This is a genomic window from Streptomyces sp. NPDC001980, assembly GCF_040296885.1.
In the GTDB taxonomy this organism is placed as follows: domain Bacteria; phylum Actinomycetota; class Actinomycetes; order Streptomycetales; family Streptomycetaceae; genus Streptomyces.
On record NZ_JBEOYD010000057.1, the window covers coordinates 1 to 52454 of the forward strand.

The 52454-nt window shown below is 73.3% G+C and carries 37 protein-coding genes and 2 pseudogenes; 20 read left to right on the forward strand and 19 right to left on the reverse strand.

The genetic code is table 11. From position 1 onward, the window contains the following. Window positions 1–129: pseudogene (locus ABT137_RS45775) on the forward strand (esterase); the annotation flags it as partial. A gap of 28 nt (window positions 130–157) precedes the next feature. Here ABT137_RS45775 and ABT137_RS45780 read toward each other — a convergent pair. Continuing rightward, entirely contained in the window at window positions 158–508 is a 351-nt protein-coding gene (locus ABT137_RS45780) for a 5-carboxymethyl-2-hydroxymuconate Delta-isomerase (RefSeq protein WP_351718772.1), read from the reverse strand. 387 nt (window positions 509–895) lie between these two features. Between ABT137_RS45780 and ABT137_RS45785 the strand changes: the two genes are divergently transcribed. After that, window positions 896–1762 carry a class I SAM-dependent methyltransferase gene (locus tag ABT137_RS45785; RefSeq protein WP_351718775.1) on the forward strand — a complete coding sequence of 289 codons (867 nt, stop codon included), beginning with the start codon at window positions 896–898 and terminating at the stop codon, window positions 1760–1762. Window positions 1763–1777: 15 nt separating this feature from the next. Here the strand turns inward: ABT137_RS45785 and ABT137_RS45790 are convergent, their stop codons facing one another. Further along, a complete protein-coding gene (locus ABT137_RS45790) occupies window positions 1778–3151 on the reverse strand; it encodes a Fic family protein (protein ID WP_351718778.1) in 1374 nt (457 codons plus the stop codon). 236 nt (window positions 3152–3387) lie between these two features. Here ABT137_RS45790 and ABT137_RS45795 point away from each other — a divergent pair, with 236 nt between their 5' ends. From ABT137_RS45795 to ABT137_RS45810, 4 genes and pseudogenes are all read left to right on the forward strand, one after another. Continuing rightward, window positions 3388–3843 (forward strand): PaaI family thioesterase, encoded by a 456-nt coding sequence (locus tag ABT137_RS45795; protein ID WP_351718781.1) that lies wholly within the window; start codon window positions 3388–3390, stop codon window positions 3841–3843. A gap of 103 nt (window positions 3844–3946) precedes the next feature. Then, window positions 3947–4165, forward strand: a pseudogene (locus ABT137_RS45800) (MFS transporter); the annotation flags it as partial. Window positions 4166–4552: 387 nt separating this feature from the next. Further along, complete coding sequence (locus tag ABT137_RS45805; RefSeq protein ID WP_351718784.1) at window positions 4553–6127, forward strand: tannase/feruloyl esterase family alpha/beta hydrolase; 1575 nt, start codon at window positions 4553–4555, stop codon at window positions 6125–6127. Between the two features lie 227 nt (window positions 6128–6354). Further along, window positions 6355–7152: an SCO2400 family protein gene (locus ABT137_RS45810; protein ID WP_351718786.1), complete on the forward strand. Its 798-nt coding sequence runs from the start codon at window positions 6355–6357 to the stop codon at window positions 7150–7152. 40 nt (window positions 7153–7192) lie between these two features. On the opposite strand, the gene ABT137_RS45815 is transcribed toward ABT137_RS45810, so the two are convergent. Continuing rightward, window positions 7193–7900 (reverse strand): SDR family oxidoreductase, encoded by a 708-nt coding sequence (locus tag ABT137_RS45815; protein ID WP_351718789.1) that lies wholly within the window; start codon window positions 7898–7900, stop codon window positions 7193–7195. A 102-nt stretch (window positions 7901–8002) separates the two neighbouring features. Between ABT137_RS45815 and ABT137_RS45820 the strand changes: the two genes are divergently transcribed. Continuing rightward, window positions 8003–8848, forward strand: a complete 846-nt coding sequence (locus ABT137_RS45820) for a helix-turn-helix domain-containing protein (RefSeq protein ID WP_351718791.1) — start codon at window positions 8003–8005, stop codon at window positions 8846–8848. A 26-nt stretch (window positions 8849–8874) separates the two neighbouring features. Here the strand turns inward: ABT137_RS45820 and ABT137_RS45825 are convergent, their stop codons facing one another. Then, a complete protein-coding gene (locus ABT137_RS45825; RefSeq protein ID WP_351718794.1) occupies window positions 8875–9270 on the reverse strand; it encodes a hypothetical protein in 396 nt (131 codons plus the stop codon). Between the two features lie 311 nt (window positions 9271–9581). Here ABT137_RS45825 and ABT137_RS45830 point away from each other — a divergent pair, with 311 nt between their 5' ends. After that, the gene (locus ABT137_RS45830) at window positions 9582–9785 is read left to right on the forward strand and encodes a cold-shock protein (RefSeq protein ID WP_181809315.1); all 204 of its coding nucleotides are present in this window, start codon (window positions 9582–9584) and stop codon (window positions 9783–9785) included. A gap of 24 nt (window positions 9786–9809) precedes the next feature. Here ABT137_RS45830 and ABT137_RS45835 read toward each other — a convergent pair whose 3' ends face one another. Further along, a complete protein-coding gene (locus tag ABT137_RS45835; RefSeq protein WP_351718797.1) occupies window positions 9810–10118 on the reverse strand; it encodes a hypothetical protein in 309 nt (102 codons plus the stop codon). A gap of 149 nt (window positions 10119–10267) precedes the next feature. On the opposite strand from ABT137_RS45835, the gene ABT137_RS45840 reads away from it, so the two are divergent. Both ABT137_RS45840 and ABT137_RS45845 read left to right on the forward strand, forming a co-directional pair. Beyond that, window positions 10268–11419, forward strand: coding sequence for a sensor histidine kinase (locus ABT137_RS45840; RefSeq protein ID WP_351718799.1), 1152 nt, complete (start codon window positions 10268–10270; stop codon window positions 11417–11419). After that, window positions 11407–12060, forward strand: a complete 654-nt coding sequence (locus ABT137_RS45845; protein WP_351718802.1) for a response regulator — start codon at window positions 11407–11409, stop codon at window positions 12058–12060. Before ABT137_RS45840 ends, ABT137_RS45845 begins: the two co-directional genes overlap by 13 nt. A 63-nt stretch (window positions 12061–12123) precedes the next feature. On the opposite strand, the gene ABT137_RS45850 is transcribed toward ABT137_RS45845, so the two are convergent. The 3 genes from ABT137_RS45850 to ABT137_RS45860 all read right to left on the reverse strand — a co-directional run bounded on the left by ABT137_RS45850 (window position 12124) and on the right by ABT137_RS45860 (window position 15319). Continuing rightward, complete coding sequence (locus ABT137_RS45850) at window positions 12124–12528, reverse strand: hypothetical protein (protein ID WP_351718805.1); 405 nt, start codon at window positions 12526–12528, stop codon at window positions 12124–12126. Window positions 12529–12719: 191 nt separating this feature from the next. Continuing rightward, window positions 12720–14249, reverse strand: coding sequence for a GMC family oxidoreductase (locus tag ABT137_RS45855; protein WP_351718808.1), 1530 nt, complete (start codon window positions 14247–14249; stop codon window positions 12720–12722). A 134-nt stretch (window positions 14250–14383) separates the two neighbouring features. Next, on the reverse strand, window positions 14384–15319 hold the full coding sequence (locus ABT137_RS45860; protein WP_351718809.1) for a catalase family peroxidase: 936 nt from the start codon (window positions 15317–15319) through the stop codon (window positions 14384–14386). A gap of 255 nt (window positions 15320–15574) precedes the next feature. Between ABT137_RS45860 and ABT137_RS45865 the strand changes: the two genes are divergently transcribed. Further along, a complete protein-coding gene (locus ABT137_RS45865) occupies window positions 15575–18763 on the forward strand; it encodes an AfsR/SARP family transcriptional regulator (protein ID WP_351718812.1) in 3189 nt (1062 codons plus the stop codon). A 32-nt stretch (window positions 18764–18795) separates the two neighbouring features. On the opposite strand, the gene ABT137_RS45870 is transcribed toward ABT137_RS45865, so the two are convergent. Next, window positions 18796–19371, reverse strand: a complete 576-nt coding sequence (locus tag ABT137_RS45870; RefSeq protein WP_351718815.1) for a sigma-70 family RNA polymerase sigma factor — start codon at window positions 19369–19371, stop codon at window positions 18796–18798. A gap of 585 nt (window positions 19372–19956) precedes the next feature. Here ABT137_RS45870 and ABT137_RS45875 point away from each other — a divergent pair. The 6 genes from ABT137_RS45875 to ABT137_RS45900 are packed head-to-tail and all read left to right on the forward strand — an operon-like array spanning window position 19957 to window position 36589. Beyond that, a complete protein-coding gene (locus ABT137_RS45875; RefSeq protein WP_351718818.1) occupies window positions 19957–23961 on the forward strand; it encodes a non-ribosomal peptide synthetase in 4005 nt (1334 codons plus the stop codon). Then, on the forward strand, window positions 23958–33245 hold the full coding sequence (locus ABT137_RS45880) for a non-ribosomal peptide synthetase (RefSeq protein WP_351718820.1): 9288 nt from the start codon (window positions 23958–23960) through the stop codon (window positions 33243–33245). Before ABT137_RS45875 ends, ABT137_RS45880 begins: the two co-directional genes overlap by 4 nt. Before the next feature lie 11 nt (window positions 33246–33256). Beyond that, entirely contained in the window at window positions 33257–34342 is a 1086-nt protein-coding gene (locus tag ABT137_RS45885) for a GSCFA domain-containing protein (RefSeq protein WP_351718822.1), read from the forward strand. Further along, window positions 34281–34982: a hypothetical protein gene (locus ABT137_RS45890; RefSeq protein ID WP_351718825.1), complete on the forward strand. Its 702-nt coding sequence runs from the start codon at window positions 34281–34283 to the stop codon at window positions 34980–34982. Before ABT137_RS45885 ends, ABT137_RS45890 begins: the two co-directional genes overlap by 62 nt. Before the next feature lie 56 nt (window positions 34983–35038). Further along, complete coding sequence (locus ABT137_RS45895) at window positions 35039–35917, forward strand: TauD/TfdA dioxygenase family protein (protein WP_351718828.1); 879 nt, start codon at window positions 35039–35041, stop codon at window positions 35915–35917. Between the two features lie 21 nt (window positions 35918–35938). Next, window positions 35939–36589: a hypothetical protein gene (locus ABT137_RS45900; protein WP_351718831.1), complete on the forward strand. Its 651-nt coding sequence runs from the start codon at window positions 35939–35941 to the stop codon at window positions 36587–36589. 9 nt (window positions 36590–36598) lie between these two features. Here ABT137_RS45900 and ABT137_RS45905 read toward each other — a convergent pair whose 3' ends face one another. From ABT137_RS45905 to ABT137_RS45950, 10 genes are all read right to left on the reverse strand, one after another. Continuing rightward, window positions 36599–38725, reverse strand: a complete 2127-nt coding sequence (locus ABT137_RS45905) for a golvesin C-terminal-like domain-containing protein (RefSeq protein WP_351718833.1) — start codon at window positions 38723–38725, stop codon at window positions 36599–36601. 66 nt (window positions 38726–38791) lie between these two features. Then, window positions 38792–39847, reverse strand: a complete 1056-nt coding sequence (locus ABT137_RS45910; RefSeq protein WP_351718836.1) for a dihydrodipicolinate synthase family protein — start codon at window positions 39845–39847, stop codon at window positions 38792–38794. Beyond that, complete coding sequence (locus tag ABT137_RS45915) at window positions 39847–41460, reverse strand: FAD-dependent oxidoreductase (RefSeq protein WP_351718839.1); 1614 nt, start codon at window positions 41458–41460, stop codon at window positions 39847–39849. The genes ABT137_RS45910 and ABT137_RS45915 overlap by 1 nt, the downstream gene beginning before the upstream one ends. Further along, the gene (locus ABT137_RS45920; RefSeq protein ID WP_351718842.1) at window positions 41457–43613 is read right to left on the reverse strand and encodes an amylo-alpha-1,6-glucosidase; all 2157 of its coding nucleotides are present in this window, start codon (window positions 43611–43613) and stop codon (window positions 41457–41459) included. Before ABT137_RS45920 ends, ABT137_RS45915 begins: the two co-directional genes overlap by 4 nt. After that, on the reverse strand, window positions 43610–44434 hold the full coding sequence (locus ABT137_RS45925) for an ATP-binding cassette domain-containing protein (protein WP_351718844.1): 825 nt from the start codon (window positions 44432–44434) through the stop codon (window positions 43610–43612). The genes ABT137_RS45920 and ABT137_RS45925 overlap by 4 nt, the downstream gene beginning before the upstream one ends. After that, a complete protein-coding gene (locus ABT137_RS45930) occupies window positions 44431–45417 on the reverse strand; it encodes an ABC transporter ATP-binding protein (protein WP_351718846.1) in 987 nt (328 codons plus the stop codon). The genes ABT137_RS45925 and ABT137_RS45930 overlap by 4 nt, the downstream gene beginning before the upstream one ends. Window positions 45418–45458: 41 nt before the next feature. Beyond that, window positions 45459–47000, reverse strand: coding sequence for an ABC transporter substrate-binding protein (locus ABT137_RS45935; RefSeq protein ID WP_351718849.1), 1542 nt, complete (start codon window positions 46998–47000; stop codon window positions 45459–45461). A 124-nt stretch (window positions 47001–47124) separates the two neighbouring features. Next, complete coding sequence (locus ABT137_RS45940) at window positions 47125–48003, reverse strand: ABC transporter permease (protein WP_351718851.1); 879 nt, start codon at window positions 48001–48003, stop codon at window positions 47125–47127. Then, window positions 48003–48929, reverse strand: coding sequence for an ABC transporter permease (locus tag ABT137_RS45945; RefSeq protein WP_351718854.1), 927 nt, complete (start codon window positions 48927–48929; stop codon window positions 48003–48005). Before ABT137_RS45945 ends, ABT137_RS45940 begins: the two co-directional genes overlap by 1 nt. Then, window positions 48926–50071 (reverse strand): LacI family DNA-binding transcriptional regulator, encoded by a 1146-nt coding sequence (locus ABT137_RS45950; protein ID WP_351718857.1) that lies wholly within the window; start codon window positions 50069–50071, stop codon window positions 48926–48928. The genes ABT137_RS45945 and ABT137_RS45950 overlap by 4 nt, the downstream gene beginning before the upstream one ends. Window positions 50072–50269: 198 nt before the next feature. Here ABT137_RS45950 and ABT137_RS45955 point away from each other — a divergent pair, with 198 nt between their 5' ends. The 3 genes from ABT137_RS45955 to ABT137_RS45965 form a co-directional block, all read left to right on the forward strand. Beyond that, complete coding sequence (locus ABT137_RS45955) at window positions 50270–51133, forward strand: phytanoyl-CoA dioxygenase family protein (RefSeq protein ID WP_351718859.1); 864 nt, start codon at window positions 50270–50272, stop codon at window positions 51131–51133. Between the two features lie 7 nt (window positions 51134–51140). Beyond that, window positions 51141–52028 (forward strand): helix-turn-helix transcriptional regulator, encoded by an 888-nt coding sequence (locus ABT137_RS45960; protein WP_351718862.1) that lies wholly within the window; start codon window positions 51141–51143, stop codon window positions 52026–52028. 247 nt (window positions 52029–52275) lie between these two features. Next, window positions 52276–52454 (forward strand): helix-turn-helix domain-containing protein (locus tag ABT137_RS45965; protein WP_351718865.1); only part of this gene is annotated, 179 nt, incomplete at its 3' end.

The window sequence follows — 52454 nt, forward strand, 5'->3', positions numbered from 1 at the left end:
ACCGCCGTCCGCTTCCAGGGCATCATCCACGACTTCGTCATGCTCAACGCCCTGCGCGAGACCCACGCCGCCGAAGCCGCCATCACCCTCGCCGTACGCACCCTCCACACGGCCCTCCACACCGACTGACGGCCGGTGGCGGCCCGTCGAGTGCGGCTCAGAAGGTCCGGAGACGGTACGGGCCGCCCAGGTCACGCACCTCCACGGAGCAGACCACGGCATGGGGCGCACCCAGGTGCTTTTCCAGCAGGGCGAGCACGTCCTCGGACAGCCGGGCCTTGACCGCGTCGGGCCGCCCGGGGAGCAGCCCCACCTCCACGTGCACGAAGTCCGCCGCATCGCCGTGCCGGTCCGCCGGCCGGGCCTCGGCCGCCTGCCGGAACAGCGTCTTGCACGTGCCCGCCGAACCGCTGCCCTCCACCACCGTCGGCTGGAGCTCTGCCGCGAAGACCCGCAGGTCGAAGGAGTCGGCGATCCGCGGGGAGTAGTCGACGGTGATGTGCGGCATGGCAACCCTGATCCTCTTGGCCGGCCGGCTTCCTCGACCGTGTTCCGCTGTGACGGTCACCCCCGGCACGACGCGTGTACTCGTGTGCGGCGAAGTTAGTTGTATCAGCCGTCGATCTGCCGGAGGTCCGGCGGAGGGGCCCGACCGGTCGGGACGTCCGGCGGGCTGGTGGACCACGTGCTCGCCCCTTGCCCCGATCGGCCGCTCGCGCGGCGCGCCTCGGCCGTGCGGGCGGGTGTCGGCGGAGGATCGGTGGGGCGGGCGGCCCCGGGACGGGCCGCCCGGTACCCCCCACACCTGCGAAGGCCCGGCCATGAAACTCTTCGACGAACCGCTGTTCCGGCTGTCCGGGTTCCACGGCGGTCCCGGCGGCACCCCGGCGGCGGCGTGACCGCCGCCGCGGGCGGCGGCCGCTACGGCGAGGCCGCCTTCCGTTCCGAACAGGCCGGCGAGGGCCGGCGCATCGACGTCGGCGCCCTTGCCTACGACGACATCACCATGGCGCGGCTGCGGGCGCTCGGCGCCGGGCCGGGGTGGCGTTGCCTCGACGTGGGGGCCGGCACCGGCACGATCGCCCGCCGGCTGCTGGACGAGGCCGGGGTGGAGAGCGTGCTCGCCGTGGACCGCGACGTCCGGTTCCTCGCCGAGCGGCCCGGGCTCGACGTGCTGGAGGCCGACATCACGGCCGACATCACCACCGCCGACATCACCACCGCCGACCTCACCGCCGCCGGCAGCGCCGCCCCGGACGTCGTCCCCGGCCGGTTCCGGCTCGTCCACGCGCGCTTCGTGCTGATGCACCTGCCCGAGCACGAGCGCCTGATCACGACGCTGGCCGAACTCGTCGCGCCCGGCGGTGTGCTGGTGCTCGGCGACGCGGTCGACCTGACGAGCGACCGGACGCCCGACACGCCGTACACCACGGTGATGCGGGCCATGTGGCAGGGGCTGCGGGCCACCATCGGCACGGACGTCTCCTGGGTGCCGTCGTATCCGCAGTTGCTGCGCGGTGCGGGGCTCGGGTCCGTGGCCGCCGAGATCCATGTGCCGCCGTTGCTTGCGGGCAGTCCCGTCAGCCGCTTCTGGGCGGACACCTGGAAGCGGAGCCGAGCGGCGATGCTCGCCACCGGCCTGGTCGACGACGCGGCCGTGGACGCGGCGATCCGGTACCTGGCCTCCGAGGAGTGTGCCGCGCTGTCGGCCGGCATGCTCACCGCCTGGGGCTGGAAGGCCGAGGACGGGTCCTCCTCCTGATCGGCGGGGCCCCGGTCAGGAGGCCGGGGCGGTGGCCTGGCTCCGGGTCTCCGCGAGGTGGAGGTCGATGTAGCCGGTGAGCGCCACCGCGTCCCGGGGGTTGTCGGCCTGGAAGGTGACGCGGCGGAGCAGGCTGACGTCGTCGAGCGTGACGCCTTCGCGGGCGAGGACGAAGACCAGGACGAGGAAGGCGGAGCGGGCGTTCCCGTCGTCGAAGGGGTGGAAGAAGCAGACGTCGAGGTAGGCGCGGGCGGCTCGGGCGGTCAGCGGGAGCGGCGCGCCACGGTCCTCGGCGCTTTCGGCCAGGCAGGCGTCGAGGCGGGCCCGGGTGTCCGGGGCGATGCCGTAGCGCTCCCGGCCGCGTTTGGCGAAGGCGGGCAGGGTGCGAAACGCAAGCGGCCGTGCGGTGCCCAGGACGTGCTGCTGCCAGCCCTGGAGCAGTGCGAAGTCGAGCGGCGCGCCGTACGCCGCGTCGGCCCGGAGCCGTTCGAGCGCGGCGAGCAGTCCCTCGGCGCGGGCGGGGTCCAGGGCATGGTCGAAGACGCGGATGTCCTCGGCCGCGCCGTCGCGCGTCGGTGTCACCGGTCCGTCCCCGCCGCGGTGGGAGGCCTCCTGCCAGGGCACGGTCTCGCGTACGGCGAGCCACCGTGCCAGGTGGTCGACGGCCGGCCCGGCGGGTGTCCGCGGTCCGCCGGACGGCGGCAGCGACCGCGCGAGGCGCTCCGCGATGTCGTCGACCAGCACGGTGTCGGGGCCGGTCCAGCTGTGGAACCGCCCGCCGACCGCCTCGTCGACGAGGTCGCGGGCGTCGTCCGGTGCGAATCCCCAGCGGCCGAGGAACCAGCCGAGCACCTGCTCGCAGTGCCCGTGCCAGCCGCTGCCGCAGCCGGTACGGTCGACGACCTGGAGGATCAGGTTCCGGGCGGCGCGCTCCCACAGGATCCGCTGGTCCTCGATACCGGCCGGATCCAGCGGATACGCCTCGAACCGCCCGGCGAGGCTCTCCAGCCACGCCCGCCACTCGCACAGCGCCGCGACGACCCGGTCGAGCGTCTCCTCAGGGGTGGTGACCGAATCCCGCGGGCAGCACCAGCTCCCGACGGGCCCGCCGCCGAAGTCCCCTTCGTCGTGCGCCCAGCGCCAGCCCACGGCCCAGCGTCCGTAACGCTCCATCAGGGCGTACGACATGGATTTCGCCCAGAGATTGCCGTCGCCATTGCTCCAGGTACTCATCGCCCGATCGGCCGGCGATACGTCAGGGGGGCTCGGGACACATCGGGCCGGACCGAGCGAGCGCACCACCCGCGCCGCCGCCGCGTGGTCGAACGGATGACGGGCGGGGTCCGCCTCGTCCCAGGACAGGTCGAACGGCCACAGCACGGACTTCACGGCGCAAGCCTCCTCGGCCGTCCCGCGGCCGGGCAACTGAATTGACCTCCGGCGGCCGCGCCGGGGGCCTTCCTTCCGCGGCTCGGTACGGATTTCCCGGTCCGCGGCACCTACGGAGAAATTCCTTGCCGGTCGGCGGCGGTCCCGGGGTGGATCCGGAAACACCTTCCGGCGGATCCGGCCTAGCCTTCCTGACGCGGCGAAACATGCGCAGCCCCCGGAAGGAGAGCACGTACGTGAACGACCGGACGCAGCAGGACGAGGCAAGCCCCGTGGTCCGCAAGCGTGTTCAGGACAGCTTCGACGGGCAGGGGCTGATGGCCCATCTCGGCGCGCGGATCACGAAGATCGCACCGGGCCGTGTGCACATCGTGCTGCCGGCCCGTCCCGAGGTGACCCAGCAGCACGGTTACATCCACGCCGGCGCCACCAGTGCGGTCGCGGACAGCGCCGGCGGCTACGCGGCGCTCACCCTGTTCCCCGAGGACTGCGAGGTCCTCACCGTCGAGTACAAGATCAACCTGCTCGCGCCCGCCGTCGGCGAACACATCGAGGCGATCGGCACGGTGCTGAAGTCCGGCCGGACCCTGACCGTGTGCCGGCTGGAGGTGTACGGCGTCCGGGACGACGGCGAACGCACCCTGGTGGCCAACGGCCAGCAGACGCTGATCCGCCTGGGCGGCACCGGCTGAGTTCCGCCCGCACGGCTTCGGCCGAGCCGCACCCGCGGCGTCTGGCGTGGCCCGACGATCAATTGTGTTGCGGCCGGGCAGGTGAGCCCGGTGAGCTGGTCGGATGGAAGGTGTGGCCGGGCAGGCGCGACGACCGGGGACCGGACGGGACCGTGCCGTCGGGGAGCGGTCGGCCTCGTGGCGCGGACCGGCCGTGCTCGTGGCCCTGATGCTGGCCGCGTTCACGTTCAACACGGCCGAGAACCTGCCGGTCGGGCTGCTGGAGCTCGTCTCCGGGAGTCTTCGGGTGTCGCTGTCGGCGGTCGCTACTGGCACCGCCGGCTGCTGAATCCGCAGGACGGGCTACTGAATCCGCAGTACGCGTCCAGGTCGCCGGCTCCTGCCCCGGTAGGACACCGGGGATCGCAGGCGCGCGACGTACCGCGGCGTCAGCGGCGGCCGCACCGGTCGCTGCGGCGGGCTGGTGCGGTCACGGCGTCCCGGGCCCGGCTCGGCGGCCGGTCGTGTGCGCGCTCTGCCCGACGAACGGGCTGGCCACCGGCGATACGGACGCGACGGTGCGCGATCGATACGCCGGACGTCTCGACGGCACCCCGGGACAACCCTGGCGGAACCTCCGATGCCGCTCGCTCCCGCGTCTGCCAGGTTGCCGGGGCACCCACCCGTCGGGCCGGGTCCGCCGGCCCGAACAGAGCCTCCGAGGAGCCAGATGAAGCGCCTGCTCGCCCTGCTCTGCCCCGTCCTCGCCGTCTTCGCCCTGACGTCCCCGGCACAGCCGGCGAGCGCGGTCTCCGCACGGTCGTCGCCGGAGCAGGCCTGTACCGGCCTGTCGGCGCCCCGGGTGAGCGGAGCGCACGTCGAGTCGATGACCGCAGCCGTCCGTCCCGCCCGGGGCGACTCCGTGCCCGCCGTCTGCGACGTGACCGTGGTGCTCTCGCACCCGGGCGTGGGCGACCGGGTGACGAACCGTGAGCTGCTCCCGCTGACCTCGTGGAACGGTCGCTTCGAGGCCCTGGGCGGCGGTGGGTACGCCGCCGGGGCGAGCGAGGACGGCCTCACCCAGGCGACCATGAGCGGCTACGCGGCGGCCACCACCGACGCCGGAGTCTCTTCCAACGCCGCGGATCCGTCGGCGTGGGCGCTGGACGCGCAGGGCCGGGTCGACTCGGGGCTGCTGGAGAACTTCGCCGGCCGCTCCCTGCACGACCTGGCCGTGGCCGGCAAGCAGCTGACGGCCGCCTTCTACGGCGGCGGCGACTTCTCCTCGTACTGGAACGGCTGCTCGACCGGCGGGCGGCAGGGGCTGATGATGGCCCAGCGGTATCCCGACGACTTCAACGGCATCGTGGCCGCGGCACCCGCCGTCAACTGGGACCGCTTCGTCCCCGCCGAGCTCTGGCCGCAGGTGGTGATGGAGCAGTCTGGCGACCTGCTGAGTTCCTGCGAGCTGAACGCCTTCACCCAGGCGGCGGTCACGTCCTGCGACGGCGACGACGGAGTGGTGGACGGTGTCGTCGACGACCCCGACCGGTGCGGCTTCGACCCCCGGACGCTGATCGGCGACCAGGTGACCTGCCAGGGCCGGACGATCCGGATCAGCGCCGAGGACGCCGCGGTCGTCGCCCGCATCTGGGAGGGGCCGACCACCGGCGCCGGCACGTCCCTCTGGTACGGCCTGAACCGGAGCGCCCCGCTGGCCCTCCTGGCCGGCACCACCGCGGCCGCCGACGGGACGCTCACCGGGGCGCCGTTCTCCATCAGCGCCGACTGGATCAAGTACTTCCTCAAGCAGGACCCGGACTTCGACACGTCGACGCTCACCTACGCCGGGTTCGAGCGTCTCTTCCGCCAGTCCCAGCGCGAGTACAACAAGGTCATCGGCACCGACGACCCCGACCTGAGCGCCTTCGAGGCGGCCGGCGGCAAGATGGTCACCTGGCACGGGCTCTCCGATCCGCTGATCATGCCCGAGGGCACGGTCGACTACCGCGAGCGGGTCGAGCAGACGATGGGCGGCGCCCGGCAGGTCGACTCGTTCTACCGGGTCTTCCTCGCGCCCGGCGTCGGGCACTGCGCCGGCGGCAACGGCCCGGTGCCCACCGATCCGCTGTCCGCCGTCGTGAACTGGGTGGAACACGGCAAGGCCCCCGAGACCCTGCCCGCGGCCAGCACCGCCGCCGACGGCACGGTCGTCACCCGCGACCTCTGCCGCTACCCGCTGCACGCCCGCTACACGGGCCACGGCCCGACCACGGCGGCCGCGAGCTACACCTGCCGCCGCTGACGGCCACTCCCCCGCTCCGCCCGGGAACCCGTCTCCCGGGCGGAGCCCAGGACCCGTTCGAACGGGGCTGTGCGCGGACCCGGACGGCATCTGCGCAGAAGCGACACACAGGCTGCACACTGCCTGGCCAAAGGCTCGCTACCGTTCTGGCCGTTCGATCCCACGTGCGATCGAGTTCAGGCCACGGCGCACAACGCCGCCGGCGCAGTCGAGTCAGGAAGACGCGGATGGACTACTGCTCCTCGTGCCGTCGGCACCTCAACGGCGCCTTGGCGTGCCCCGGTTGCGGCGCCTACGCCCCGGACATCGCCCCGCGCGCCGTCCCGGCTCCGGCGACGTCCGGCGCGGCGGCCTGGCAGGCCCCGGCCGACACCGCGTGGTCCGACCCGGACGCGTACGCCGAAGAGGCCGCCGAGGACCCGTACGCCGGCCCCGACGCCCCACCGTCCGCACCGCAGGGCCGGGCGGCCCGGCGGCGTCAGCGGGCCCGCTGGAAGAAGAACCAGCGGCGGGCCGTGGTAGCCACCGCGGTCGCCCTGGTCGGCGGCGGACTGACCGTCGCCTCCCTGGACCGGCAGGGCGGCGACCGGGCCCAGGCGGCCACGGCGCCGGACAACCGGCCCATGGGCCTCGCCGACGAGCAGGCCACGGACGCCGACCCGGCGGCGTCGGCACCGACCGGCCGGCACCGGGCCCCGGACCCCACGCCCTCCGCCCGCTCGGCGACGGCGAACGCCCCGCGGGAGCAGAGCACCGGCGTGCCCCATGCCACGCCGACGCCCGGTCAGGACACCGCCACCTCCGCGACCCGCGCGGCGACCTCCGCCGCCCGGCCGCACTCCGCCGCCACGGTGGCCGGCACCACGACCGGCGCGGCGGCGGAGCCGACGGCCACGCCCACGCCCACCGCCACCGCCACGACGCCCGCCGCCACCGGCACCTCGGCATCGTCGGCGAGTCCCGCACCGACCGCGTCCGCGACCTCGCCCTCGCACCTCTGCCTGCTGGTCATCTGCCTCGGCTGAACCGGCCGGGGCGCCGCGCCCCGGCCGGTTCGGCCGTGCGTCACCAGGGCAGTCGGCCGTTGACGTCGAAGTAGCCGCCGGTCGGTCCGTCCGGGCCGATCTGCGCCATCCTGACGATGATCTCGGCGCCCTGCTCCACGGTCTGCGTGCCGGTGTTGCCGTTCAGGTCCGTCTTGGTGAAGCCGGGCTCGACGGAGTTGATCCGCAGGACCGGGAACGCCTTCGCGAACTGCACGGTGAGCATGTTGACCGCGGTCTTGGACGTCGGGTAGGCGATACCCGGGTAGAAGTGCGCGGGGTGCTCGGGGTCGGAGAGGGCCGTCAGCGAGGCCAGGCCGCTGCTGACGTTGACCACGACCGGTGCCGCCGAGCGCTCCAGCAGGGGCAGGAAGGCGTGCAGGACGCGGACGACACCGAAGACGTTCGTCTCGAAGGTGTTCCGCATCTGGTCGGCGGTCACGGTCCGGGCCGTGGGGACGCTGTTGTCCGCGTTCCGGGACTCGATCCCGGCGTTGTTGACCAGGACGTCGAGGCCGCCGTCGGCCTCGATCCGCTGGGCCGCGGCCTCGACCGAGGCGTCGTCGGTGACGTCGAGGAGGACGAACCTGGCGCCCAGTTCCCCGGCGGCCCGGCGTCCGCGCTCGGCGTCCCGGGCTCCGATGTACACGGTGTGACCTGCGGCGATGAGCTGGCGGGCGGTTTCGTACCCGATGCCCTTGTTGGCTCCGGTGATCAGTGTTGTCGTCATGCCCCCAAGACTGCGCCCGGGCCGCGCGAGCAGCCAGAAGACCCTTCTTCCTGGGACTGCGGGTACCAGGCACAGCCGGGGCCGACCGTGTTGACTGGGGGTATGACGGCGACGGAACTCGGACAGGCACTGCGGCGCTGGCGCGACCGCGTCCCCCCGGATGCCGCCGGGCTGCCGGCCGGCGGCCAGCGGCGCGCGGCGGGGCTTCGGCGCGAGGAGCTGGCGCTGCTGGCCGGGATCTCGGTCGACTACGTCACGCGCCTCGAACAGGGCCGGGCGAGCAATCCGTCCGTGCAGGTGGTCGAGGCGCTGGCCCGGGCGCTGCGGCTGTCCGCGGACGAGCGGACGTACCTGTTCGGGCTGGCGGGGCTGGTGCCGCCGGGTCCCGACATGGTGCCCGCCTACCTCACGCCCAGTGTCCAGCGGCTCCTCGACCGGCTGGCCGGCACGCCCGTCGCGGTGTCCGACGCGGCCATGACCCTGCTGGTGACCAACCCGATGTACGCGGCGCTGATGGGTGATCCGTCCGGGCTGCGGGGCTTCGAGCGCAACGGCGTGTGGCGCAACTTCCTCGGCCGGCCGACGCGCGTGCGGCACACCCCCGGGGAGCGGCAGGCCTTCGAGGTCGGCATGGTCGCCGAGCTGCGCTCGACGGCCGCCCGCTATCCGGCCGACCGCCAACTGCAGCGGATGATCTCCGAGTTGCGGGCGGAGAGCAGGCGGTTCGCCGAACTGTGGGACGCGGGGGGCGTGGGCCGGCTGGAGGCGTCGCGGAAGACGGTCGAGCATCCGCAGGTGGGCGCCCTCACGCTGGACTGCGACCACCTCCGGGTCGAGGAGCACGACCTGCGCATCCTCGTGTACTCGGCCGAGCCGGGCACCGAGGCCGCCGAGAAACTGGAGCTGATCTCGGTGCTCGGCACCCAGAGCCTGGCCGGAAAGCACTGACGCTCCGGCGGGGCCCGGAGACCGCGTCACGGCGTGCACGCCTCCTTCAGCCTGTCCGCCGCGGCGTCGATCCCGCTGGAGTCGGGGGCGGTGTCTCCGTTCAGGACGGCCCTGTTGTAGTCCCGGAGCGCCGTGTCGAGGTCGTCGACCGCTTTGCCGACCTTGCCGTCGTCCGTCCTGCCACTGATCTTGTCCAGGTTGTTCTCGATGGTGGTGATGGACTCCCCGGTCCGTGCCGGGTCCTTGATCGCGTCGGCGCCCGCCCGGTTGACGGCCGTGATGCTGTCCGCGATGGAGTCGGCGCTCGTGAGGCAGTCCAGCGAGTCGTCGGGGTCGCACGCGGTGGCGAGGGCGGCGGTCAGGGCGACGGCGGCTGCGGCGGTGGCGAGGGCGGTGGTGCGTCGGCGTCGGTCGACGGCCATGAGGTCGGTCCCTTCTGGCGGCGGGAGCTCGGCGCTCCGGCGGTCGGTACCGCCCACGATTCCGTCGGCCGCCGCCGGCGACGAGGGAGCGGGCCCCCGGACCCGGGGTGTAGGCCGCTCCACCCTGTCCGACTCGGAAGGGCCGTACACCCGTCGGGCCGCCCGCACGACCGGGGCGGCGGGGCCCGCGCAGGGACTGCCCCGTCCGGGTGGTTGTTTTGGTCCGACGACGTTTCCGCTCCCGCTGTGGGGGCAGGATGGTCGCGGTCCGCGACGATTCGGGTCGTGGCAACGAGACGAGGGACACAGGAATGGCTCAGGGCAGCGTCAAGTGGTTCAACGCGGAGAAGGGGTTCGGGTTCATCGAGCAGGACGGCGGCGGCCCTGACGTGTTCGTGCACTACTCGGAGGTCCAGGGCAGCGGCTACCGAAGCCTGGACGAGGGCCAGCGCGTCGAGTTCGAGATCGGGCAGGGGACCAAGGGCCCGCAGGCGCAGCAGGTCCGGGCGGTCTAGCCCGGCCCGGTCGGTGCATGGCCGTCACCTCTCGGAGGCGGCCATGCGGATCAGCGGCTCGAACTGCCGCCGCACGTAGACGTCGAACGGCTCCGACAGCGCGCCGTCGATGACGTGCCGTACCCGGTGTTCCGCCGCGAATTCCTTGATCGTCGCGCGGGACTCGGGTCCCACGCCCCCGCCGATGATCAGCACTCCGAACTCCTCGGTCGCCAGGAGTTTCAGAGCCTCCTCGTCGGTGCTCACCCCTTCCGCGTCGAAGCCGTCCGTGCGCAGCGTGGCCAGGACCGCCGTCACCCTGGCGGGCGTCCTTCCGAGCACCGGTGTCCTCATGGTCGTTTCCTCTCCAACGAGCCGGCATCGACACGGCCCAACCTGGAAACTCAACCGGACTTGAGGTCAACCCCCGGCTTCCGGCCCGTACCCGTGCGAGCCCGCAACGGAAACTTGCGTAACTCAAGCAAAGCCTTTAGCTTCCTTTCATGTGGAAATCGGTGCGGCGCGCCGGGCGGGCCACGGTCCACCTCTCCCTGGCCGCCGCGATGGCGTTCGGAACGTGGATCTTCATCACCGTCCTCCTGATCACCGCGGTCGGCGCGGTCGTGGTCGTCGGTGTCTGGCTGCTGCCCGAGACGGTGCTGCTGATCCGGCGGATCGCGGGGGCCAAGCGGAGCCTGACCGCCGCCTGGACCGGGGTGCGGATCCCCGAGGCGTACCAGCCCCTGACCGGGACGATGCGCCAGCGGATCGTCAAGTCCGTGCGGGATCCGGGCACGCGCACCGACGCGCGTTGGCTGGTCGCGTACTGGTTCTACGGCGCGCTGCTCGCGCTCGCCGTGCCCCTGTGGCCGGTGGGTCTGGTCGTCGACGGTCTGTGGTGCGGGCTGCTGCGCCGCGAGGCGGTCGTCCTGCCGCTGATCGTGCGGCTCGCGGACCTGGAGGCCGACTGGTCGACCGCGCTGCTCAAACCGTCCCCGCAGGCCCAGCTGGCGGCCCGGGTCGAGGAACTGGCCGCGACCCGCGCCGACGCCATCGCCGCGCACGAGGCCGAACTGCGCCGGATCGAGCGCGACCTGCACGACGGCGCGCAGGCGCAGCTGGTGGCCCTGTCCGTACGCATCGGGCTCGCCCGGCGTGCCTACGGCGGGGATCGCGACACCGGCCTCCGGCTCCTCGACGAGGCCCAGGAACAGGCCGAGAAGGCGCTGACGGAGCTGCGGCAGGTCGTGCGCGGCATCCATCCGCCGATCCTGAGCGACCGCGGCCTGGCCGGCGCGGTCCGGGCGCTGGCGGCAAGCAGCGGACTGGAGGTGACCGTCGACGAGGGGGGCCTGGACCAGGGGGTGCGGGCGCCCGCGGCGGTGGAGGCGGCCGCCTACTTCGCGGTGGCCGAATCGCTGACCAACGTCGCCAAGTACAGCGGAGTGTCCCGTGCCGAGGTCCGCCTCGTCCGGGTCCGGCGCGGCCTGCGGGTGCGGGTGCGCGACGAGGGATGCGGTGGGGCCGACGAGGCAGGCGGCTCGGGGCTGCTGGGCATGCGGCGGCGGGTCGCCGCGCTCGACGGAACCATGGAAGTGTCCAGCCCGGTCGGGGGGCCGACCGTGATCGATGTGGAGTTGCCGTGCGTGTGGTGATCGCCGAGGACAACGCCCTCCTGCGGGAGGGACTGGTCCTGCTGCTGACCTCGGCCGGGCACGAGGTCGTGGCCGTCGCCGGGAGCGGGCCCGAGATCATGCCCGCCCTCCTGGAGCACCGCCCGGACGTGGCCGTGCTCGACGTGCGGATGCCCCCGGGCTTCCGCGACGAGGGGCTGCGGGCCGCGCTGGAGGCCCGGGAGCGGATGCCCGGGCTGCCGGTGCTGGTGCTCTCGCAGTACGTGGAGGAGACGTACGCCGGTGAGCTGCTGGGCGGCGGGACCAGCGGGGTCGGGTATCTGCTCAAGGACCGGGTCGGCCGGGTCGACGAGTTCCTCGACGCGCTGGACCGGGTCGCCGCCGGCGGTACCGCGCTGGACCCCGAGGTCGTCACCGAGCTCCTCACCCGCCGCAAGGACTCGCCGATCGACTCCCTCACACCCCGCGAGCGCGAGGTGCTGGGGCTGATGGCCCAGGGCCACGACAACGCGACCATCGCCGGCACCCTCGTCGTCACCGAGCGCGCGGTCCACAAGCACATCGGCAACGTCTTCCTCAAGCTCGGCCTGCCGCCGAGCGACAGCGGCCACCGCCGGGTGCTGGCCGTCCTCGCCTACCTGGCCCACGCGCCACGGGCGTGATCGGGACGCATGGCCGGTCGCGCCGCGGGCGTGAGCGGGGCGGGTGGCCGGTCGCGACACGGCTCAGGACCAGGGCTGGTCGGCCGCCCGGGCCCGGGCCGGCTTCGGCCTGCGGTGGCTCGCGACCAGGCCGCCGGCCGCGCCCAGGGACACCAGGCCCATGAACGCGGCGCCCATGATGCCCTTCGCTCCGTCCAGGGCGACGTACATGGCGACGGCCGTGGCCCCGTTGAACAGGAAGAGGAACCAGAGCGTCCCCCGCCGCGCCAGGAACGCCTTGATCTTCGGCTTCCTCGCGATGCGCGAGCCCGTCAGGAGCGAGACGCCGATGCCGGCGTAGGTGGCGATGTCCTGCCGGGTGCCGTCGAGGACGGCGCCGGAGGCGGAACTCGCGGCCAGTCCGCCGGCGAAGCACGACCACAGCAGCAGATCGGAGACGAACGCCTTCACACGGGCGAGCGGATGCATGGAACTGTCCTTCGGTAGCCGGATGCGAGGGGATGGTCCGACCGGCGGTCCGTTGCGACCTCTGCCGATCTCCCGCATCCACGATTCCGGCGTCCGCGCTCCGGCACGAGGAAGCCCGCTCCCGGGTCCGTGGTGTAGCGGGCTACACCACGAGCCCGCGCCGGGGACCCGGCGGCACCGGCGGGTGCGGACTACGACCCGGGTGAGTCGGTGCCGGTCATCAGGTGGGCCGCGCGTTCGGCGATGGCGAGGACCGTCGCGTTGGTGGGCGCCGACACGATCGACGGCATGACCGAGGCGTCCGCGATCCGCAGTCCCGCGACGGAGCGCACCCGCAACTGCGGGTCCACCACGGCGAGTTCGTCCGTGCCGATCCGGCAGGTCCCCACGGGATGGAAGTACGTGCTCGCGGTGGCCCGCAGGTACGCGCGGCAGGAAGCGTCGTCCCGGACGTCCGCGCCGGGGCTGGACTCGGTCGACCGCCAGGGTGCGAGTGCCTGCGTCGCACCGAGTTCGCGGGCGAGGCGCAGGCCGACGACGAGCCGGTCGAGGTCCCGTTCGTCGGTGAGGTAGGCCGGATCCAGCAGCGGAGGCACGGCCGGGTCGGCGCTCCGCAGCCGCAGGGCGCCCCGGCTGCTCGGGTCCATGAGGGAGAACAGGATGGACCAGCCGCCGGGGTCCGCCCCGGTCCACCTGGGCCGCAGCGCCGCCCCGGCGAAGAGCAGCAGCAGGTCGGGGGCCACGCCGTCGGCGCTCCGTGTGAGCACCTGCGCCTCGGTGGACGGGCCGCTCGGCAGCGGCTGCCGGGAGCCGTGCACGACGTAGCTGGTCACGTGGTCGTGGAGATTGCCGCCGACGCCCGGCAGATCGGCCAGGACCTCGACGCCGGTGTCCCGGAGGTGCCCCGCGGGGCCGATCCCGGAGACCATGAGCAGGTGCGGGGAGCCGATCGTGCCGGCGGCGAGGACGGTCTCCCGCTCGGCCAGGACGGTCCGCACCTCACCGGCGACGGTGTACTCCACCCCTCGGCAGCGTCCGCCCGCCACCAGGAGCCGGCGGGCGTGGGCCCCGGTGACCACGGTGAGGTCGGGCCTGGCGAGGACGGGGCTCAGATAGGCGTCGGCGGCACTCTGCCGCCGGCCCCCGGCGACGTTCGTCTCCCGCCACGACACGCCTTCGCTCGCCGCTCCGTTTCCGTCGTCCAGCGGCTCGTGCCCGGCCTCGACGGCGGCTCGGAAGGCCGCCTCGGCGAAGGCGCTCGGGGCGGGCCCGGCCTCGATGCGCATGGGGCCGCCGGTGCCGCGCACCGACGGGTCACGGCCCTCGGCCGTCTCGCTGCGCCGGAAGAACGGCAGCAGGGTCGAGTAACTCCAGTCCGTCGCCCCCTGCTTCTCCCAGGCGTCATAGCCGCCGGGGTGGCCACGGTGGTGCACCATGCCGTTGATGGCACTCGACCCGCCCAGCACCCTGCCGCGCGGCCACGCGTGCACGGCGTCCCCGGTGCCGGGCTGCGGGGTCGTGGCGTACGCCCAGTCCACGGGGGAACCCCACAGGGCGAAGGCCGCCAGGGGGTCGGGGTACGACATCTCCGCCGGGCCGCTCGCGCCGCCTGCCTCCAGGAGCACCACACGGGTGCCCGGCTCCTCCGACAGCCGCGCGGCCAGCACGCAGCCCGCGGTGCCGCCTCCGACGACGACGTAGTCATAGGTCAGTTCTGTCATTCTCGTTGCTCCTGAGATCGGTGCGATCGTGGCCGGTGCCGCACTGGCTACGCACGGCACCGTGGCGGGGTTCACCGGAATCGTCGGCAGCTCCGGCCGGCCGGAGCGACGGCTTCGCCCCCTGGTTCGGGGAGCTATCGGCCGTGGCTGCGCCGGTGGTGCGATTCGGCGTAGGCGTGGCTGCGGAAGGCGAGGACGGGGTCGTCCGAGAGCTGGATGCCGTCGGTGAGACGGGTGGGGTCGAAGGGCTGCGTGTTCCGGTGGTCCGGGTCGTCGCAGGGTGCGGTGATCTCCAGGCGTCCGGCGGTGATCTCCGTGCGGTGGTCGGGCCAGGTGGTAGTGGGGTCGTGGGTGGGGTCGCCAGGATCCGCGAGCTGGACCCGGAGGCTGAACGAGACCGGTGCACGCTCCAGCCGCCCGCGGATCTCGTCGGTCAGGTAGTGGGCGGTGCGGGTGGCCGCCTGGTCGGCGGTCAGGGCGAGGCGGCCGGCCTCCGGTTCCCAGCGGTACCGCACGGCCCGCCCGGTCCCGGCCGCATCGACCCAGACGAAGGCGTGGACGGCCCAGTAGGCGGCGGAGGCATAGCTGACCGGTACGGGAGGCTGCTGTGCGACGGCTTCGGCGAGGTGCGGGTGGGCCTGGACGAAAGCGTGCACCCGGGACGGGTCGGGGTGACCGCTGACGGGGTCGGGGCGCAGGGCCTCGGTCAGGTCGAGGAACTCCCGGGGAGTGGCGGCGACGAACCGGGGGACGGTGAGGGCGACGAGATCGGTGTCGGTGCCGTCGTGCAGGTGGAAGCGAGTGGCCATGCCGCGGGTGACCGGGGCGGTGTCGGGGGTGCGGGGGTTTCCCTCGGAGTTCGAGAACCGCACGGTGGCGGCTACCGGCCGCGCCTGCAGGTGTGCCGCCGTGGTCAGGGCCGCGGCGGCCCCGGTGGGAGTGAACACGGCCCGGAAGCCGACCCCCCGGGCACTGGAGCGGCGGTGTCCCGGCTGCCTCCCCCCGCTCATGCGCTCCATGCTGTCGACCACCTGAACGGCCAGGGCCCGGCCGGCTGAACTGTTGGGCATGGCAATCCTCCAAGGACGAGACGGGTACGGGGTCCGGCGGGCTGTCCGCCGGCACCGCAACGCTGCGTCTACGAGCCGTTCCAGGCCCCGGTTCACTCTTCTCCGGGGAAAGTCAGGCAGCCTGAGCGCCGTCGCCCGCGCGGCCCGCCGCCCGGCCGGTCACCGCTCGAACGCCGCCACGATCAGAATTGACCCGGTAATTCAGGATCGTTCCAACTCGCTGGACGCCACCGCTCATTCATGTTAGAAAAGCACATGCATTTTCGATTGCTTGGACACCTCGAAGTGATCGCGTCCGACGGGTCCCCGATTGTTTTCTCGGGCCCCGTGGGGCGCGCGGTCATCGCGAGGCTGATCCTGGCTGACGGGCGTCCGGTGCAGAGCGAGGCTCTCGTCGGCGAACTGTGGGGCGAACGGGCGGCGAGGAATCCCGCCAACGCCTTGCAGGTGCAGATGACAAAACTGCGTGCCGCCTTCACCGCCAGAGGTGCGGGAGGACGACTGGTGACGCAGGCGGGCGGCTATCGGTTGATCCTGTCGGAACACGACCGGGTCGATGTCGCGGAATTCGAGAATTACGTCCGGCTCGGCCGCGAGAATCTCAGAAAAGGGAATCACGCGGAGGCGGAGGAAATGCTGCGGGAGGCCCTGGCGCTGTGGCGGGGGCCCGCCCTCGAAGACATGACCGGACTTTTCTTCGACGCGGAGCGTGCTCGGCTGGAGGAACTCCGGGTCACCGCCGACGAGGATGCCATGACCGCGGGAATGAGCCTGGGAAAGGCCGAGGAACTCGTCGCGGAACTGGTACGTCTGGTCGCCGCCCATCCCCTGCGGGAAAAGCCGCGCGCCCAGTTGATGCTGGCGCTGTACCGCTGCGGACGACAGGCCGAGGCACTCGACGTCTTCCACGACGGACGGAACCTGCTGGACTCCCGGCTCGGACTCGCCCCGTCTCCCGAACTGGACGCGCTGCACGTGGCGATCCTTTCGCGCGATCCGTCCCTCACCGGGCCCGGCGGTCCTTCCGGCAACGGGCCTGTTCCGGGGCCCGGTTCGCGGCAGCCGGCGTCGGCGGACCCGCGCCCGGAGGGAAACCTGGCACTGCCCCCGGGCGCGTTCGTGGGACGCGCCGACCTGCTGCGCAGCCTCCGGGAGGAAATCGGCCGTCAGCGCCTCGTCACCGCCGTCGGGCCGGGCGGTGTGGGCAAGACCCGGCTCATGCTGCAGGCCCTGTCCCAGCCGGCGGACGGCGGCGCGGGCGTCTGGTGGATCGACCTCGTGACCGTCACCGACGACGGCGTCCCGGCGGCTCTCGCCGCCGCACTCGGCCTGTCCGAAAGCTCGGTCACCGCGGACCAGCAACCGCTGAGCCCCCTCGAACGGATCGTCTCCTTCCTCAAGGAGCGCACGGCGATCGTGGCATTCGACAATTGCGAGCACGTGCTCGACGGCACCGCGGTTCTCGTGCGGAGACTGCTCGGCCTCTGTCCGTCGGTCACGATCGTGGCCACCAGCAGGGAACCGCTGGGCACAGCAGGCGAGACGCTCTTCCCGGTGGATCCGATGGACGCGGAGGAAGCCGCCCGGCTCTTCGCCCTCCGCGCCTCGATGATCAACCCGTCGTTCGACCGGAACGCGGCGAAGAGCTCCGAGGTCATCGATTTGTGCCGTCGCCTGGACGGACTTCCGCTCGCCGTCGAACTGGCGGCAGCGCACGTGAGAATGCTCTCCGTCCCGGAAATCGATCGGCGGCTGAACGATCGGTTCGCCCTGCTGGTCAAGGGTGAACGCACCGGGCCTCGACGGCACCGGACCCTGCGTGCGGTTCTCGACTGGAGCTACGCCCTGCTGGGCCCCGCCGAACAATGGATGCTCGGCGAACTCGCCCTGCGCGTGGCCGGATGCTCCGTCGAGGACGCGGAGAAGGCCGAACTGCCCGGACCGGCACCGCAGACACGATCGGAACCGCAATCGGCATCGGGATCAGCACCGCAACCGGAATCGGATGACGCCGCCGGCCCTCTTCTCGTCCTGAGCCAACTGGTCGACAAGTCGCTGATCTTCACCGTACGCACCGCCGACGGGACCCGGTTCCAGATGCTGGAGACGGTACGCGAGTACGCCTTGGCGAAGCTTGCGGCGGAAGGAGGTCTGCCTCAGGCACAGGACCGCTTCATCGCGTGGTCACTGGGGTTCGTCAGGGAAGGCCACAAGGGGATGCCGTCGCCGGAACAGGCCGCCTGGTCCCGGCGGGTCGCCGCGGAATCCGCCAATCTCCGGGTCGCCTCCGACCTCATGACGCGCAGGGGACGGGTCACCGACGCGCTGCTCCTCGAATCGACCCTCGGGTACTTCTGGTACATCCTCGGCCGTGAGGAAGAGGGGATCGACCGGCTGACCCGCACCCTGGACGCCTACGACGGCGCCGCGCGGGCCTCTGCCGACCGCAGCCGGCCGCGCCCGGAGGAGGAGTGGGCCCTCTGCTACGTCTTCGTCTGGCTGGCCTGGCTGAACCACGTCTCCGGACGGCATGACAGGGCACTGACGTACGAGAAGCGCTACACGGAGACTTGGCGGAGCGCCGGGAATCCGGACCTGGCCGTCGTGGGCCCGGTCTGGGAGGCCCTGCACGCGCGGCTCGCCGCCGAGGACGGGTGGGAGGACCGGTTCGCCACGGCGGACGCAGGGATCGCCGGTACGGAGTTCGGCTGGGACCGCGTCGCCCTGCACTATGCCTGGTCGGCCTACTGCCTGCATGCGGGAGACGCGGACGCCGCGCGGGAGCACGCGCTGACCGGCATCGAGGTGTCCAAGGCCATCGACGACCCCGTCACCCTGTCGGTCTGCCTCACGGCCTGCGGTGACGCCGAGGAGAGCGTCGGGAGAAGGGCGGCGGCCCGGGAGCTGTGGAACGAGGCGAGTGACGTCTTCCGGTCCATGGGCGCTCGTTCCCGCTGGGCCTACCGGGCGCTGCGGCTCGCGTTCCTCGATGTGGGAGACGGACTCATCGACTCGGCCGACCGGAGGCTGTCCGAGGTGGAGAAGGTCGCTTCCGAACTCGCCTCGTACGACCTCAGGGCCGCCGTCGCCAATCTGCGAGGCGTGGTCCTGACCGGCCAGGGACGCCACGAGGAGGCCGAGGCCGTCCTCCGTGAGGTCTGGTCGTCGCCGGCCGCGCCCCGTAACCGCAAGGCGGTGGCGGGGCTCGCCCTCGTCCGCTGCCTGCCCGCGCCGCAGCCGGGCAGCGCCGCGGAGGCGGAGTCGCGCGGCATTCTCCTGGAGGTCGGCCGGCTGACCGATCTGCTCGTGGAGCCTCTCACCCGGAACGCGGTCCGCTGCCTGCTGGCCGAGATCACGGAGCGACGGGACACCGTCGCGTCACGGGGCCGCACCCTCCACGAACGCCTGCCGGGCCCGCCGTCCGTGCTGGCCGCCTTCTGCTGAGGACGGCCGTGCGCGGGGACCGCGGGCCCCGCTCAGCAAGGGGTGTAGCCGCGCTCCGCCAGTGCGGTGCGCAGCGCCCTGAGGGCCAGGTGGGTACGGGACTTGACCGTGCCGCGGGGTATTCCGAGGAGCGTCGAGGTCTGTGCCACGGAGTGGTCGAGGAAGTGGGCGTGGACGAGGATCTCGCGGTGCTGGAGGGTCAGGTCGGTCAGGGCTTCCCGCACGATCTTCCCGCTGAGGGCGTGGTCGACGTGTTCCGGGCCGGCCAGGTCCCGCAGGGCGGTGTCGTCGGTCTCCGGTGGGCGGGCCCGGCGGGCGCGGTGGCCGTCGATCACGAGGTTGCGCACGACCGTCACCAGCCAGGGCCGGACGCCCTCGGCTTCGGGGTCGAGGACGGCGGCGTGCCGCCAGGCCCGCACAACGGCCTCCTGCACCACGTCCTGGGCCTGATGGGTGTCCCCGCGGAGCAGTCCCGTCGCCACTCTCAGCATGAACACCCCGTGCTTGTCGTAGAGGGCACGCACGAATGCCTCGTCGCGTGCCCGGTCCCGGGCGCGTCCACCCGGTCGCCGCTCGTCCCCGAGCCGGTCGTCTGTGCTGTGCCTCATGCCCGCGTTCCCCTGCGCGCGGATACGGAAAGCACGCCGCGCAAACTCGTCAAAAGCCGAACGGGCTCACCGTCCGACGGACCGCTTGCCTGCCGCTGAACACCCGCTTGATCGGCACCCGTGGTGAGGACAGCCGTGGGACAGCCGTGGGACAGGGGGTCCCGCCCGTGCTCGGACTCGATCTCGATCTCGGTCTCAGGGTCGGGCTCGGGCTCGGCAGGGGCGGTCGGCCGAGAGACGCACGCCGGAGTCCACGCACCGGCGACGGCCGCAATCACCCCACCTCGGGAGGAGCCTGCCGGGTTAGGTCAACTCCCCCTAGAAAAGTCAAGTGTTGACATGCCCTCAGCACGTGACTGATGATCACAACTACGTCACGGAGCCCCCCTCAGAAACTCCGCACAGCTGACGCCTCAGCGTGCACAGCTGCACCACGCGTATCCCCCGTCGGTCCTCCCCCACTCACCGATACCTACGCATCCCCCTCCCCCTCACCCCTTACGGCACTTCGCGCGTTGCCGTCGTTCGCCGCGCCCCTGTTCCGTCCCCGGTCCCGTCCCCCGACAGGAAGGCCAGGCCTTGCCGGTGCCGAACACTCCCCGCCCCGCCCCCACCACCCCGGCCCACCGGATCCGGCCCGCGTCCTTCGCCCAGCAGCGGCTGTGGTTCCTGGCCCAGCTCCCGGGCGGGAGCACCGCCTACAACGAGACCCTCGCCTTCCTCCTCACCGGCCCGCTCGACCGCGGCATCCTGGCCGCCGCCTTCGACGCCCTGACCGACCGGCACGAGACCCTGCGGACCCGGCTGGTGGCGGAGGCGGGCGGAGTGTGCCAGCACATCGACCCGCCGGGCTCGGGTACCACCCTGGATGTCGAGGACCTCAGCGCGGCGGCCGACCCCGACGGGCGCGTGGCCGCGTGTCAACGGGAAGAGGCGGAACGGGAGTTCGACCTGGCGGCCGGTCCGCTCTGGCGGGGTCGGCTGCTCGCCCTCGACACCGCTCGTCATGTGCTCCTGCTGACGTTCCATCACAGCATTTACGACGGCGCGTCGATGAACGTGATGATGAGGGAGGTCGGGGCCGTCTACGAGGCGTTGGCGGCGGGTGTTCCGGACGGGCTGCCGGAGCCGCGGCTCCAGTACGGGGACTACGCGGACGCTCAGCGGGAGTCCGTGCTCGGCGGTGCCCTCGCCGCTCAAGAGGCCTACTGGAAGGACGTGTTGGCCGACGCCCCGCCCGTGCTCGAACTGCCGCTGCCGGGACCTCGGCCCGCCGAGCAGGGCTACGCCGGCGGTCGCGTCGGGTTCGAGCTGGACGCGGATGTCACGGCCGCGCTGCGCGGCCTGGCCCGGGAGCACGGGGCCACCTTGTTCGTGGCGGTGCTGACCGGGTGGGCCGTGCTGCTGTCCCGGCTCTCCGGGCAGCAGGACATCGTTGTCGGCAGCCCGGTCGCGGGCCGTCGCGGCCCCGGGACCGCCGGGCTCATCGGCTTCCTCGTCAACTCGCTCCCGCTGCGCGTCGACCTGTCCGGTTCCCCGACCGCCGCGGAGGCGCTGGCCCGGACCCGGGCGGTGGTCCGTGGCGCCCTGGCCCACCAGGACCTGCCGTTCGAGCGGATCGTCGAGGTGGTGAACCCGCCCCGCAGCGCGGCCCACACCCCGTTGTTCCAGACCATGCTGGCCTGGGTCCCGGACCGGCACGACCTGCTGAAGCTGCCCGGGGTCGAGACCGCGCCGCTGCCGATCGCCCATGCCCCGGCCAAGTTCGACCTCGCCCTGTCGGCGACCGAGTCGGAGGGACGGGTCACCGGGCACCTCGACCACGCGACCGCGCTGCTGGACACCGCCACCGCCGAACGCTGGGCCGGACACCTCCGGCACCTGCTCACCGACATGGCCCGGCACCCGCACCGTACCGTCGACACCCTGGAGCTGATGGACCCGCGCGCGCGTCTGGAGCTGATCGGCGCCGGCGACGCCACGCTGGAGCCGGACGAGGCCTGCGACCCGGCCGACGCGGCCGCGACCGCCCTGCGCACGGCGTCCGGCCTGGCCGAACTCTTCGAGGCCCGGGCCCGCGCGCACCCGGCCGCCACCGCCGTCACCGACCGCGAGCAGTCCCTGGACTACGCGACGCTCGACCGGCGTGCCAACCGGCTCGCGCACGCCCTCGTGGCCCGTGCGGTCCGCCCGGGCGACGTCGTCGGACTGCATGCGCGCCGCACCTGTGACCTGGCGGTCGGCATCCTCGGCATTCTGAAGGCGGGTGCCGCCTATCTCCCGCTCGACCCCGGGCAGCCCCGGGAGCGGCTGGCCGCCATGGTCGAGGACGCCGTGTGCCCCTTGGTCCTCAGCGACCACCGCGGTGCGGAACGGCCGCCGGACTGGCTCGACCTCGGCACGGTCGAGGCCGAGGGACCGGCCGAGGACCGGCCGCCGGCCGGGATCCCGCGGACTCCGGACCAGCTCGCGTACGTGATCTTCACCTCCGGGTCCACGGGGCGGCCCAAGGGCGTCGCCGTCGAGCACCGCAGTGTCCTCAACCTCTTCTCGGTCTGGCACGACCGGATGGGCACGGCACCCGGCGAGGCGGGCTCGGCCTGGTCCAGCATCGGCTTCGACGCCTCGGTCCACGAACTCCTGCTGCCCCTCACCACCGGCGGTGTGCTGCACATCGTCCCCGAGGAACTGCGCGGCGACCCGGAGGAGTTCTTCGCCTGGCTGCGTGCGCACGAGATCGTGCAGGCCTTCCTGCCGCCCGCCTACGTCAAGTGGGCCGACGAGGACCCGGACGGACGGCTGCGCGGCCTGCGCCTGCGCAAGCTGCTGACCGGGGTCGAGTCGCTGACCGAGGCCGCGCTGCACCGCCTGACCGAACGGCTGCCCGGCCTGCGGGTCTGCTTCGGCTACGGCCCCACCGAGGCGACCCTCTACAGCACCGCCCACTACGAGCCCCGACCGCTGGACCGGCCGTGCCCCATCGGCCGCCCGCTGCCCGGCACCCGCTGCTACGTCCTGGACGCCCGGATGCAGCCGGTGCCGCCCGGTGTCGTCGGGGAGGTCCACCTCGGTGGGGCGGGCCTCGCCCGGGGCTACCTGGGCCGCCCCGACCTCACCGAGGAACGCTTCCTGCCGGACCCGTTCGTGCCCGGCGCCCGCGTCTACCGCACCGGCGACCTCGCCCGGTGGGGCGACGACGGCCTGCTGCACTACGCGGGGCGCGCCGACGACCAGGTGAAGCTGCGCGGCTTCCGCATCGAACCGGGCGAGATAGCCGCGGCGTTGACACGGCTGTCCGGCGTCCGCGAGGCCGTCGTCCTTGCCGACCAGGACCCGGCGGGCCGCCCCCGGCTGGTGGCCGCAGTCGGCCGGGGTGCCGCCCCGGCCCGCACCAGCGCCGACTGGCGCACGGCACTCGCCCGCAGCCTGCCGGACTACATGGTCCCCGCCGTCGTCCTCGATCTGGAGACCCTGCCGCTGGGCCGCAGCGGCAAGCTCGACCGCGCCGCCCTGCTGCACCTCGTCCACGAGCAGACGAACGACCAGGTCAACACCGCGAGCCCGCGCGACCACGTCGAACACGCCCTGTACCGCATCTGGCAGGGCGTGCTGCTCCACCCCTCGATCGGCGTCGGCGACAACTTCTTCGACGTCGGCGGCACGTCGCTGTCCGCCATCAAGATGGCCCACGAGGTCACCGAGACCTTCGGCCGCCGGCTGCCGGTCGCCGAGGTCATGGTGCGCCCGACGATCGAGGCCCTGGCGGCGCTGCTGCGCGAGGACGGCGCACACCAGGCGCCGGGCAGCCTGATCGAGTTCCGCCGGGGCACCGGCCCCCGGGTGGTGTGCGTCCACCCGGCCGGCGGCACCGCCTTCTGCTACCTGCCCCTCGCCGCCCACCTGCCCGGACGCACCGGCCTCTACGGCATCCAGTCCCCCGGCGTGAACCCGGGAGAGGGCCTGCTGCCGAGCGTGGAAGCCATGGCCGAGGCGTATCTGCGCCTCCTCGAACCCCTCGGCGAGGGTCCGCTCGTCCTGACCGGGCTCTCCTACGGCGGACTCGTCGCCCACGAGATGGGCCGCCTGCTCGGCGCAGCCGGACGGAGCGACGTGAGCGTGGTCCTGCTCGACACGCAGGCGACCGACGACGCCGAGGCCCGCGCCGCGATCACCGCCGTCGACGCGGCCGAGTTCCGGGACAAGCTCGTGCGGTTCAACGGGATGTACCCCGGCATCGACGACGCGCAGGTGGACCGCTACTTCCGGATCTACAACCACAACCGGCTCACCGCCCGCGCGCACGTCCCGGCCCCCTCCCCGGCCCGGCTGGTCCTCGCCGAGGCGGTGCCGGACGGCGCCGGCACCGCCTTCCACGCCGAGGTCCGCGCCTTCTGGCGGCGGCGCGCGCAGGGCGAGTTCCGGGTCGAGACGATGGCCTGCGACCACTGGGAGATCCTGGAGGGCGCCGAGACCGCCCGGGTCGCCGCGCTGCTCGCCGCCGAACTCGCCCATCACGAGGGGAAGCCGGCGCCCGCGGTGCGCTCCGTCGCCGTACCGGCCGTCGCCGAACCGGCGGGAGAGGCGCGATGACCGACCGCACCGTGTCCCGGGGACCGGCCGAGACCCTGCCGACCGAGACCGGACCGGCCGAAACCGGGCCGCCCCGGACTGGACCGGCCGAAGCCTGGCCGACCGGAACGGGTCTGACCGCGGCCGGACTCGCCGAAGCCGTGCTCGCCCAGGCGCACCGCACGCCCTCCGCCGTGGCCGTCGAGGACGGCGACCGCCTGCTCGACTACGCGGAACTCGACCTGCTCAGCGGCCGGGTCGCCGCGAGGCTGCGCGAACGGGGCGTGGTCGCAGGCCAGTCCGTCGCGGTCTGTCTGCCCCGCTCCTGGCGACTGGTCAGTGTCATGCTCGGCATCCGCCGCGCGGGCGCCACCGTCGTCCCCCTCGACCGGCTCAGCCCGCCCGACCGGCAGCGGCACATCCTCGACGACTCCGGGGCCGTCGCGGTGGTCCACGACGGTACGACCGAGCACGCCCACGGGATCGACGCCGGCCTGCTCCTCGGCCCGACCGCACACCCCGCCGCCGCACCCGCCGCACCCGCCGCACCCACCGGGGCCGACACCACGGCCTTCGTCTTCTACACCTCCGGCAGCACCGGCCGCCCCAAGGGCGTCGAGGTCACCGACGCGGGTGTGCTGCGGCTGGCCCGCCCCGGCTGGCTCGACCCGCGCCCCGGCGCCCGCTTCGCCTGCCTGTCCAACCCGGCCTTCGACGCGCTCAGTTTCGAGGTCTGGGCCCCGTTGCTCACCGGCGGCGTCTGCGTCGTTCTGGACGACTCCGAGGTGCACAGCCCGCACCGGCTCGCGGCCGCACTGCGCGAACGCCGTGTCGACACCGTGTTCATCACGGTCGCGCTCTTCAACACGGTCGTCGACAAGGTCCCCGGCTGCTTCGCCGGCGCGGACCAGGTCCTCGTCGGCGGCGAACGGCTCGACCCGCGCGCGATCCGCACCTGGTACGACGCCAACCCGCACTCTCCGACCGTCCTGCACAACGTGTACGGGCCGACGGAGGCCACGACGTTCGCCCTGTGCCACCCGATCCCCCGTGACTTCGACGGCGACTCGATCCCGATCGGCACCGCGCTGCCGGGAACCGGTCTGCTGCTGCGCACCATGGACGGGCGCACCGCGGAGGACGGCGAGGTGGCCGAACTCCTGCTCAGCGGACCGGCATTGGCGCGCGGCTACCGCAACCTGCCGGAGCTGACCGAGCGTTGCTTCGTCCGGCTGGCGGACGAGGACGGCACCCCGCGCCGCTGGTACCGGACCGGTGACCTGGTGCGCCGGGACGCCGACGGGCGCGTGGTCTACGTCGGGCGCGCCGACCGGCAGGTCAAGGTGCGCGGCTTCCGCATCGAACCGGGCGAGGTGGAGCAGCGGATCCTGGCCCTGCCCGCCGTGCGCCGCGCCCATGTCTGCACCCGGCGCGACACGGCGGACCGCCACGAACTGCTGGCCTTCCTCGTCCTCGGCGACGACCTCTCCTTCCCCGACTACGAACGTCACCTCGGCGCCACCCTGCCGCCGTACATGCGCCCCCACCACACCCACCTCGTCACGGAACTCCCGCTGACCGCCAACGGCAAGATCGACGAGGCCGCGCTGCTGCGCGACGCGGCCACGCCGTGGCGCGGCACCCGTGCGGACGCGGTGGCCGTCAGCGCGGAGCAGAGGCCCGTCCTGGACATTGCCGAGGAGATCCTCGCCGTCGGCGGTCTGCGTCCCGACGACCGCTGGATCGCGAGCGGCGGCGACTCCCTGAAGGCGTTGCGGTTCCGCTTCGAGATCCTGGAGCGGTACGGAGTCGACATCCCCCAGGGCCTCGTGCTGCGGGCCGACTTCGCCGCCCTCGCGGACGCCGTGCACACCGCCGAGGCGGACTCCCGTCCGCCGGTGCCGCCCGCCCCGGACACCACGACCGCGCCCGCCACCAGCGAGCAGGAACGCCTCTGGCTCCTGCACCGGCGCGACCCCGACGACCGCTCCTACGACGTGCCGCTCGCCTTCCGGATCCGGGGCGCCGTCGACCCGCAGGCGCTGCGCCGCGCGCTGCGCTCGCTGGTGGAGCGGCACCCCGCCCTGCGCACCCGGCTGGTGCCCGCCCCGGACGGTCTGCTCCAGCGGACCGAGGCGCCGTACGACCCCTGGCAGCCGCTGGACACCCGCGAGGGGGAGCCCTGGCAGGAGACCGCCGACCGCTTCTTCGCCCACCGCTTCGACCTGACCGAGCCCCGTATGCTGCGGGCCGCCTGGGCGGAGCGGTCCGACGGCGGTCTGCTGCTTCTGCATCTGCACCACGCGGCCGTGGACGGCTGGTCGCTCAACCTCCTCTTCCGCGACCTCACCGACGCCTACGCGGGCGGCCCGGAGCGTCCGGCCCCGGTCGCGGGCCCTCTCGACCTCGCCCGCTGGCAACGCGACTGGCGCGCGACGCCCGCCTACGACCGCCACCGCACCCGCCTGCGCGACCACTACGCCGACGCACCGGAACCGTCACCGGCCCTGCCCGCGCCCCGGTCCGGGTCCTCGGCCCGGCCGCGGGCGCGGCTGCTGCGCACCTCCCTCGACCTGGTCCGCCGTACCGCACTGGACCGGCGCGCCGGGGAACTCGGCCTGACCAGGTTCCAGTTGCTGGTGTCGGCGTTCGCCGCGTGCCTGTACGGCGTGACCGGACAGGCCCGGCCGCTGGTCGCCGCCCCCGTGGCGAACCGGCCGCGCCCCGAGTTCGCCGAGAGCGTCGGCATGTTCGCGAACACCGTGCTCCTCGACCTCGCCGTGCGGCCCGACGACTCCCTGCGCACCCACCTCGCCGCGCACGCCGACACCGTGCGCCGGGTTCTGGAAGGGCAGGAAGTCCTCCTCGCCGACGTGCTCACCGCCCCGGCGTTCCGGGAGCGCTCCCCGCTCTTCGACTACATGTTCGTCCTGGAGAACACGGAGTTCTCCGCACTGCGTCTGACGGGCTGCGCGATCGAGCCCCGGTGGCCCGAGCCCGCGGAGGCCAAGTGCGCGCTGACGCTGTCGGTGGTGGAGGACGAGTCGGGGTTCGGCTGTCTGTGGGAGTACCGGGACGACTTCGGCGCCGAACGGGCGGACGCGGCGGCCCGGTTGTTCCGGCGGGCCCTGGACCGGCTGACCGGCGACGGTGACCTCACCCTGCGCGAACTCGTCACCCCCCACCGCACCGCGGCGACGGCCCACGGCACTCCCGTCGAAGCGGACTTCACGACGGTGGCCGAGGGCTTCGCCCGCCAGGTGGCGCGCACTCCGGACGCGCCCGCCGTCACCCTCGGCCACACCACCCTCACGTATGCCGAACTCGACGCCCAGGCCGACGAGTTGGCGTCGCTCCTGAGCGTGCCCGAGGATCCCGCCGCCCCGGCGTCCGTGGCCCTCTACCTCCAGCCGTCCGTCGAGCACGTCGTCGCGCTCCTCGCGGCGGCCCGCCGCAACCTGACCGTCGTCCCCCTCGACCCCGCCTACCCGCCGGCCCTGCTGCGTCATGTGCTGGACCAGGCGGCCCCGCTGTGCGTGCTGACCGGCGCCCAGGACCTCGACGTCCTGGCCACGATCGCCCCGCCGGACCTGCCGCGGCACGTCGTCACCCTCACCCGTACGCCCACCGCGCCGCCCGTGCCGTACCCGCATCGCGGACTCCGGCCGCTCTACACCCTGTTCACGTCGGGTTCCACGGGCACTCCCAAGGGCGTCCAGGTCCCCGACCGGACGCTGTGCGATCTGCTCACCTGGCAGCGGACGGCAGGGGGGCTCGAACGGCCCGCCGTCACCCAGCAGTTCTCGATGCTCTCCTTCGACGTCTCCTTCCAGGAGATCCTGACCACCCTCTGCTCCGGCGGCGAACTGCGCCTGGTGAGACCGGTCTGGCGACAGGACGTGCCCACGCTGCTGCGGCAGTTGGAGACGGGCGGGGCGGAGCGGATCTTCCTGCCGTACGTGGCGTTGCAGCTGCTGGCCGAGCATGGCGTGCGCGCGGGGGTGTTCCCGTCCCGGCTACGTGAAGTCGTCACCGCCGGCGAGCAGTTGGTGTGCACGGACGCGATTCGACGGTGGTTCGCGGGGCTGCCGGGCGACGCCCGCCTGTTCAATCATTACGGCCCGACCGAGACCCATGTCGTCAGCGCCCTCTGCCTGGCGGACGACCCGGCGGCCTGGCCGGCACGCCCCGCGATCGGGCGCCCGGTGGCCGGGGCCGTGCTGCGGGTGGTCGACGAGGGCGGACTGCCCGTGCCGCAGGGTGTGACGGGCGAGCTCCTCATCGGCGGTCCCATGGCGGGCCGGTGCTACCTGGGCGACCCCGCCACGCACCGGGACCGGTTCGTCGACGATCCCGAACTGGGCACCCTCTACCGCACCGGGGACCGCGCCCGCTTCGACGAGCACGGCCTGCTGCACTACGCGGGGCGCGACGACGGCCAGGTCAAACTGGGCGGTCACCGCCTGGAGCTGGGCCAGGTGGAGGCCGCGCTGCTCGGGTGTCCCGGGGTGGTCAACGCGGTCGCGGGAGTGCTGGACGGACGGCTGGTCGCGGTTCTCCAGTGCCGGGGCGAGGATCCCGACCCGGCGGACCTGACCCGGCGGCTGGCACGGCTGCTGCCCGCCTACGTCCGGGTCGCCGCCTTCCGCCGGGTGACGGACCCGCCGCGCACGCCCAGCGGCAAGCTGGACCGCCGGGCGGCGCTCACCGCGCCGGGGCGCGAACTGCGGCCTGGCGACCGGGCGGGCATCGGGCTGTCGCCGGGCGACCGGGCGGGGGTCAGGCCGTCGCCGGGCGACCACGCGGACGCCGGACCGTCGCCGCTCGAACGGCGGCTGGCCGAGCTGTTCCGGGCGGCGACCGGGCGGACCGTGGACGTGGCCGAGCGGTTCTTCGACGCCGGGGCCACCAGCCTGGACCTGATGCGCTTCCAGCTCAGATGCGCGGGCGAGGGCGATCTCCCCTTCTCCGTACCGGACTTGTTCGAGCACGTCACCCTGCGCGCCCTGGCCCGGCTGGTGACGGACGACGGCACCGCCCGCGGCACCCCGCCCCGGCGGCCGGAGGCGTCCGGCAGCGCCCGGCGGGGGGCCGAGCCGGTCGCCGTCGTCGGCATGGCCGTACGGCTGCCGGGCGCGCCCGACCTGGCCGCGTTCTGGGACCTGGTCGTCTCCGGCCGACGCAGCATCGAGCACTTCGCCACGGCCGACGGCACCCGGGTCGGCGCCCGCAGCCAGATGGCGGGGCTGCTCGACTTCGACCCGGGCCGGTTCACCATCAGCCCGCACGAGGCCCGGCTGATGGACCCCCAGCAGCGCCACCTGCTGATGAACTGCGCCGAAGCCCTCGCGCACGCCGGAATCGGCGACCCGGCGCGGCTGCGGGTCGGTCTGGTCGCCTCGTGCGGCGAGAACACCTACTTCCAGCGCATGCTCCGCGACGGCGACCCGGACCTGCTGCCCGACTCCTTCCGGCTCGCCCTGCACCACGAGAAGGACTTCCTCGCCACCAAGGCCGCCTACCATCTCGGGCTCACCGGACCGGCGTTCACGCTCCAGTCCGCCTGCTCCAGTTCGCTCGCGGGCGTGCACATCGCCGCCGGGATGCTGCGGCAGGGCGACGCCGACGTGATGCTCGTCGGCGGGGTCCTCGTCGACACGGAGCTGACCGACGGCTACACCTACCGGCCGCAGCACATCTTCTCCCCCGACGGGCACTGCCGGCCCTTCAGCGCGGACGCCGAGGGCACCGTGGGGGCGAGCGGCAGCGGCATGGTCGTCCTCAAGCCGCTGGCGGCGGCCCGCCGGGACGGCGACACCGTGTACGCGGTCGTCACCGGCTCGGGGCTGAACAACGACGGCTCCGGCAAGCTCGGGTACAGCGCCCCGTCGCTGCCCGGGCAGCGGGCCGCGATCCGCGCGGCGCTGGACCGCAGCGGCCGCCGTGGCGGCGACGTCGGGTATGTCGAGGCGCACGGCACCGGTACCCGGCTCGGCGACCCGGTCGAGGCGGCCGCGTTGCGGCAGGCGTACGGGCTGGCGGAGGACGCGCGGGTGGCGCTGTCGTCCGTGAAGAGCCAGATCGGGCACCTGGGCGCGGCGGCGGGCGTCGTCGGCCTGGTGCGGGCGGTGCTCGCCGTGCACCACGGGGTCGTGCCGCCGACGGCGGACTTCGACCGGCTCAACCCGGAGATCGCCGACGGCCCGTTCCGGATCCCGGTCGCCGCCGAGCCCTGGCCCGCCGGTCCGCCCAGGGTGGCCGGGGTGAGCAGCTTCGGCATCGGCGGTACCAACGCCCATGTGCTCCTGGAGCAACCGGAGCCGGTGGCCGCCCCGTTCCCGGCCGAGCCGCTGCCGTGTCTGGTGCTGTCCGGCGCCTCGGAGGCCGCGGTCCACGCGGACGGGCTGCGGGTCGCCGACTACCTCACGGCCCGCCCCGACGCCTACCACCAGGTGCTGCGGCACCTCCAGACCGGCCGCCCCGCCCTCGCCCACCGCGCGGCGGCCGTCTGCCCCGACGCCGCCTCGGCCGTCGACTGGCTGCGGGCGCTGCCGACCGTCACCGCACCCCCGGCGCAGGACGCGCCGGCGGTCGAGCACCTCGACCCGCACGCCCTCGCCGAGGCGTGGACGGCCGGCCGCACCGTCGTATGGGCGTCGGGCTCGGCGCCCGCACCCTGGGACTTTCCGCCGCCCACCTTCGACACGGACGCGTACGACTTTCCCCGCGCCCCCGAAGGACCGTCCGGTGTCTCCCGGCTGCCCGCCGCCGAGTGGCTGCACCAGCCCCTGTGGACCCGCTCGCGGCGCGCCCGCACCGATGCCCCGGTGTCCCGCCGTACCGCCGTGGTGGTGATCGGTCCCGGGCAGGACGGCGAGAGCTGGCGGTTCCTGGAACGCCACTACGCCCGGGTGGTGACCGTGCGCGCCGGACAGGGCCTGACCCGGCTCGGTGACGACCGTTACGAGGCCGATGTCGCCGACGCCGGGCAGCTCGCCGTCCTGCTCGGCCGCCTGACCGGCGTGGCCGAGCCGGCCGTCGACTGGCTGCACGCGCTTCCGCTCGCCCTCGACGGCAGCCCGACCGTGTCCGCCCTGGAGACGGCCGAGTGGGCCTGCCTCGACACGGTCGCCGCCCTCGCCCTGGCCCTCGCCGCCCATCCGGAAGCGGAACGGCCCCGGGTCTGGCTGCTGTCCCAGCGGGCGCAACCGGTCACCGGGACCGTGCACACCCCCGAGGCCGGTCTGCTCGCCGCGGCCCTGGAAGTCCCCCGGCAGGAACTGGGCGTCGCCCTGCACTGGACCGACCTGCCCGGCCCGCATCCGGCCGGCTGGGCCGCCCACCTGCCCGACCTGCTCCTCGACGACGCCGTCACCGGCACCGCCACCGACCGGGCGACGGCCCTGCGGGACGGCTTCTGGTGGCACCGCACCACCGTGCCGGTGCCCGGCGGCGAGGCGGCCCGGCCCGCCGCCGCGCCGGGTACCCATCTGGTCCTCGGCGGCACGGGCGGCATCGGCAGCACCCTGGCCGGGAGCCTCCTCCGGCACCCCGGGAACCGCGTCGTCCTGGTGTCGCGCGGTGCCGAAGTGCCCGCCGGGCTACGGCCGTTCGGCGAGCGTGTCACCCTGGTCACGGCCGACCTGGCGGCGGAGGATCCGGTGGCCGTCGCGGACCGGCTGACCCCGCTGCTCGACGGTCTGGCCGGCATCGTGCACGCCGTCGGCACCGCCGCGGGCGGCCTCCTGTCCCGGCGTGAGCCGGCCGCCGCCCGCGGCGTCACCGCGGCCAAGCTGCGCGGCGCCCTGCTCGTCGAACTGCTAGTCGCCGAGCACGCCCCCGACTACGTCCTGTACTGCTCCTCGATGGCGGCCCGGTTCGGCGGCGTCGGCCAGTTCGACTACGCGGCCGCCAACGCCTGCCTCGACGCCTACGCCCACCACACCGCGCCGGGCGGCGACGCCACCGTACGCACGAGCGTCGGCTGGGACGCGTGGCGGGGCGTCGGCATGGCCCAGCGGCACGCCGCCCGGGCGGACGTCCGGCACCGGGACCACCTGACCGTGGCGCTCACCCCCGAGGAGGGTACGGCCGTCTTCGAGCGGGCGCTCCACCTGCAACTGCCGTATCTCATGGTGGGCACCACGGACCTGACGGCCGCGCGGGACTTCTACGAACCGGCCGCCACCGCCGAGCGCGCCGCTCCCGCCCCTGCCTCCGCCTCTGCCTCTGCCGTGCCGGGTGACCTCGGCCCGGGGATCACCGGAATCCTCCTCGACCTGCTCGGCGTGGACACCGTCGACCCGCAGACCCCCCTCTACGACCTGGGCGCCGACTCGCTGACCCTGCTGGAGCTCCTCGACGAGATCAAACGCCGGCACGGCACCGACATCGAGCTGTCCCGGCTCAGCCACCGGGTGAGCCTCGCGGAGATCCTCGGCCACGTCGGCAGCGGTGACCGCCCGCACGGCACGGTGGACGTCGAGGTGTGGCAGCGCGGCCCGGGGCCGGACGTGCTGTGCCTGGTGCATCCGGTGGGCGGGGACATCCAGGCCTACCGGCCCCTGGTCTCCGCCCTGCCCGCCGGCCTCACCGTCTGTCTGATCGCCGACCCCGGACTGCGCGCCGCCGAGCCGCCGGACCGCCGCTCCATCGACGAGCGCGCCGCGCGGTACCTGACCGCCGTGCGCCGGGAGTTCCCGGAACCCGGGTGCCGACTGACGCTCGCCGGCTGGTCGTTCGGGGCGTGGACCGCGCTGTCGATGGCCGCGCTCGCCGAGGCCCAGGACCGGCCCGTGACCGCCCTCCACCTCCTCGACCCGCCGCCGCCCGGGGCCGGGCAGCGCCTCGCCGGCTACGACGAGGAACAGGTACAGGCCGTCTTCGCCCGGGAGTTGAGCGGAAACGGCGCGGGCCGGCCGGCGGAACAGGACCACCGCACCGCCGAACCCGATCCCGACACCGCGGCCCCCCTCGCGGAGTCCGGGCTCCGCTACGCCGAGCGGCTCGCGCGCTGCTGCCGGGCCAACCTGGCGGCCATGGCCGGGCACCGGCTGCCGCGGCTGCACCGGACGCCCGCCACGGTATGGCTGGCGGCACGCCCCGTGGACGAGGCCCTGCTCGCGCCCGAACCGACCGCCCCCGGCGCCTGGGACACGCATCTGCCCTCGCCGTACCGGCTGCACCACGTCGACGCCGACCACTACCGGATCGTCGCCGAGCCGCACGTCCGGGAGATCGCCGCCGTCCTCGCCGAGACCGCGTCCGCGTCGCCCGCCCGGCCGCAGCCCGCCGGACGGACCTGAGGAGACCACCCGTGCAGCATCCGTACACCCTTCTGCCCGAGCGGTCGTTCTGGCGCACCGCGGTCGCCGAGCGCGACCCCGCGGACATCGACGGCCTGTGGACGCCGAAGTTCGCGATCGGCCAGGACGATCCCGTCGTCACCGCCGGCTCCTGCTTCGCCGCGCACATCGGCCGGGCCCTGCTGGCGGAGGGCATGCACTGGTACGACGCCGAACTCCCGCCCCCGGGCCTGACGGCCGCCGAACAGGCGGCGCGCGGCTATCGCCGCTTCTCCTTCCGCACCGGCAACATCTACACGGCCGCCGCGCTGCGCCAGTGGGTCGCCTGGGCGCTGGCGGAGGAGAAGCCGCCGGAGGAGGTGTGGGAGGAGGACGGCGTCTTCCACGACCCCTACCGGCCCGCCGTGGAACCGGACGGCCACCGCTCGCCGGACGACGTGCTGCGCGCCCGCGCGGTCACCCTGGACGCGGTCCGCGCCGCCCTCACCACGGCCGACGTCCTGGTGTTCACCCTCGGCCTGACCGAGGCCTGGCACGACGTCCGCACCGGCACCGTCCTGCCGGTGTGCCCCGGTACCGTGCGCGGCCGCTACGACCCCGGCCGGCACGTCCTGCACCACCACACCGTGGACCGGGTGCACCGCGATCTGACGGACGTGCTCGCGATGGCGCGCGGCGTCAATCCCCGGCTGCGCACGGTCCTCACGGTCTCCCCGGTGCCGCTGACGGCGACCGCCACCGGCCGGCACGCGCTGGTCGCCACCACCCACTCCAAGTCGGTGCTGCGCGCGGCGGCCGGCCAGCTCGCCGACGCGTCGGACGACGTCGACTACTTCCCGTCGTACGAGATCGTCACGGGTTTCCCGTACCGGGCGGCGTTCTACGGACCGAACCTGCGCACGGTCACCCCCGACGGAGTGGCCTTCGTGATGCGGCACTTCTTCCGGGCCCTGCGGCCCGGGGCCGACACGGCTCCGCCCGCGCCCGCACAGACCACCCCCGTCGCCGGCCCCGCCGGCGGAGAGGACCACTGGTGTGACGACGCCGTACTCGACTACTACGCCCCCCGGTCCGGCCCGGTTCCTCCTGCTCGGTGACTCCCACGCCGGCTGTGTCGGACGGGCCGCGCAGCAGGCGGGACTGCCCTTCGTGGGCGGCCCGGTCGGCTCGGGGCGGGACTTCCTCGGGCCGTTCCTCGACGACGGCGACGGTGACCTGGTCTTCCGGGAGGCGGAGGCACGGCGGCTGGTCCGGGAGTTCCTGGACGCGCTCGGCGTGTCCGGGTTCGCGGGGCTCGGGGTGCCGCTCGTGTGCACGTTCGGGCTGAGCGCCCACACGGTGGCCACCCGGCAGAACTGGGACCTCCACCGCGACCGGCACGGCGCCGTGCCCGAACGGTTCCTGCACAGCGGCCTGTTCGCCGACCTGGTCCGGGCGAGTGTCCGCGGCGCGCTCGCCTTCTACGACCGCACGGCCGCCCTCGGGCTGCGGGTACTGGCCCTCATGCCGCCGCAACGCGTCCCCGGCATGTCCGACCCGGACGTCTTCTTCGCCGCCCAGAACGTCATCGGCACCGAACTCACCTCGCACGGCGTGGAGTTGATCGACCTGCGGGCCCGCGTCACCGACGGCACGGGGCACCAGCGGCCGGTCTTCTGCCAGGCCGACGACACGATCCACGGCAACCTCGCCTTCGGCCGCCTGGTGGTCGCCGAACTCCTCGACGCCGGGCTCTGACCCGGCACTCCCCATCGACGCATCCGTCCAGCCCGTCCAGCCCAAGGAGGTCCCTCATGGAGGACTACGCACTGCGCGCCGTGGCACGGCTCACCACCCGCCCCGCCGAGCCCTACGACACCCTCTCCGTCGCCCCGATCACCCCGGTGCTGGGCGCCGAGGTCACCGGGCTCGATCTCTCCCGCGAGCTGACGCCGCAGCAGGAGAAGGAGCTCAAGCACGCGTTCCACGCCCACCACGTGCTGGTCTTCCGCGACCAGGACCTGACTCCCGAGGAACACAAGCGGTTCGCGGGCGTCTTCGGCGAGCTGCACCCCGTCGCCCTCGCCGCCGAGGGATCGGACCCGCACATCCTGGAGATCAAGGCGGACAAGGACTCCAAGGCCGTCGCCGGCAACGGCTGGCACTCCGACGGCACCGCCGACGCCGAGCCCTCCCTCGGCTCCATGCTGTACATCACCACAATCCCCGAGGGCGGCAGCGGCGGCGACACCCTGTTCGCCAACATGCACCTCGCCTACGACCTGCTCTCCCCCGCCCTGCGCGGTTTCCTGGACGACCTGACCGCCTTCCACGACGGTGCCAAGCCCTGGACGGACGCCGGGCTGACCCCGCCGCCCGAGTACGACGTGCCGCGCACCGAACAGCCGGTCGTCGTCCGCCATCCGGAGAACGGCCGCCAGCTGCTGTTCGTCAACGCCCCCTACACCTCGCACATCACCCAGCTGTCGCGCGCCGAGAGCGACGCCCTGCTGGGGATGCTGTACGAGCACATCGCCCGTACCCCGCTGCTGCACTGCCGGGTCCGCTGGCAGGAGCGCACGCTGGTGTTCTGGGACAACCGCAGTGTGCAGCACCACGCGGTGTGGGACTACTTCCCGCACACCAGGGAGGGCCGCCGCGTGGCGATCGACGGCACGTCGCTGACCGCCTGACCCGCCGCAGGGACACCGCACATGGTCACGATCACGGCCGACGTGCCCGCCTGGCTGCGGCAGCTCGCCGCCGCCCTCCACGGGGAACTGCCGCCGCCCGCCGCGGACGCCTGGGCGACCCGACTGCGCGCCCTGGCCGGTACCGCGAGGCTTCCTGCCGGGCTGCGGGCCGTCCACGTCTGGCAGGCGGACACCGTGCTGCCGCTGCTCGCGGGCACGGCGGACACCGCCGCACCGGCGGCCCTGCACCGGGCGGCGGCCCGGGGCACACCGGCCGACCGGAACACCTGGCGGTCCGCTCTCGGCCCGCTCCTGCTGCGGCTGCACGACGCCGCCTACGACCGCGCCGCCGTGTACGCGGAGGGCCACACGGGCGCCCGGGACCACGCCCTGGCCAACGGGTACTCCGCGCCCGAGGCCGACGCGTACGGCCACGCGTACGCCCGTCTCACCACCGAGGCGAACGCCCGCGCCTGCGCCGAGGCCCACGCGAGTGCCCTGGGCTCGGCGCTCGCGGCGGCGTACGCGGCGGACGACGCCCCGGCCTATGCCGACACGTTCCCCGAAGCACAGCTGAGGGCCGTCCTGCGCGCCACGGCGGCGGGCAGCACGCCCCGGGTGGAGCCTCTGGCCGACGGACTCCTCACAGCGCTCACGGCCGCCCGGCTCTGAGGCCGGAGCTCAGGTCCGCGGGCCCAGCAGGCGGACGGCGTCGGCGGCCACCACGCCGTCGGCGTCGTTGGTCAGTTCGATCGACGTGCCGAGACCGGCCTGGAGCCGGAACTCGCCGAGCGAGACCCAGGTACCGCCGCGCGGATCGGTGGTTCCCGCGGCCCGCTGGTCGACGCGTACGGTCGTGGTGGTGCCGTCCGCGTCGACGACGGTGTAGGGGGCGTTGCTCGCCCGGTTCGCGGCCGGGGGGTAGGACGCCTGGATCTCGTACTCGCCGTCCTGGGGCACGGCCGGCTGCCAGTGCACCTTCCGCTCGCCCGAACCCGCGGGCGCCGTACGGTAGTTGCCCGACCAGTAGCCGGGGTCCGCCGTCGCGGTCGGCCAACTGCCGCTGACGACGGCGAAGCCCAGCCGGTCGTTGTCCACGACCACCTCGGCGCGCACGTCGGCGGAGCCCGGCGCCTCGATCAGGCTGAGCGAGTCGAGGCCCAGCCGGGTGCCGCCGCCCCGGCCGGGTGCCGTCACCGCGCAGCGCAGGGTGTGCCGTCCGGCGCGCAGCCGGGTGGCACCGAGGTGGGCCAGGTCGAAGCCAGCGGCCGTCTGCGCCGTGGTGTCGATCGCATGGGCGGGCAGTCGGATGCCGTCCGTCGTGACCGTGGCCAGCGCGCCGTCCGCCGAGCGGTAGTGGCGCAGGAGCAGCTCGTAGTCGCCGGTGTGCGGCACCCGGAAGGTGAACTCAACGGTGTCGCCGACCTGTTCGGGGGTGAGGACCAGCCGCTCGCCACGGCGTGCGAGCGGATCCGTGACGGTCTCCACGGAACCGCCGCTGACCTCGCGGTCCGCTTCGGCCAACGCGATGACGGTCTCCCGGTGGTGGGGGCCGCCGCGCAGGCTGTCACGGCCCCGGGTCAGCCAGTCGAGCGAGAAACAGCAGACGTCGACCCGCTGCGGGACACTCGCCATGTCGCCGTCGCAGCCGTAGAGCAGCACGATGGTGCCGTCGGACAGCCGGGCGAGATCCGAGTAGAAGGAGCGGTTCTCGTTGATGACCCGCTGGTACCGGTACGAGAAGCCCTCGTCGTAGCTGACTCCCACCGTCATGTTGTATCGGACGGGCGAGTCCGGGCGGCTGAACAGTACGCGCCCGGGTTGACGGCTGCCGGGGCCGCCGGTGTAGCGCAGCAGGCCCGCGTCCACCGCGTTGAACGAGCCGGTGCCGCCGTCGAGCGCCGGCTGCGACCAGGTCGTGCCGTCGTCCGTGCTGACGGAGACGATGCGCTGGTTCTCACCGCCCGACGCGAAGCGGCCGTTGACGAGCACGGTGCCGTCGGAGCGCTGCACCATCCGCGCCTCGTTGATGGGGTACGCGACCTGTACGGGCACTTCGCCGGTCGCCTGCCAGGTGGCACCGTGGTCGTCGCTGTAGAGCGGCGCGACGCCGTAGAACCGCTGGGCCACCGTGTTGCCGACGATCACCCTGCGGTGCAGGCAGTTGAGCAGCAGACGGCCGGAGCGCAGCTGGAGTCCGTGGCCCGGACCGGGGCCGTGCAGCGCCCAGTTGTAGGGGAAGCCGTCGAACAGGCCTGCCAGACTACGTGGTTCGCCCCAGGTCTGGCCGCTGTCCCGGCTGGAGATGACGTAGAGCTCGCCGGAGTCGCCCGAGCAGGAGGTGTTCTGCGGGAGCCGGAGCGAGAGCATGTAGAAGAGGAAGACCTCCCGCGTCTCGCGGTCCACGACCAGCGCCGGGTTGCCCCAGGACTCGCCGTCGACGGAGGCGACCAGGGTGCGGCTCGCCTCCCACGTCCGGCCGCCGTCGGTGCTGCGGCGCAGCAGCAGGTCACGTGGGCCGGCGTCGCACACCTCGTGGCGGCCCTCGGTCACGGCCAGGATCGTGTCGTCGGGCAGCACGGCGAGCGCGTGGACGTGGTAGCTCACCAGCGGGCCCTCGGCGGAGTCCCAGAGGGTCTGCTCCTCGAAGAAGGCACCGTGCCGGTCCGCTGCGGACGACCGTTCGGCGGCCTGTGCCGTGGAGCCGAGGGCCACGGGCCCCAACGCAGCGGTCGCCGTGGCGCCGACGACGCCCAGGGCGAAGGATCTGCGGTTCATGGCGGCGCGGTTCGGTCTGTCGTCGGACATGGGGCCACCCCTTTCGGGCGGAACGGAGGGAGTGCAGTCAGGAGAGGCACCGGCGCGAACTGGGAATCAGGCGCGTACGAGATGTGCGTCGAGGGGGGCGAGCAGGTCGAGCAGCGCCTTGCGCTCCCCCTCGGAGCACGGTGTGAAGGGCGCCGCGGCATACGGCGGGCACAGTCCGCGCTCGGCCAGGACGGCCTTCACCCCCGGGACGCCGGGACGCACGGTGTGCAACGCCAGTACCTCGTCGAGCAGTTGCTGCGCGCGCCGCGCGTCCTCGTCCCGGCCGTCGCGGTGGGCCCGGCACAGCTCGACGGTCACCGCGGGCGCCAGGTTGGCCACTCCGAGGACGACGCCGTCGGCCCCGAGCCGCAGCGCGTCGAGTGCCTGGCGCTCCGCGCCCTGGCTGACCCCGAAGTCGTCGCGCCGCCGGGCCGCCGCGAGGGCGTGGCCGAACAGTGCGGGGTCGCCCGAGCTGTCCTTGATGCCCACCAGGTGCGGGAGGGCGGTCAGTTCGTCGAGCAGGGCGGGGGTCAGCGGGTTGCCGTAGCGGGGGGCGTGGTAGGCGACGACGGGAACACCGAGGCCGGCGAAGGCGGCGTAGTGGGCGACGATCTCGTCGTGCCGGTGATGGAAGTAGGTCGGCGGGCTGAGCACCAGCGCGTCCGGCGCGGCGGGGCGGACGGCCTCCGCCCGCGCCAGCGCCTCGGCGGTGCCGGGGGCCGTGACGTTCACCAACACCGGTCCGCCGTCGGTCATTTCGCGCCAGCGTGCGGCAACCCCGGCGGCGAAGTCGCCCAGTTGTGCCGTGGGGAGCAGCGGGCCCTCGCCGTTGCTGCCGAAGAGCATGAGGCCGCGGGCGCCGGCCGCCGCGAGCGCGCGGAGCAGGGCGGCGGTGGCCGGGGGCGAGGGGTGTCCGGGCCGATCCATCGGGGTGACCAGCGGGACGATGACACCGGTGAGCAGCGTGCGTCCGTCGATGTGCGGTCGTTCGGCTGCAGCGCCGTCGTGGCTGGTCGCGCCCCGCGGCGGAGCCGCATATCGATGCAGCCCCGCGCCCCTTTGGGGCGCTTCGCTTGCCCCTACCGACCCGGATCGCTCGGCCCCCCTGTCCCGACCACCCATCAGTACCCCTTGACCTCGGGCCAGGCCAGTTCCACCCCGGCGCGTGTGAGTTCGTCCTGGAAGCGGTGCAGTTCCTCGCCGTCCTCGTACACCTGCTCGACGTCCAGGCGGTTGTCGAGGCAGTAGGCCGCCAGGGACCCGGCCGCCTCGCCGATGTTCCACTCGACGGGGTGCAGCCGGTAGCAGCCGTTGGTGATGTGGGTGGTGCCGATGTTCTTGCACACCGGCAGCAGGTTCCGCACCCGCACGGGGAGCAGGGCGCCCAGCGGGATCTGGAAGGGGCTGCTGGCGACGTCGATGTAGGTGTCGCCGCCGGTGGACGGGTGCAGGTCGATCCGGTACATCCCGATGCCGACCGAGTCCGGGTAGCGCACCGCGCCGTACTCGCCGCGCACGGCGAGGGACAGGTCCTGTTCGACGATGCGGCGCCGGGCGACGATCCGGCGTGACTCCCGGATGTACGGCGCCTTGGCGAGCCCGTCGGACGTGCCCAGCACGTCGCCGCGGAGCCGCAGGCCGGGCCAGCCGGTGCCGCCGTCCGGACGGGGTGCCTCGGTCTGCAGCCAGTGGAGCATGCTCAGGCTCAGCTCGCGGGCCGCCGCCAGGTGCCGGTCCCGCTCCTTGTCGTCCACCCCGATCAGCGGGCCGGGCAGGTAGTCGATCATGGGCCAGTTGACGATGGTCACGTCGCTCGCGGCGAACCCCGGCCGGTACAGTTTCCGGGAGAACACCCGGCGGAACTCCCACAGTTCCTTGTCGCCCGCGTCCTTGCTCTGGTCGGCGACGACCGGCCCCGAGTCGGCGTTCGGGGTGAAGCCGCGCGGTACGGTCTGCAGCGTCCTCGGGTCGGGCGCGCTCAGGCTCAGCAGCCGGTTCGGCCACTGCGGGGGGTGGTAGGCGGCCCAGCGGTCGTAGCCGGCCGGCCTGTCGATGGTGTGGTCCTCTCCGGCCAGGTGGTCGACGGCGAACACCCAGGAGAACGCCTGCATGTTGGCCGGCTGGGCCGCGTCGGGTGCGCTCGGCTCGCCGGTGTCCCGCCGCGACTCGAAGCCCGTCACGTGCTCGGTGCCGGTCAGCGGCAGCAGGTCGCCGAGTTCCGTGGCGTCCAGGACGTACGGCGCCGTCGCCTCGACCCGTGTGCCGTCCGGGCCTTCGACGACCACGGACCGTACGCGGTCGCCGTCCACGGAAGCGGCCACCGGACGGTGCCGGTACAGGATCCGCAGCCGGCCTGCGGCCACGTACGGCGCGACCATGGCCTCCAGGACGGCGGCGCCGACCCGGGGTTCGTGGCACAGCGGGCTCACCCGGCCCTCGCCCGGGTTGAGATACCGGCGCCGCCTGGCCTCCTCGGTGAGCGGATACCAGGTCCGGTAGTGCTCGCGGACCGCCTCGCGCAGCGCGCGGTAGGTGCGGGTGGCGCCGAACTGCTCGATCCAGGCGTGCTCGTCGGGCGGCACGCCCTGGCTGGTGAGCTGACCGCCGATCCAGTCGGTCTCCTCGGTGAGCAGGACCGACCGGCCCCGGTCGAGGGCGGCCAGCGCCGCGGCCACCCCGCCGAGTCCCCCTCCGACGACGAGGATGTCCGTGGCCGCCGAAGTCGGCGCGCTCATACACCACTCCCTTCCGGTAGGTCACCCGCGCCGTCCGGGCCGAAGGTGAAGCTCCGAGGTGCACCCCGTACGTCCACCGGCACGGGCGGGCCGCCGTCCGGCGGGGTGACGAGCAGGTCGCCGACGCCCTCGGCGGTCCCGGTGACGCGGTCACGGGTCCGCCGGTAGTCCCGTACGACGACGCCGGGCGCCATGTCCAGCAGGACACGTCCGTCGAGGTGGACGGTGAGCCGGTCGGCCGCCCGGACGTCGAGGCGGCCGTCGCCCAGCGGCAGGTTGCACAGTTCGGCCGGCTCGCCCGGGTGGGCGAACCGCCAGCCGTCCGGGCGCGCTTCGGCCAGTTCACCGAAGGCGAGATACGCCAGCAGTCCGCCCCAGGCCATCAGCCCGTCCGACCGTTTCCGAAGGTTCGTCAGGTTCTCGCCGTCGACGGCCGGATAGTTCTCCCGGACGTGGCCGTACTCGTGCCACTCGTGGAGAAACAGCCGCAGCAGGTCCCCCACCACCGGCCGGCTCAGCTCGCTCAGCCCGTACCGCCGCAGCCCGCGTACGGCGAGATACGCCATCGGCGCCCAGATCCGGCCGCGCCAGTAAGTCGCCGCGAAACCAGGGTCGTTGCGGGCCACGCTGGGCAAGGGACGTACGCCGCCCAGCACTTCTGGCCGCAGCAGATCGGCGGCCACCGCGGCCGCACGCCCGGTGTCCGGCAACCCGCCCAGCAGCGCGTACAGCATCGTCGGCGAGACGTGCGGATCATGTGTGCCCGCCGACGTGAGGTTGCGGTAGCCGCCGCGCCCGTCGTCCCACAGCAGCCGGTCGGCGACCGCCCTGGCCGCGGCGGCCTCGGCGTGCAACCGGTCGGCCGTCGCGCGCTCCCCGAGGAGGCCCGCGATGTCCGCCAGTGCCTCGGCATCGGCGATGTGGAGGGCGTTCAGGCCGACGTCGGCGAGGTCCATGGTGTGGGTCGCCGGGTCGTACCGGGCCTCGTCGTACATCGGCGAGTCGTCCAGGCCCGATTCGCGTCTGGCCCGGTCCAGGGTCGCCGACGCGGAGTCGCCCGCGACCGGGTCGGAGCCCCAGGCGAGCAGCCCGTGCGGTCCGCGGCGGGCCCGGGGCCACCAGTCGTGCCAGGCCAGCAGTGCCGGGAACGTGGCGTCGAGCAGCGCCGTGTCGCGGGTCCCGGGCGAGAGGCCGCCCGCCAGATAGGCCTGGTACACCGTCAGCGCGCCGACCGGCGGCTGCGAACGGTCGTCGGTGCGGCCCCTGTCGTCCGAGATCCGGTTCGGGATCATGCCGGCCCCGTCCGCGTACGGAAGGATCTGTTCGAAGATGCCGCGCGCGTAGTCCCGGTCGACGGCCGAGGCGGTGAGTCCGGTGAAGAAGGTGTCCCAGGCGTGCAGGGCCCAGGTGCCGTAGAAGCCTTTCCGCTCGGCGCTGACGAAGTCCCTGGAGGTCGGGGTGAGGACGCGGCCGATGTCGGGCGCGTAGACGGTGTTCCAGGTGACGGCCCTGGTCAGGGCGTCGGCGGCGTCGCCGAGCCAGCCGCCGGAGCGCAGCCGGGTCCGGTCGGCGGCGGCGCGGTGCGACGCGAGGACACCGGCGGTGTCCGCCACCGTGCCCGGCACGTCCGCCGGTGCGATCCGCAGCTCGACGGTGCCGGGACCACCGACTGCCAGGACCAGCTCGTCCACGGGCCCCTCGATCCTGCGGACCGCCGACGAGGCGGTGACCGTCCAGCGGAGCCCGCCCGCAGAGAAGGTGACGGTGTCCGGACGGCCCGTCGGCTCGTCGGTTCCGGCCAGGTCCGCCACGGACAGCACGACCCGGCCCGTGCTCTCGGCGCGGACGTGCAGGACGTCGCCGGGTCCGCCCGCGAACTCCAGCCACAGCCGGTGGCCCGCCGCCCGTACCGTCACCTCGGCGTAGCTGCCGTCCACGGTGTGCGGGCCGAGCCGTTCGAGTCCGTCGCGCCAGGTGAACCCGTCGAGCACCGGGCCGTCGGGGCCGAGTACGCCGAACCGTACCCGAGGTCCGGCCGGCAGCCGGCTCATACCGGTGTGGGTACGGACGTCCCAGGTGTTCCATCCGATCGGCGCGGGCCTGCTGGTGACGCGCTGCTCTGCCGTCCCGCTCCCACTCCCGCTGCCGTTCATACGACCGCCTTGCCGTCGGCGGTACCGTCCCCCGGCACCGATTCGTCGAGGTCCAGGGCCGCGTCCAGCAGCGCCTGCGTGTACGGGTGACGCGGTGCGGTCAGCACCTCGCCGGTCCGGCCCTTCTCCACGATCACGCCCCGGCGCATCACCGCCACCCGGTCGGCGATCTGGTGCACCACTCCCAGGTCGTGCGAGATGAACAGCATCGCGAGCCGGTGCCGTCCGCGCAGGTCGACCAGCAGCCGCAGGATCTGGGCCTGGACCGAGACGTCGAGCGCCGACACCGCCTCGTCGCACACCAGCAGCCGGGGCCGTACGGCCAGTGCTCTGGCGATGCTGACCCGCTGGCACTGACCGCCCGACAGGTCCCCCGCGCGCCGCGCCGCCACCTCGGGGTCGAGCCCCATGTCGGCGAGGAGCCCGTGCAGTGCCTCGGTGCGGTCGCCCTCGGGTGCGGTGACCGGGTGGGTGTTCCAGACCTCGGCGATGACCGAGGCGACCGTCATGCGCGGGTTCAGCGAGGACCGCGGGTCCTGGAACACCATCTGCACCGCACGCTGCAGTTCGGGCGGCCGGCGCCCCGCGCGGCCGAGCGGCCGCCCCTCGAAGGTGACGGACCCGGCACCGGGCCGCAGCAGTCCGGCCACGCACCGGGCGACGGTCGTCTTGCCGGAGCCCGACTCGCCGACCAGCCCGAGTGTCTCCTCGGGTGCCACCGACAGGCTCACCCCGTCCACCGCGACCTGACCGCTCCGCCGTCCTCCGTAACTGACGTGCAGGTCACGCACATCGAGGAGGGCGTGCTCGTTCGTGCTCACGACCGCGGCACCTCCTCGGCGAAGTGGCAGGCGCTCCGGCGGCCCGGCGCCACCTCCCGCGCCTGTGGCCGTTCGGCGCGGCACCGGGCGCGGGCCAGGGGGCAGCGCGGATGGAAGGCGCAGCCGGCCGGCCGGTTCGCCGGGGTCGCCGGAGCCCCGGGCAGCGGGTCGGCCAGTGCGGTACGGGTCCGGACGGCGGGCACGCTGCGCACCAGTGCCGCGGTGTACGGATGGGCGGGCCGCCGCAGGACGTCACGGGCGGGCCCGTGTTCGCAGACCCGTCCGGCGTACATCACCACCACCTGCTCGCCGACGTGCGACACGACCCGCAGGTCATGGCTGACCAGCAGCATCGCCAGGCCGTCCGCGGTCTGGATGTCGGCCAGCAGCCGCAGGATCCGGGACTGCACGGTGACGTCGAGCGCCGTCGTGGGCTCGTCGGCGAGCAGCAGTGCGGGGTTTCCGGCCAGCGCCATCGCGATCACGGCACGTTGGCGCAGTCCTCCGGAGAGTTCGTGCGGGTAGGCGCGCATCCGCCGTTCCGGTTCCGGCACGCCGACCCGGTCGAGGAGTTCGACGACCCGGCGGTTCACCTCGGCACGGGGCAGCCGGTCGCGGCGCGGTATCTCGCCGACCTGACGGCCGATCCGCTGGGTCGGGTTGAGGGCGGCGAGCGGGTCCTGGAAGATCATCGCGATCTCCCGGCCGCGTACCGCACGGCGCCGTGCCGGGTCGGCGGCGAGCAGGTCCTCGCCGTGCCACAGCAGCCGGCCGGCCAGGGTGGCGCCCTCGGGCGGCAGGCCAAGGATCGCGTGGGCGGTCATGGTCTTCCCGCTGCCGGACTCGCCGATCAGCCCCACGGTGGTGGCCCGTGGCACGTCGAAGGAGACGCCGTCCAGTACGCGGGTCCGGGTGCCGCGCGGGCCGGGCAGTTCCACCACCAGGTCCTCGATCCGCAGGACCGGCCCGTCGGTCGCGGGCACGGCTTTCCCGGCCCCGTGTTCGCGCGCGGTTCCGGCGGGGGTCACGAGCCGCCGGTCCGTACGCCCGCGAAGTCCGGCAGCCCGCTGGCGTCCGGGACGAAGCCCTTCAGGCCGCTGTTCCAGGCGTAGGCGATGCTCACGGACATCGGGTACATGCCGACCGCGTCCTGCCAGATGATCCGGCCGGCCTGGCCGTAGAGGTCGGTGCGCTTCGCCTTGTCGGCCGTCGCGCCGGCCGCCGCCAGCAGACCGTCCAGCGTCTTGTTGCAGTAGCCCATGCGCTTGGCCGCGCAGGTGTAGAGACGGCCGAGGTTGCTGGCCGCGTCGTAGCTGGGGGTGGCCAGCTGCTGGAAGTTGATGTCCCACTTGAGCGCGAGCAGGTCCTCCGTGAAGACGGCCTGCTCCTTCTCCAGCGGCTCCACCTGTACGCCGACCTTCTGCAGGTCCGAGACGACGGCCTGGATGAAGGGCTTGAACTCGTCGTTGGCGAACTGCAGCCGGAGCTTCTTCGAGAAGTCGAACCCGGCGGCGGTGAGGGCCGCCTTGGCGGCTGCCGGGTCGTAGGCGACGGCGGGCTGCGCCGCGTGGCCGAGGACGACACTCGTCACGGGTGCGTCGGCCGCCTTGCCGGTGTCGGGATAGAGCTTGTCGATGATGGTCCTGAAGTCGACGGCCTGCCAGATGGCGCGGCGCACCTTCGCGTCCTTGAGGGCGGGGATCGAGGAGTTGAACCACATGGTGAACTCGGCGCTGCTCGGCACGGTCTGCACCGTCAGGTCCTTCTGGCCTTTCAGCGAGGCGAGTTGGTCGTCCGGGATGCCCCAGACGACGTCCACCTCGCCGGTGCGCAGTGCGGTCATGCGGGCCGCGAGTTCGGGGATGTTCCGGATGGTGACCTTGCTGAGCGTGGGCTTCGTGCCCCGGTACTTCTTGTTCGGCACCAGGACCAGCGACCCGCTCGGGGTGAACGCGTCGACGGTGAACGGCCCCGAGCCGACGGCGTGGTTGAAGAAGGCGGTGTCGTCCTTGCCGACGCCCGACGGGAGGACGTAGAAGGTGCCGAGCTTGCCGGGGACGGACGCGTCGGGCGCCGGGCTGTGCAGGACCACCTCGGTGGCGGAGACCTTGGTCATCGTGTCGCCCGGGAAGTTGCCCGCGTTGGGGCCGTTCAGGCTGATCATCCGCTGGAAGGAGGCGACCACGTCGTCGGCGTCGAGGGCGGAGCCGTCGGAGAAGGTGACGCCGGAGCGCAGCGTGAACGTCCACGTCGTGACGTCCTTGCCGGGCTTCCAGGACGCGGCGAGGTCGCCTTCGAGGGTGCCGTCCGCGGCGGGTTTCACGAGTCTGCTGAAGATCTCCTGGGCGGCCAACTGGGTTCCTGTGGAGGCGCCTTGGGCTCCGTGCGGGTCCAGGCTCTCGATCGGATAGGTGCCGGCGACCGTCACGTCGCCCGAGGCGGAACCGCCCCCGTTGTCGTCGCCGCCGGTGGTCGTCGAGCACGCGGCGAGGAGCGCCGCGCCCGCCGTGGCGGTGGCGGCGAGCCGGATCAGCCGGTTCCGCCCGTGCTCACGCGTCCTGGTCATGATGGTGCTCCTCTCGATCGAGGGTCGGTCGGAGTCAGCCGGTGGGTGAGGCGCTGTGCGTCGCTGTGCGTTCGTACGGCAGGTCGGGGGGTGCTGGCCGGGGGAGGTGCTTGGTCGGGTGGTTCTAGTAGGGGCGGCCGCGGCCGTAGCGGGCGGTGAGCTGGTCGCCGAAGATGCCCACGTTGACGATGAGGAGGGACAGGGCGATGCCCGGCAGGGTGGAGATCCACCATTGCGTTTCGAGGTACTCCTTGCCGTTGGCGATGGTCTGCCCCCACGACACGGTCGACAGGGGCAGCCCGATGCCGAGGAAGCTGAGCCCCGCCTCCGCCAGCACCACCAGCGCGAATTCGAGCGTGGCGAGGGCGACGATCGGTCCGGCCGTGAACGGGAGCACGTGCCGGGCGAGAATGTTCCGGCCGGGCACCCCCAGCACCCGGGCGGCGTCGACCCACGGCCGTTCCCTGAGCGAGAGCGCGATGCCCCGGGTGACGCGGGCGAAGCCGATCCAGCCGGTCGCGGAGAGCGCGACGACGACCAGCAGCACACTGCGTTCGAAGGCGCCCGCGATCACGATCGCGAGCAGGATCGCGGGGAAGGCCAGCAGGACGTCGAAGATCCGGGCGAGTACGGCGTCGGCGACGCCCCGGAAGTAACCGGCAACGGCGCCGAGGAGAACCCCGACGAGGCAGGACAGCGCGACCGTGGACACGCCGATGAGCACCGCCGTCCGGGCCCCGTAGACGATCTGGGCGAACATGTCGCGGCCGAGTCCGTCCGTGCCGAGCCAGGCCGTGCCTCCGGTGGACACCTTGGTGCCGGGGGCGAGCAGCCGGTCGTCCAGGGAGGTGTGCACCGGGTCGTAGTGGATCAGCAGGGGCCCGACGACGGCCACCAGCAGGTAGCAGCCCACGACCACGGCGGGGACCCGGGACAGGAGCGAGCGCGGTGCCCGCCGCGGAGCCGTCATCGGCTTCTCGACGGCGACGGTGAGGTCGGTCATCAGACGGCTCCCGTCCGGATCCGCGGATCCAGTTGGGCGATGAGCAGATCGGCCATCAGGTTGAGTACGACGACGATCCCGGCGATGAGCAGGGTGGCGCCCTGGACGACCGTGTAGTCGCGGTTGGCGACCGCCTCCACCACGAGCGATCCGAGGCCGGGCCAGGCGAACACGTTCTCGACGATCACGGCGCCGCCGACCAGCGCCCCGACCTGGACGCCCACCACGGTCACCACCGGGATCAGCGAGTTGCGCAGGGCGTGACCGAACAGCACCTGACGCTCGGTCAGTCCCTTGGAGAGCGCGGTCTGGATGTAGCTCTCGCGCATCGTCTCCGCGAGGCTGGTCCGGGTCAGCCGGGCGATGATCGCGACGAACGGGAACGAGAGGGTGACGGCGGGCAGCACCAGGTGCTGGGGGGTGCCGACCCCGGAACTGGGCAGCAGGCGCAGGGTCAGGGCGAAGACCAGCACCAGCATGATGCCGATCCAGAACGTCGGGAACGACTGGAGGGCGATCGTGCAGGCCGAGACCACCCGGTCAAGCAGCCCGCCCGGCCGCGCCCCGGCCAGCATGCCGAACGTCAGTCCCACGATCACCGCGATCACGGTGGCCGTCACGGTGAGGTCGACGGTGGCGGGCAGCCGGTCGAGGACCGCGCCCATCGCGGACCTGCCGAGCCAGTGCGACTGGCCGAAGTCGAGCCGGCAGACGTCGCCGAGGTAGCTGAGGTACTGCGCCCCGAGCGGCCGGTCGAGGCCGAGTGAGGAGCGCAGTTGGTCGATCTGGCTCCGGGTGGCGTCCGGGCCGAGCAGTACGGTGGCGGGGTCGCCGGGCGCGGCCCGGACGATGAGGAAGATGAGCGAGGCGGCGCCCCACATCACGAAGACCCCGATGAGCAGCCGGTGCACGATCATCCGAATCATGTCCGCGGCCCCCTGCCACCGGTACGTGTGGTGCGTACCGGTCCGACCGAGTCGCCCGGTACGAAGGCGCAGGGCACGGTCAGTTGCCGCGGCTCGGGGGTCTCCTGGTCGAGCAGCTCGATCAGCACTCGTACGGCCTCCCCCGCCATCTGGGCGCGGGGCAGCGAGAACCGTGTCCAGTTCCGCGAATCGGGTGTCCAGGACGGTGGATCGCCCAGCAGGGCCAGCGAGCAGTCCTCCGGAAACCGGACCCGTTCCGTACCGGCCATCGTCGCCAGCGCCTCGGTGAGCCGGTTGTCCTCGGCCGGCTCGACCAGCAGCGCGGTGATCCCGAGTCCGTCGATCCACCCCGCCAGCCGCTCGACCGTCAGGTCCGCGGGATCGGCCAGGCTCCGGATCAACGCCTCGTCCACGGCGATGCCGGCCTCGGCCAGCCCGCGCCGGTACCCCTCCTCGCGGTCCCTGGTGGGCTCGCTGTCCTCCGGGGCCCGCAGATACAGGATCCGCCGGTGGCCGAGCCGCGCCAGCTCGGCGACGAGTGCCGCGGTCGCCGAGACGTAGTCGGCGGCCACGTAGGAGAGTTCACCGTCGTCCACCTCCCGGCGTCCGACGAAGACGAACGGGAAGTCCTCCCGGACCAGCGCGGACAGCTCCTCACGGCGGACGTTCCGGCCGAGCAGGACGCAACCGTCCGCGATCTTCAGCCGGTTGGTACCACCGGCGTAGATGGACCGCTCGGCCCTCGGCGCACCCGAAGCGCTCGCAGCACCCGAAGTGTTCAGGGCACCGGATGCGCTCCCGCCGGAGCAGTACAGCAGCAGGTCGTAGCCCTGCCGTGCCGTCTCCTCCTCCACGCCGAGCAGGAACGGGTAGTAGAAGTCGCGTTGGTCGGTCGGGAACACCGACTCGAAGGTGTAGAGCCCGAGCAGCCGGTTCCGGCCGCCCTTCAGGCTGCGCGCGGCGACGTTGGCCGCGTAGCCCAGTTCCTCGGCCGCCGCCAGCACGGCCCGCCGGGTCGGTTCCGCGATCTGCGCACTCGCCGCGCCTCCGCTGATCACCAGCGACACCGTCGCCTGGGAGACGCCGGCGCGCCGGGCGATGTCCCGTTGGGTGGAGCGTCTACGTCGTTCGGGAGGGGCCATGAGCACTCCCAGTTAATACGTATTAGCAAGTGCCGAATGACGCTACTCGGACCCGGCGAAAGGCGTCAAGACACGTGAACGCCCTTTGTCGGGCTTGTTTCTGACAGATGATCCGATCTCGGCTTGTGACCGGATTCGCCATCCCTGTGCGCGGGTGAGCCATGGCACGCGGACGCGATGTCCAGGAACATCGGGACCATGACCGAGCACACCGTCGACGACGACCTCGCGTCCCGCTTCGACCGGGACGGTTACGCGGTACTGCCGGGCGCCCTGGCACCGGACGAGGTGGCGGAGCTGCGGGCGGAGACCGTACGGATCTGCCGCGGCGGGCGGGGCGCCGTCGAGGGGGCGCCGCCGCCGGTCGCGGGCGAGAGCGACGACGAGACGGTACGGCGGTTCCTGTGCGTGCACTATCCGCACAAGCTGTCGCCGCTCATGCTCGACACCATGCGCCATCCCGCCGTCGTCGGACCGCTGACCGAGGTGATCGGTCCCGACGTCAAGGCGATGCAGTCGATGCTGTTCGTCAAGTCCGAGGGGAAGCCCGGCCAGGCGTGGCACCAGGACGAGATGTTCATCCCCACCCGGGACCGGTCGCTGACCGCCGCCTGGCTCGCCCTCGACGACGCCACCGTCGACAACGGCTGCCTCTGGGTCCTGCCGGGCTCGCACCGCCCCGGCGTCATCTACCCCAACCGGGAGCACGACGACGCCCGTTACGACTGCACGGTCGAGTCCTACGGCTTCCCGTACGACGAGGCCGACGCCCTCCCGGTCGAGATCTCCGCCGGATCGGTGCTGCTCTTCAACGGCTATCTGCTGCACAAGTCACTGCCCAACACCGGCCGGCAGGGCTTCCGACGGGCCCTGGTCAACCACTACATGAGCGCCTCGTCCCTCCTCCCCTGGGCACCCCCCGAGGCCGAAGTACCCATGGCCCAGGCCGACTTCCGGGACATCGTGCTGGTCGCGGGCCGGGACCCGTACGCCTACAAGGGCACCGCCGACGTGCGCAGGCCCCGGGTGCGGCGCGACCGGTCCGGGGGCTGTGACAGGTGAGACCGCCGTGACGGACCGCGTCCCGCCCCCGACCCCCACACTGCTGTCCCGGCTCGGTCCCGCTGTCGCCGACTACCCGCCCGGTTCGGTCTTCGGCCCCAGGGACGCCGGATCCTACGAATTCGTCTGGCTGCTGCACGGCAGCGCCTACTGGGTCTGCGGCGACCTGACCGTACCCCTGGGGCCCAGCACACTGCTGCTGGTACGCCCCGGCATGCGCGACACCTTCCACTGGGACGCCCACCGGCCCACCCGGCACGCGTACACGCATTTCCGGCTGCCCACCGCCCCAGGGGACACCGAGCCCACCGACGACACCGGCTGGCCGGTCGTCCGCGACCTGACGGGCCGGGGCGACCCGATGGCCACGCTCTGCCAGTACCTGCTGACGCTCGGCGCGACCCGCCCGCCCGGCTGGGAGCGGCACGCCGAGGAGACCCTGCGCCTGCTGCTCTTCACCTTCGTGCACGGCACCGGCCCCAGCCCAACGGCGCTCCCGGAGCCGCTGCTCGCCATGATGACCGCGGTCCGCCGCCACTGGTCGGACGGCGTCGCCCGCCCGCTCCCCCTGGAGCGGCTGGCACAGGCGGCCGGCGTCTCGGAGAGCACGCTGTCCCGGATCTGCCGGCGGCACCTCGGCGTCAGCCCCGTGGCCGGGCTCGAACGGCTCCGCCTGGCCAGGGCCGAGCCACTGCTGTGGCTGAGCAACCTCTCGCTCCGCGCCATAGCCGTACGGTGCGGCTTCCCCGACGCCTACCATTTCTCGCGCCGGTTCCGTGCCGTCTACGGCATGTCCCCGAGCGCCTTCCGCAAGGTGCCGCCCGAGTCGGCCCCGCCGTCCCCGGTCACCGACGGCGCCCTGTCCGCACTCCAGGCCCTGGCGCCACCCTCGTAAGAGGGCGCGCAGCGCACATGGCCTTCGCTGCCCCGAGGCCGGCCCTCAGACAGCCATCGCGGCTGCGCTCAGCCACTGCCTGCTTGCTGTCGAGCACCGTCTGTGACGGCGGCGTTGCTTACCGGTTCATCGGGCATCGCGTCCGGTAAGCGTGTGTCGACGTTCCGCGAGAGCGGTCGCCGCACCCAGGTCTGGCCGGTCCGCCTTCACCGGCCGGTCACGCCGCCACGGTGGTATCACTGGATGCATGAACCACAACGGCGAACTGGGTGACTTCCTGCGCTCGCGCCGGGCCCGGCTGCATCCCGAGGACGCGGGAGCGGCCTTCGGCGGCGGCGCGCGCCGGGTACCCGGACTGCGCCGCGAAGAGGTCGCCCACCTGGCCGGCGTGAGTACCGACTACTACGCCCGCCTCGAACAGGGCCG

Coding starts and splice junctions, on each gene's coding strand:
- ABT137_RS45940 (WP_351718851.1), bottom strand. CDS start 48,003: ATGACCGACCTCACCGTCGCCGTCGAGAAGCCGATGACGGCTCCGCGG.
- ABT137_RS45780 (WP_351718772.1), bottom strand. CDS start 508: ATGCCGCACATCACCGTCGACTACTCCCCGCGGATCGCCGACTCCTTC.
- ABT137_RS45805 (WP_351718784.1), top strand. CDS start 4,553: ATGAAGCGCCTGCTCGCCCTGCTCTGCCCCGTCCTCGCCGTCTTCGCC.
- ABT137_RS45895 (WP_351718828.1), top strand. CDS start 35,039: ATGGAGGACTACGCACTGCGCGCCGTGGCACGGCTCACCACCCGCCCC.
- ABT137_RS45955 (WP_351718859.1), top strand. CDS start 50,270: ATGACCGAGCACACCGTCGACGACGACCTCGCGTCCCGCTTCGACCGG.
- ABT137_RS45880 (WP_351718820.1), top strand. CDS start 23,958: ATGACCGACCGCACCGTGTCCCGGGGACCGGCCGAGACCCTGCCGACC.
- ABT137_RS45835 (WP_351718797.1), bottom strand. CDS start 10,118: ATGAGGACACCGGTGCTCGGAAGGACGCCCGCCAGGGTGACGGCGGTC.
- ABT137_RS45915 (WP_351718839.1), bottom strand. CDS start 41,460: ATGAGCGCGCCGACTTCGGCGGCCACGGACATCCTCGTCGTCGGAGGG.
- ABT137_RS45935 (WP_351718849.1), bottom strand. CDS start 47,000: ATGACCAGGACGCGTGAGCACGGGCGGAACCGGCTGATCCGGCTCGCC.
- ABT137_RS45860 (WP_351718809.1), bottom strand. CDS start 15,319: ATGCCCAACAGTTCAGCCGGCCGGGCCCTGGCCGTTCAGGTGGTCGAC.
- ABT137_RS45820 (WP_351718791.1), top strand. CDS start 8,003: ATGACGGCGACGGAACTCGGACAGGCACTGCGGCGCTGGCGCGACCGC.
- ABT137_RS45945 (WP_351718854.1), bottom strand. CDS start 48,929: ATGATTCGGATGATCGTGCACCGGCTGCTCATCGGGGTCTTCGTGATG.
- ABT137_RS45900 (WP_351718831.1), top strand. CDS start 35,939: ATGGTCACGATCACGGCCGACGTGCCCGCCTGGCTGCGGCAGCTCGCC.
- ABT137_RS45910 (WP_351718836.1), bottom strand. CDS start 39,847: ATGGGTGGTCGGGACAGGGGGGCCGAGCGATCCGGGTCGGTAGGGGCA.
- ABT137_RS45815 (WP_351718789.1), bottom strand. CDS start 7,900: ATGACGACAACACTGATCACCGGAGCCAACAAGGGCATCGGGTACGAA.
- ABT137_RS45825 (WP_351718794.1), bottom strand. CDS start 9,270: ATGGCCGTCGACCGACGCCGACGCACCACCGCCCTCGCCACCGCCGCA.
- ABT137_RS45905 (WP_351718833.1), bottom strand. CDS start 38,725: ATGTCCGACGACAGACCGAACCGCGCCGCCATGAACCGCAGATCCTTC.
- ABT137_RS45850 (WP_351718805.1), bottom strand. CDS start 12,528: ATGCATCCGCTCGCCCGTGTGAAGGCGTTCGTCTCCGATCTGCTGCTG.
- ABT137_RS45840 (WP_351718799.1), top strand. CDS start 10,268: ATGTGGAAATCGGTGCGGCGCGCCGGGCGGGCCACGGTCCACCTCTCC.
- ABT137_RS45830 (WP_181809315.1), top strand. CDS start 9,582: ATGGCTCAGGGCAGCGTCAAGTGGTTCAACGCGGAGAAGGGGTTCGGG.
- ABT137_RS45950 (WP_351718857.1), bottom strand. CDS start 50,071: ATGGCCCCTCCCGAACGACGTAGACGCTCCACCCAACGGGACATCGCC.
- ABT137_RS45870 (WP_351718815.1), bottom strand. CDS start 19,371: ATGAGGCACAGCACAGACGACCGGCTCGGGGACGAGCGGCGACCGGGT.
- ABT137_RS45865 (WP_351718812.1), top strand. CDS start 15,575: ATGCATTTTCGATTGCTTGGACACCTCGAAGTGATCGCGTCCGACGGG.
- ABT137_RS45920 (WP_351718842.1), bottom strand. CDS start 43,613: ATGAACGGCAGCGGGAGTGGGAGCGGGACGGCAGAGCAGCGCGTCACC.
- ABT137_RS45855 (WP_351718808.1), bottom strand. CDS start 14,249: ATGACAGAACTGACCTATGACTACGTCGTCGTCGGAGGCGGCACCGCG.
- ABT137_RS45810 (WP_351718786.1), top strand. CDS start 6,355: ATGGACTACTGCTCCTCGTGCCGTCGGCACCTCAACGGCGCCTTGGCG.